The sequence below is a fragment of the Enterococcus sp. AZ015 genome, from assembly GCF_050499225.1.
In the GTDB taxonomy this organism is placed as follows: domain Bacteria; phylum Bacillota; class Bacilli; order Lactobacillales; family Enterococcaceae; genus Enterococcus_D; species Enterococcus_D entomosocium.
Window position 1 is genome coordinate 1065001 of sequence record NZ_JBMHEX010000001.1, and the last position, 57671, is coordinate 1122671.

Consider the following 57671-nt stretch of genomic DNA (forward strand, 5'->3'; position numbering starts at 1 on the left):
TAGCCAAGCGGTAAGGCAACGGACTTTGACTCCGTCATGCGTTGGTTCGAATCCAGCTACCCCAGTACAATCTTCACTTGATTGTAGATTGCAGCAATAGTATAATGGCGGTATAGCCAAGTGGTAAGGCAGAGGTCTGCAAAACCTTCATCACCGGTTCAAATCCGGTTACCGCCTTAGTACTAAATACTAACCTTTCAACATGCCGGCGTGGCGGAATTGGCAGACGCGCTGGACTCAAAATCCAGTGCCCGTTGAGGGCGTGCCGGTTCGACCCCGGCCGCCGGTATCATTGATGTATCAGTCTTTTATAAGATTGATACATTTTTTTGTTTATAAAAGTCTATAAATACGATTTTGGAGGACAACTCATATAGCAAAGATTTTTTTGTTTTGTTACTATTAAAAGCCTTTCCTAAATCTTGTATAGTTTTTACATGAATAGCTGCAAGGAACAGGAAAGAGGGGGGATCAAATTGAAATGGTATGAGAATAGAATCAAATCAGCGATAGATGTTACAAATCCAATGGTGATCAAAGAATTGTCTGGCAGTTTTGCTGTTTATGGCGATGTCCAATTTCTTCCTGGATATTGTGTATTATTACCTAAAAGAGAGGTGGCTTCTTTAAATGATCTAGATTTAAATGAGCGACAGTTTTTCTTAACTGATATGACTCTTTTAGGAGATGCTATAATACAGGCGTGTTCTCCATTGAGAATCAATTATGAACTATTGGGAAATACCGATAACTTTCTTCATGCACATCTTTTTCCCCGTTATGAATGGGAAACCGGCGAAGCGAAAAAAAAACCTGTTTGGTTGTATGACAAATCCCATTGGACTAATCCAGAGTATCACTATTCAGAAAAAAGAGATGGAGAGCTAAGACAAAAGATAGCCTCTTGTTTAGAAAATGCCTGTCGTTTGTCTAATGAACCTTTCTAATCTAGTAACCTCAATAAAAGAACCTCCATGAAGCGATCGCTTCATGGAGGTTCTTTCCTTAGATCAATCAATATACTTAAGGATTGCGACTTCTTTTGGTTTCAGAACTGCCAACTGTTTGGTTTCTTTGGTTAGAAGGTCTACTCCAGCGGTTTTCAGCTTCACTTCTGTTGTCTGCTCGGTATGGTTTAAGAAAAAGACGAGTGTATAGCCAGCACCTTTGCGACAGGTAACGGAGATTTCAGTAGGAGCAGCCAAGAAGTGCTGGGCATGAGTCGTTAATTTGTGATTTTCCAGAATGGTCGCTAAAAATGTAGTTAGTCCTTCAAGAGACAATTCTGTTCCCACGTAATACGCATACCCATCGTCGATCCGGTTCATGGTAATGGCGGGCTTATCGGTCAAATAACCGGATTGGAAGGTTGCCAAAGCTTTCGCACCTTTTAGATGAATGACTTCCTCCCATAGAGAATTGTCGTTCCGATGACCTTGAAAGTCAATCTGATGCTGGGTAGCTGCTTTCATTGGGTAAAACTCTTCTACAATGATCCCTAATGTGTCTCTAAACAAGCCTGGATAGCCCCCAAGATAGACTTGGTCATTTTCATTGACGATCCCACTAAAGAAATTGGTCAAGAAGATACCGCCTTGTTGCACGTAATCATGGATCTTCTTACCGAATGCTTCGGGTGCTGAATAGAGATTTGGGGCGATCACTAAAGGATAGCCGTCTACTGATTCGGAAGGATGGACAAAGTCTACGCTCAGATTTAACGCCCTTAGTGCGGCATACAGGCTGCGTAACTGATGAATGTATTTTAAGGTTCTTGGTTTGGCATCCAATTCCAGCGCCCACCAATTTTCCCAGTCGAAGACAACTGCGACATCAGCCAAGAAGCGCGTCCCAACGATTTCGGATAGTTGCGAAAATTCGTTGCCTAATTGTGCACATTCACGAAAGATACGGCTTGACTGAGGATCTCCGTGAGGCACCATCGCACTATGAAATTTTTCCGCACCGCCACGAGACTGTCGCCATTGAAAGAACATGATACCATCAGCACCATGAGCTAGCGCTTCATAACTCCAAAGACGCAGCTGGTTGGGGGTCTTGGCCCCGTTGATTTGTCGCCAATTAACGGCGCTGGTGGCTTGCTCCATGATCAAGAATGGCTTTTTCTTCAAACTGCGGGTTAAATCGTTAGCAAGAAATTGCGGGTAAGGGTTTTTTTCAAAGGGATTCGGGTACGAATTCCAACTGACCACATCTATTTCAGGTGCCCATTTAAATCCATCTACGTATTTGTGTAAGCCCATAAGATTGGTCATATAAGGAATGTCATGGGAATATTTTGCGATCGCCGCCTTTTCAATTTGATAAAGTTCCAGATTCATGTCGGAAAGAAACCGACGGTAGTCTAATTGCTGTGCAGGATTTTTGAAGGTTGGCATTGCCTCTGGTAAGAAAATTTCCTCCCAGCTGCCATAGGATTGACTCCAAAACTTCGTTGACCAAGCATCATTCAATCCAGCGATGGTCAGATATTTCTCTGCTAACCATGTCTGAAATCTTTTCCGACAATGATCGCAATAACACTCGTGGATGTGACAGGTATATTCATTATTGATATGCCACATGACCAGCCCTGGATGATTGGCATAACGGTTTGCGACTGCTTCAGACAAATCGGCGGCATATTGACGATAGATAGGGGAAGTCGGACAGTAGTGCTGGCGCGCACCATGAACCAGTCGATTGCCATGAATGGTCACAGGCAGCATCTCAGGGTGTTTTTGAACAAGCCAAGCGGGAGGAGAAGCTGTTCCATTGGCTAGGTCGATCATGATATTGTTTTCATATAAAAGATCCATCAACCAGTCCAGAAAGTCAAAATCATAGGTGGATTCATCTGGCTGCAGATTGACCCAGCCAAAAATATTGATACTTACATAGTTCACACCTGCTTCTTTCATTAAGCGCATATCTTCAAGAATGACTTCTTTAGACCATTGTTCAGGATTGTAGTCGGCACCATAGTAAAGCTGACGTTGCGTTTTCATCAAATCGCTCCTTTATAGACGTTTCTTTAGTATCAAGATACTTGAATCATATCAAATATTCATCTGTTTGATAGCGGTATCATTTGAAAATCATGAAATGATCCAAAAAAACAAAGATAGTTCAATCTGGTTTCGCAACTAGGGCTATAGTCCGCCAGTTCTTTTGCCTTGCTGTTTTTTTAACAAAAATATACAATTGAAAAAGGCGGTAAATTAAAGTATATAGGATTTATATTCTTTATTAGTTGTTTTTTTATCGGGGATTTCTTTTTTGAAAATGCATGTTTATAACTATATGATCCGAAAAAACTTTGAATCACGAGTAGAAAAAACACGATGAGTCGAAGAAATGAATAATTATGTGATGTGGAATCAAAAAAAAGAATGACATAAGTTATTCTACAAAATTGCCAAGAAGGAGAGAAAAGTCCATGAACCAGCCAATACAGATCTTTTCTGAGATTGCGCCCTTAAAGCGGGTGCTGTTGCATCGTCCAGGAGCAGAATTGGAAAACTTGATGCCGGATTATCTTGATCGCTTGTTGTTCGATGATATTCCTTTTCTAGACCAAGCACAAAAAGAGCATGATTTTTTTGCCGAGACGTTAAGAAACAGAGGGGTGGAAGTCCTTTATTTGGAAGATCTTGCTGCAGAGACATTGTCGACGACCGGTGCCAAAGAAGCTTTTTTAGAAGATTATTTAAATGAGACAACGATCCTTGATGAAGAGATTCGCAACGAAGTGCGCAATTTTTTCCTGTCGATCAAAGATAATCGCTCCTTTATCGATCATACGATGGCGGGCTTGAAAAAAAGTGAGGTAGAAATTCCAAGAGCTAGCAAGTTAACGGCGATCGTTGAAACGGAATATCCTTTTTTGATCGATCCAATGCCAAACTTGTATTTCACGAGAGATCCGTTTGCTACGATTGGTCATAGCGTTTCCTTGAATCGAATGTATTCTGCAACGAGAAGACGAGAAACCCTCTACGGAAAACAAATTTTTACGCACCACCCGATGTTTTCCCGCAATGAGACGAACTTTTTGTATCATCGGGACGAAACGACGCGGATGGAAGGCGGCGATCAGCTGATTTTATCTGATAAAATCGTGGCGATCGGTATCTCTCAACGAACCGAGGTTGCTTCTATCGAAAAAATTGCCGAAACGATTTTTGCTACAGAACCGAGTTTTGAACATATCTTGGCATTTAATATTGGTGAAGAACGAAAATTTATGCACTTAGATACGGTCTTTACGATGGTGGATCATGATAAGTTCACGATCCATCCAGAAATCGAGGGAGAACTTTCGCTGTATTCAATCACTAAACACAAGGACGGTGTGCGAGTATATGAGGAAAAAGATACGTTGGAAAACATTCTTTGCCGTTATTTAGATTTGCCTGAAGTACACTTGATTCGCTGTGGTGGTGACGACTTAGCGGCAGCAGCCAGAGAACAATGGAATGATGGTTCCAATACATTGGCGATCGCCCCAGGGGAAGTCGTGGTCTATGACCGCAATACCATCACCAACGGGTTGTTAAAAGAGGCAGGCGTCAAGTTGAATGAGATCTCAGGAAGTGAATTGGTTCGCGGACGTGGAGGTCCACGCTGTATGAGTATGCCATTTATTCGTGAGTAGGACGAATCTTTGTTATTTTAATTACGGATTTTTGCTTTGAAATTATGAAAGTTAAGAAATAGAAGAGAGAAAAATAAAAGAAAGATTTGAAACGGCATTCTGTTTCTAATCTTTCTTTTTTGTCATCATTTAACCCCCTATAAATTGAAAAGGATTTCTTTTTGTGAAAATGTGTAATTTTTGTGACTTTTATATGTAAAGACTATAAAAAAACGCTAGGAACCTTGTTCTATCGCTAAATTTATGGTACGGTTATATTAGAAAACGGAAATAGGTGAAGGTATTTGCCACTTATTGATTTTTGACACCCTACGATCAGCGAATGCCATATGCTTGATTTGTAGTGGTTTTTTTTGCGGAAAAAAAGGGAAAGCAGGTGAGAAAATGGCAGTAGATGCAATTCGATTATTACAAGAAGCAGAGCAATTTGCTGAAAATAAAAACCAAGAAGCGGAAGCAGAAAAAAAACAATTGGCACAAGAACGCGAAGAACGGTTGAAGGCGTTTAAAAAAGAGTTGGCAGAAAAAGAAGCCCAACAAAAAGAAGCAATCAATCAAAAAATCGCAGCTGAGTTAACACAGTCAAAAGAACCGCTCATGGCTAAAACGAAAGCAGAAGTGGAAACACTACGAACGATCCCTAATGAGTTAAAGGAAGAAGCATTGGCAATAATAATAAATAAGGTTGTGACATAAATGGCAATTGCAAAAATGCAAAAGTTCAGTCTGTTGACCTTTTACGATCAGAAAGAAGCTGTTTTAGAGCAGCTGCAAGACTTTCAGGGCGTAGAACTGCTTTCTTCGGAGAAATACTACGATTCTGAAGAAACGACGGGTGTTTTGACACCGGTTCGCGAGGAACAGTCTGAAGAAGAAATGGAGAACCAGTTTGGTCAAGTCAACTGGAGCTTAAATTTTTTAGAAGAATATGTACCCAAAAAAGGAATGCTGGCACAACTGCGGCAACCAATCAAAAAATATACCCTTCAAGAATTGGCTGAAACAGCCCACACCTATCCCTGGCAAGAATTATGCCAGACCCTTCGTAAACAAGACAAACGTCTTCGCTTGATCGATCAAGAAAAACGCGATGTATTAGCACAAGAAGCAGAGCTGTCGATTTGGAAGTATTTTAAAGAGCGTCCAGCGGTTTTAAAGGAATTAAAAAAATCAGGTGGCTTGCTAGGTTCGATTCCCACTTCTGAAATGGCTGACTTTACGACGAACAGTGAGAAGCTGCCGCTCGTCTATGTGGAAACTGTTTATCAATCACAAACAACCACTTATTTACTGGTCCTTTTCCACAAAGATGTAAAAGAAAAAGTAACTTCACTTCTTAAAAAAGTAGCCTTTGAGCAATACATCTACCCTTATGAGGGCATCCCAGAAGAAGATCTGCAAACGATGAAAGAAAAATCCCAACGTTTAATTGATGAAGAAAAAGAGATCAAAGCCTCTCTTCGTGCAATGACAAACGAGCAAGAAACTTTGCGGATCGTTGCCGAGTATTTAGATGGAGCAATCACCCGCTTAAAAAGCAATAAGATGCTTTTACGTTCTACTCATGCGGTCTCGCTTTCTGGCTGGGTTCCTGTTGATGGAACGGCCGAATTAGAAAAACGCATCAAAAAAGGAACCACGGATAACTATTACCTCGAATACCAAGAAGTGACGGAAAAAGAGATTAGTAATGTGCCGATTTTATTAGAAAACGCACGTTGGATCAAACCTTTTGAAGGACTTGTTCGGATGTACAGCTTGCCGCAATATGACGAGTTAGATCCGACACCATTTATGGCGCCTTTTTATATGGTGGCATTCGGGATGATGGTTGCCGATTTTGGCTATGGTTTGCTTTTGTTTCTGGCGACGTTTCTTGGGAAAAAGCTGTTCCACCTCAGCAAAGGGCTGGAACAAAACTTGACCCTCTTTCAGTTATGCTCGATCCCCACGATTATTTGGGGCTTGATCTATGGAAACTTCTTCGGATTTGAATTCTCATTCCAACTGTTGTCTGCCCAGGATGATGTCAACCAGATCTTAGTCTTATCCGTGATCTTTGGGTACATCCAGATCATGTTTGGTTTGGCGCTGAAATTCTATATTCTATGGAAGAAAAAAGACCAGAAACTGGCTGCGATGTTCCAAGCCGGTTCATGGATCGTCTTTTTGATCAGTGTGGCTTTTGTTGCCGCAGGAATGCTGCTTTTCCCTGACACACCGTTACAAATGATTGGGATCGTAATGATCGCTGCCAGTCTATTAGCAGTGGCCATCGGAGGCAGTTTAGAAGGTAAAACCTTAGCAGGAAAAATCGGTTCTGGATTGTACGGATTGATGGATGTGACCAATTATGTTGGTGACTTGATCAGTTACACCCGTCTGATGGCGTTAGGGGTTGCCGGCGGAAGTATCGCCTCAGCCTTCAACTTGATCATCAGCTACCTGCCGCCAGCAGCCCGGTTTACGGTTGGTATCTTATTATTTGTGGCATTGCATGGCCTAAATATTTTCTTAAGTTACCTTAGTGCGTATGTTCATGGTATCCGTTTGCAGTATTTAGAGTATTTTGGAAAATTCTTTACGGGGGGCGGACGTGCCTTTGACCCCTTCAAATCAAATGAAAACTATGTAGAGATCATCTCAGAAGAGAAGTTACAGGAGGACAATAATGGAAAATTGGATTAGTTTCTTTTACGAAAATGGTGGAATTGTTTTTGCAGCTTTAGGTGTAGCGACCGCAACGATTTGCGGCGGTATCGGATCAACGATTGGTGTTGGGATGACCAGTGAAGCAGCGTCAGGCTTGATCTCAGAGCAGCCAGAGAAATTCGGACAAGCGTTGATCTTAGAGTTGCTGTCTAGTACTCAGGGGTTATACGGGTTCGTAATTTCCTTTATGATCTTTGGTCAAATCAGCGGTTCGCTCTCATTCGATCGCGGATTGTACTTGTTTATTGCTTCATTGCCAATCGCATTAACAGCGATCGTAGCCGGAAAATGGCAAGGACGTGCCGCAAGTGCTGCGATGCAGATTTTAGCCAAAAAACCAGAACATGTGACCAAAGGAATTATCTTGGTAGCGATGATGGAAACGTATTGTATTTTAGGGTTCGTTATTTCCTTCTTGCTTGTCTTGAATTAAGAGGAGGGAAAAGTGAATGTCTGATATTACACGTTTAACTGACAAAATAACCGCTGATGCGGAAAAGAAATACCAGCTGCAAATCAAAGAAGCGAAAAAAGAAAGTGAAAATCAAGAAAACTTGAAGCGAACGCAATTAGAAAAAGAGCTTAGTGAGCGGTTAGCTTTTTATGAAAAAGAAAAACGTGCGGCGATGTATTTGGAAATCTCAGATGTGCATATTCAATCAAGAAACAAGGTCTTGGCAGCAAAGCAGTCGGTTTTAGATGAGCTGTTTACTGAGGCTTTGACCCGTTTAAATACGATGGATCAAGCAGCATTTTATGCGTTTATCGCTAATGGCTTGGCGAATGCAAGGTTAACTGGTGAGGCTGAGTTGCTTTTAGGTGAGAAGACCCGCCATTTAGTGGATGAGGAGCTCCTCGCTAAATTGCAGGCATCTGCCCCAGATGTTCAGCTGAAACTGGTAAATAAAACGATCCCTCGTAAGGGTGGCTTTTTGTTGCGACAAGAAGCGATCGAGTTGAATTTTACTTTTGATGCGCTACTAGAAGCCAACAAAGAAGAGTTAAGCAATACGTTACTGCAATTGATTTTTGAACAGTAAGCAGGTGCAAACAGATGAATGACATCAAATACAATACCTTAAATACGAGAATTCGGACGTATGAATCGCAATTATTCGATCGCAGCCGCTATGAGCGGATGCTCTCGGCTGCTAGCGCAGAAGAAATCTACGGTATGTTGCAAGAAACGGTTTATGGTGACTTCATCAACGAGGATGATCGTGTACACGACTTTGAACATGTGTTGATGGCGGAGTTGAAACGGGTATATGACACGATGTATCAGCTGACACCGGAAAAAGCGATCGTTGATTTCTTTGCTTTGAAATATGACTATCAAAATCTGAAAGTCTTGGTAAAAGCGGCGTACATGCAAGAAGATTTTTCTGAATATCTTGTCCCAATTGGTACCCAGCCGCTTTCCGTCCTTAAGGATCTGGTCAAGACCAGAAAAAGCAATCTTGTTGCCAAAGAGATGGTTGATTGTGTGGAAGAAGTCTTCTCTTATATTGAGAACTACCATGAGGTCCAATCGATCGACATCATCTTTGATAACCACTATTGGGAACAATTGTGGACGATTGGCAAAGAATACGACGACGATCTGCTGCAAAGCTTGATTCGTCGACAAATCGATATTTTCAACATTTCAACAACGTTGCGCAGTTACGCGATGAAACGCAAGCGCGGCTTTATCAGCGCAGTTTTAGCCGATCATGGAAACCTACCTGCAAAAGAATTGTTAGCTGAGATCACGACTTCCCTTGAGGCATTTGTGGCATATTTGCAAGGGACTCCTTATAAAGAACTGATCAATCACAGCTATGAAGAGTTGGTAGAGAAGAAGACCTTGAATACCTTTGATATACGCAAAGACAATTTTCTAATGGCGAAGCTCAAAGAACATAAAATTGTTCCTTTTGGCCCTTCAGCATTGGCAGGGTACTTGTACGCCAAGGAAATTGAAAGCAAGAACTTGCGTATTCTCCTGATTGGGAAAATCAATAAGGTGCCGGAAGAGATTTTAAGAAGTCGGGTGCGTGATAGTTATGCATAAAAAAATAGCAATGATGGGTGGTAAGAACTCGATCTTGCCTTTCAAAGGGCTAGGGATCGACATCTTTCCAGTCAGCGATTTGGATGAAGCCGCCCAACAACTAGAAGAAATGGCTGAAGCCTATGGGGTAATCTTTTTGACTGAGCGACTGATCGAACAATTAGAACCGATCGTTCGCCGCTATGAAGAAGTACCGACACCAGCGATCATTCCGATTCCAAGTAGTACGGGTAGTTTAGGGATCGGCATGGCACGAATTCAGCAAAATGTGGAAAAAGCGGTAGGAATGAATATATTAGATTCATAACAGACAAGTCAGCCAGCTAGGAGGAATAAATGTGGCATTTGGCACAATTGAAAAAGTATCGGGACCACTGGTCACCGCCTCAGGATTAAGTGGCGCAAAAATCCACGAAATCTGCAAAGTCAGTGACAAGGGCCTTATCGGTGAGATCATTGAGATCAAAAAAGGGCTGGTTTCGATCCAAGTATACGAAGAAACAGCGGGAATCGGACCAGGCGAGCCCGTGGAAACGACAGGCGCACCATTGTCTGTCGAACTAGCACCAGGTTTGTTGACTCAGATGTTTGATGGGATCCAACGACCATTAGATACGTTTATGTCGCAAACAGAAAGTGATTTTTTGGAACGAGGGGTTACCATCGATCCACTGAATCGCCAAAAGAAATGGACCTTTGTCCCTCAAGTACAAGTCGGTGATACCGTACAAGGTGGCGACATTTTAGGTTCAGTACAAGAAACATCAGTGATCGAGCATAAGATCATGGTGCCACCAAACTATGAAGGAACCGTCAAAGAAATCATGGTAGGGAATTTTGCTATTACTGAAGTGATCTGTGTCTTAGAAACCATTGAGGGTGAAAAAAACTTGACGATGGTTCAGAAATGGCCGGTTCGTCAACCACGTCCCGTTACTGCTAAATTAAATCCAGGCGAACCGCTGGTCACTGGTCAGCGCGTCATCGACACCTATTTTCCAGTGGCAAAAGGCGGCTCAGCTGCCGTTCCCGGACCATTTGGTGCCGGAAAAACGGTTGTTCAGCACCAAATTGCTAAATGGTCGGATGTGGATATCGTTGTCTATGTCGGCTGTGGCGAGCGAGGCAATGAAATGCGGGATGTTATGAATGAATTTCCTGAACTGATCGACCCAAATACCGGCAAGTCCATCATGGAACGAACGGTCTTGATCGCCAATACGTCGAATATGCCAGTTGCTGCTCGGGAAGCCTCAATCTATACAGGAATCACGATTGCAGAATATTACCGTGACATGGGCTATAGTGTTGCTATCATGGCAGACTCAACATCACGTTGGGCAGAAGCGCTGCGGGAAATGAGTGGACGATTGCAAGAGATCCCAGGAGATGAAGGCTATCCGGCGTACCTTGGAAGTCGAATTGCGGAATACTATGAGCGAGCAGGGCGTTTCCATTCATTAGGCACACAGCCTCGGGAAGGAAGCATTACCGCAATTGGTGCGGTTTCACCTGCTGGTGGAGACATCTCAGAACCGGTCACCCAAAATACCTTACGAATCGTGAAAGTCTTCTGGGCATTGGATAGTATGCTGGCGCAAAAACGGCATTTTCCTTCCATCAACTGGATGAATTCCTATTCCCTTTACGAAGATCAAATCAATTCTTATTTAGATCAATTATTAGGCGATCGCTGGTCGGAGCTAGTCAATGAATCAATGGCGATTCTCCAAGAAGAAAGCCGTTTAGAAGAAATCGTTCAATTGGTAGGGATGGATTCTCTTTCTCAAAGAGACCGTTTGACAATGATGACAGCCCGTTCTTTGAGACAAGATTACTTGCAGCAAAACGCCTTTGATGACGTTGACACGTATACATCTCGCAATAAGCAGTTCAAAATGTTGGAGAATATTCTTTACTTTAATGAACAAGCCCAACGTGCACTGCAGCTAGGTGCTTACTTAGATGAGATCACAAAAGGAACGGTTGATCTGCGTGAGCGCATCGCCCGCAGCAAATACATTCCTGAAGAAGAATTGACCCGCTTGGATACGATCAAGCATGACATCAAAGAAAAGTTACAACGAATCATTGAAACTGGAGGTGTTCATTGATGTTAAAAGAATATCGTACAGTTTCCGAAATTGCCGGCCCTTTAATGGTGGTCGAAAATGTTCGAGGCGTTAAATTCGACGAACTCGTTGAGGTCCGCATGGACACAGGCGAGATCCGTCAAGGTCAAGTACTGGAAGTCAGTGATGACAATGCTGTTGTCCAAGTATTTGAAGGTACCAGTAATTTGAGTGCTGAAGAAAGCAAAGCAAGGTTTCTAGGAACTGGTTTAACTTTAGGGGTTTCTCTAGATATGATGGGTCGGGTTTTTGACGGTTTAGGAAAACCAAAAGATAATGGCCCGAGAATCTTGCCCGAAAAACGCATCGATGTAAACGGTGAAGCCATCAATCCGATGGCACGGGACTTCCCGGATGAATTTATCCAAACTGGGATCTCAACGATCGATCATTTAAATACATTAGTTCGTGGACAAAAATTACCAATCTTTTCTGCTTCTGGTTTGCCTCATAAAGAGATCGCTGCTCAAATCGCACGACAAGCAACAGTACCCAACCAAGAAGGCAATTTTGCGATCGTCTTCGCAGCAATTGGGATTCCGTTTGAAGAAGCTGAATTTTTCGTGGATGAATTCCGCAAAACCGGTGCATTAGATCGATCTGTTTTGTTTATGAACCTTGCCAACGATCCAGCAATCGAACGGATCGCTACTCCTAAGATGGCATTGACTGCAGCAGAGTATTTGGCTTTTGAAAAAGGCATGCACGTCTTAGTGATCATGACCGATATGACGAACTACTGCGAAGCATTGCGAGAAATCTCTGCTGCCCGCCGAGAAGTTCCGGGACGTCGCGGCTACCCAGGGTATCTATACACCAACTTAGCTACACTGTATGAACGGGCAGGACGTTTGATGGGCAAAGAAGGATCGGTCACACAGATTCCGATCTTAACGATGCCAGATGGCGATAAAACCCACCCGATTCCTGATTTGACTGGCTATATCACAGAAGGACAAATCATTTTGTCGCGGGACCTTTACAAACGCAATATCAATCCGCCAGTGGATATTTTGCCAAGTCTTTCTCGGTTGAAGGACAAAGGAACGGGAGAAGGTAAGACCCGTGCAGATCATGCGGCAACGATGAATCAAATTTATGCCGCCTATTCCGATGGGAAAGCTGCCAAAGAGTTATCGATCGTTTTAGGAGAGTCTGCCTTGTCTGATCTTGATAAAAAGTACGCGCGTTTTGCAGATCTTTTCGAAAAAGAGTATGTCAACCAGGGATTTGAAACCAACCGGACGATTGAAGAAACGTTAGATTTAGGCTGGAAGCTATTAGCTACCTTGCCAAAACAAGAGTTGAGCCGTATCAAAGAAGAATTTATCGACGCCTATTACCCAACGGACGAGGATGTGAGTTCTTAATGGCGATCTTAAATGTCAATCCAACTCGGATGGAACTAAGTCGTTTGAAAAAACGGCTGACGACGGCAACCCGTGGTCACAAATTATTGAAAGACAAGCAAGATGAGCTGGTGCGCCAATTCATTCAGCTAGTAAAGAAAAACCAGGAGCTTCGTAAAAAAATGGAAACTGCGCTGCAAGCAGGGATGGAAGAGTATGTGCTGGCTTCTAGTAGTATTCCCGATGTCGTTTTGCAAGAAGCATTTATGATCCCTTTAAATAAAGTGACCCTAGATGTACAAAGTCGGACCATCATGAATATGGATGTGCCAGTGTTAAATCCTGTTTACGAAGAAGAGAGCTCCGATGATGACTTTTCCTACGGTTTTGTAAGTACCACCAGTGAGCTGGATCTCTCGTTGTCTCATCTTGATCAGATGCTGCCAGTGATGCTTCAGTTGGCCGAAATCGAGAAAACCTGTCAACTGATGGCCAATGAGATCGAGCGGACGAGGCGAAGAGTCAATGCGTTAGAGTATATGACGATTCCCAAGCTGACGGAAACCATTCAATACATCGAAAGCAATCTGGCAGAAGACGAACGAGCAACATTGACCCGCTTGATGAAGGTCACAGATATCATTGCGGAAAATGAAGCAAAGTAAGGATTTTGCCAATCATTTGGAAGAATCAAAAAAGGCACGTAGAAGGGGGTTCCTTTCTACGTGTCTTTTTGCTTGTTAAGAGCGTAAGAGCAGTTGGTCATCTTTTAATTCAGCACCACTATTTTGATGGAACATTTCCATCAATTCAGGGACTGTTAAATGTTGCTTTTGCTCACCGGCAATATCCACGACGATCTTGCCTTGATGAAGCATGATCAGGCGATTGCCATAGCGAATGGCATCTTCCATATCATGAGTAACCATGAAGGCCGTCAACTGCTGTGAACGAATCAATTGATCGGTCAATGCCATGACAGTCAACGAGGTTTTTGGATCTAGGGCAGCGGTATGTTCATCTAATAAAATCAATTTAGGTTGTTGCAATGTTGCCATCAAGAGGGTAATCGCTTGACGCTGTCCGCCTGATAACAAACCGATCTCGGCAGAAAGACGATTTTCTAAGCCTAAGTTTAGACTGGCTAATTTTTCTTGGAAAAACGCGCGATTTTTTGCTTTGACGCCTGTCGCAAACCCTCGGACTTGGCCCCGTTTGTAAGCAAGTGCTAAGTTTTCTTCAACAGTCAAACGAACCGCTGTCCCCATACGTGGATCTTGAAAGACTCGGCTAATATCCTTTGAGCGTTTCGTAACGGATAAACGGGTGATGTCTTTCCCATCTAAGGTGATTTTTCCTTGTTCTGTTGGGATCGTTCCTGCAATACTGTTTAAAAGGGTCGATTTTCCGGCACCATTGCCACCGATGATCGTGATAAAATCTCCGGCATTCATCGTCAGGTCAATGCCTCGCAAGACATGGTTCTCATTGATCGTCCCTTTTTCAAAGGTTTGGTGTAGATTTTCGATTGTTAAGACTGAAGTCATTAGGCTTGGCCTCCTTTGGTTTTTGGCAGCATCTTTTTAAGTCCTAGTTTTGAACGAAGCTGCGGTAACGAGAGGCAGATGACTAAGACGATTGCGGATGCCAGTTTGATATCATTGGCTTTGACATTGAACTCGAAAACGACGGCCAGGATAAAGCGATAAACGATCGCTCCAATCACGATGGTGATCAACCGCAAAAGCAAAGATTTATTGGCAAATAAAACTTCTGCAATAATGATCGATGCTAAGCCAATCACGATCGTACCGATTCCGGAGTTTAGGTCAGCAAAACCGTTGTTTTGGGCTAAAAGAGCACCTGAAAGGGCGATACAGCCATTAGAGATCATGTAACCGATGATCTTCATATTATCGGTGTTGATGCCGTTGGCTTCACTCATAGCTAAATTATCGCCTGTTGCGCGCAATGCTAAGCCGATCTCTGTACGGAAAAAGAGGAACAAGCACAAAATGACGATAGCTGCGAAGAGAAAGCCCGCAAGAATCACGGCATTGTTTTTGGTCAGACCCATTGCTTGAAATTGGGTGAAGACCGTGTCTTGTCCTAACAAGGCAATGTTGGGAGCACCCATCACACGATTTGTGATGGAATAAAGCCCAGTCATCGTGATGATCCCGGCCAACAAGGCTGGGATCTTTAGTTTTGTATGCAGTAGTCCGGATACCAAGCCGGCTAACATGCCACCGCCAAAGCCCATCAAACTGGCTAGTATGGGGGAGACGCCATTCGTAATACTGATTGCAGCGATCCCTGCACCTAATGGAAAACTTCCTTCTGCAGTTAAATCAGCGATATCCAGAATACGGAAGGTCAAAAATACTCCGATTGCCAGCAATGCCCAAAGGATCCCTTGAGAGGTGGCAGATTGTAGTAATAGTAAGAACGTGTCGACTAAATTCATATGATTTCCTCAAATCTAAAATAGTATGGTTATTCTGGGGCAGTGATGCTGGCAGGATCAATCCCTAAAGCTGCAGCCATTTCTTCATTGACGACTAACTCTAAATTCTCCGCTGTTTCAACGGGTGTGGTAGCTGGTTCTGCATCGCCATCTAAAATTTTTGCTGCTAGTTTTCCTGTTTGAATGCCTAGTGATTTATAGTCAATACCATAAGTTGCTAGAGCTCCATCATCGACTTGTTCCACGGAACCTGCGACGATCGGTGTTTTGGTTTCTTTCGCCACTTCACCGACGATTGCAGCAGCAGAGGCAAAGGTATTATCTGTTGGAATATAAATGCCATCGACATCTTTTGCCAGGCTAGTGGTCACTTGCTGCACATCATTGGTGGTATTGGCGGTCAATACTTTAACGTCGACTCCAGCAGCTTTTAAGGCTTCTTCTGCCAAGTCTGCTTGAATTTTCGAGTTAGCTTCACCTGCATTATACATAATGCCGATCGTCTTGGCGTCAGGGACGATGCTTAACAGCAAATTGATCTGCTGCTCAATGGGTACCATGTCTGACGTACCGGTGATGTTGCGACCGGGTTCTTCATTTGAGTCGGCTAATTTTGCCCCAACTAAATCAGTAACTGCGGTAACCACGATTGGGGTATCAGTGGTTTCATTTGCTAACGAAACAGCAGCAGGGGTAGCGATGCCCAATAAAAGATCAGGGTTGGCATTCACTAGGCGTTCGCTCATACTTTTTAAGTTGTCTTGACTGTTTTGCGCATTTTGGTATTCGATCGTCAGGTTTTCACCTTCTGTGTAGCCCGCTTCTGCTAAGCCTTCTTTAAATCCTTCGTAGGCGGCATTCAAGGAGCCATGTTCCACGAGTTGCAAGACACCGACTGTTTTTGATCCGTCGTTTCCCTCAGAAGCATTGTTTGATTCCCCACAAGCTGCCAGTGCCAGTAGTGAAGCCGTTAATAATCCAGTTGTGATCCATTTTTTCATTTTCATTGTAACTCCTCCTATAAACGTTTCTTTTTTAATTGGGGTTTACCTGAACAAAAAAATCCATTCAGACAATCGTCTAAATGGATTCGATCCTATACCAAGCGTAAACGTATATTGGCAACCATTTAGAAGATTTTCTACATGGCTGCAAGTTCAAGTTAAAATGCTTTAGCCATCATAGATACAAACAAAACTCGTTTTGCGGTTTGCATCCATAATGTGTTATGAATACAAACTATCTAAAGTAGCTAAAGTAAAAGATATTCAGTTGTGGGGACACGGTCGTTTTTAACATAAAAAAGTTCCTCCATACTTGAATTGTTTTTAGTATAGACAAAAAAAAGCGGACTGTCAAATGTTTTTCCTGAATTATCTGAAAATTTTTGAATAACAATCAGAAAAAGTCTGAAAAAGATGCTTTGTTTCAACAAATTAAAAAGAAAGAAAAAAACTTTGTTTCATCAAGCTTTCTTGCTTGAAAATAAACAAAGTTTTTCTTAACATCACTCGTTTTCTTCTTTATAATAACGAATGGTATTTTTTATTTCACGAATACTGTAAAGCAGATCATCCTCAAAGGATTGATCTTGATCAATATCGATGGTCTCATTGAACATTGCTTCGTATTCAGCGATCGTTAGTTTTTGACGGGCATCAAGTAACGTTTGGTGAGCAGCTTGTGCTAACTGTTTTTCATAACCGGGTACCAATACGCCGCTGAAAAATTCAGCAACCGCTCCTGAGCCGTAACTAAACAGTCCTATCCGATCATTGGCTTGCAAGCTGGAGGAATTTTCCAATAAAGAGATCAAGCCTAGGTACAATGAACCCGTATACAAGTTGCCGGTACGACGACTGTAAACGATCGATTCTTCATAGCGAGCCATCAGGCGTTCTTGTTGCGTTTCTTCTTCTTCGGCAAAAACAGCCAATAAGGCTTTTTTTCCCATTTTTGTATAAGGAATATGGAAACTCAATGCAGCGTAATCTTTTGCTGTGCGTTGCGTTTTTTCGCAATGGGCTTGCCAAACTTGTTTAAAGGAATCGATATAGACGGCATTTGACAAGTGGCCATCTACCATTGGATATTGATGACCAACGGGACGCCAAAAATCATAAATGTCTTGCGTCAACATCAAATTATCGTTATCCAACTGCAAAATCGCTGGATCTGCAGAGATCAGCATAGCAACTGCACCTACGCCTTGAGTGGGCTCTCCACCGGAAGCTAAGCCATACCGGGCGATGTCTGAAGCCACCACCAAAACTTTGCTTTGTGGATTGGCTTGTACGTGGGCTTTAGCAAACTGTAAGCCTGCTGTTGCGCCATAACACGCTTCTTTGATTTCAAAGGAGCGGGCAAATGGTTGAATACCCAATAGGCGATGCAAAACCACTGCCGAAGCCTTTGATTCATCGATGCCGGATTCTGTGCCGACGATCACCATATCAATTGCTTGTAAATCTTCTTTTGTGAGGATATCTTTTGCCGCATGCATGGCAAAGGTGACGATATCTTGCGTTTTTTTATTGACCGCCATTTGATCTTGACCGATCCCGATCGTAAATTTATTTGGGTCGACCTCTCGGGCGTGAGCTAGATCAACCATATCTATAAAATAGGGGGGGACATAAAAATTTATTTTATCAATACCAACGTTCATTCCGTCGCTCCTTTATGTTCTACGTACTTAGTAGGCTACACGTTCTAAGGTATCATATTTTTTGAAAAAAATGAAAAAGAATTGATTAGAATTTAAACTTTATTAAAGAAAGTAGAAAAGGGCACAGCAAGCTGATGTGGGGTATTCTTTTTTGGAGGATTTAATGATATATTTCAAGAGGAGGTGACGTACGTGGAAGAAGTTGTCATTATCGACGCACTAAGAACGCCAATTGGCAAATACCATGGGTCATTAAAAGAATATTCAGCAGTAGAATTAGGAACAATTGCTGCGAAAGCCTTGTTGGCAAGAAACCAACAAGCAAAAGAACATATCGCACAAGTGATTATCGGAAATGTCCTGCAAGCAGGCAGTGGGCAAAATCCAAGTCGCCAAGTTTCCCTGCAAAGTGGGCTTTCTTCAGATATTCCAGCCTCAACGATCAACGAAGTTTGCGGTTCGGGAATGAAAGCGATTCTAATGGGCATGGAGCAAATTCAGTTAAACAAGGCATCAGTCGTCTTGACTGGTGGGATCGAAAGTATGACGAATGCGCCGCTATTCAGTTATTATAACAAGGCGGATGATCAGTATTCAAATCCAGTATCGACAATGATGCATGATGGCTTAACAGACGCTTTTAGCAGCAAACCGATGGGCTTAACGGCTGAAACTGTTGCAGAAAGATATGGCATCACTCGACAAGAACAAGATGAATTTGCCTACCACTCCCAAATGAAGGCTGCCAAAGCACAAGCGGAAAAGAAATTTGAGCAAGAGATCGTACCCGTGACCGAAAAGTCTGCTACCGTTTCCCAGGATGAAGGCATTCGCGCCGCTACGACAGTCGAAAAATTAGCTGAACTAAAAACGGTTTTCAAAAAGGACGGTACGGTGACTGCTGGGAATGCCTCAACCATCAATGATGGGGCTGCCATGGTCTTGATCGCCTCAAAAAGCTATTGTGAGGAGCATCAGATTCCTTATCTGGCAGTGATCAAAGAGATCGTTGAAGTTGGCTTTGCCCCAGAGATCATGGGAATCTCACCAATCAAAGCAATCGATACTTTGCTGAAAAAGCAAGCACTGTCGATTGAAGATATCGGTATTTTTGAAATCAATGAAGCCTTTGCAGCTTCCTCGATCGTAGTAGAACGTGAACTTGGTTTGGATCCCAAGAAAGTCAACCGTTACGGTGGGGGCATTTCCCTTGGCCATGCGATTGGAGCAACCGGTGCTCGGATCGCAACGACCGTCGCTTATCAGCTAAAAGACACACAAGAACGTTATGGGATCGCCTCTTTATGTGTCGGTGGCGGGTTAGGGCTAGCGATGCTGTTAGAAAACCCTTCGGCGGCAGCAAGTCAAGCCGATTTTCATGAAGAGTCGGCATCAGAAAAAACAGAAAAAAAAAAGTTTTACGCCCTTACGCCTAACGAACGACTAGCCTTTCTTGAAGCACAAGGGGCGATCACAGCAGCCGAATCCTTGGTTTTTCAAGAAATGGCATTAGACAAGGAAACCGCCAATCACTTGATCGAAAACCAGATCAGTGAAGTGGAGATTCCCTTAGGTGTGGGGTTGAATCTGCAAGTGAATGGCAAGAGATACAATGTCCCGTTAGCCACAGAAGAACCTTCTGTGATTGCAGCGATGAGCAATGGAGCAAAAATGGCTGGGCCCATTACAACGACCAGTCAAGAACGTTTGCTTCGAGGCCAGATCGTCTTTATGGATGTTCAGGATTCGGAAGCGATTTTGGCAAAAGTTGAATCCGAGCAAGCAGCGATCTTTGAAGTGGCGAATGAGACGTATCCTTCTATCGTGAAACGCGGCGGTGGATTGCGAAGAGTGATCGGTCGGAACTTCTCGCCAACAGAATCTGAATTAGCAACAGCCTATGTCTCAATCGATTTGTTGGTTGATGTCAAAGATGCCATGGGCGCCAACATCATCAATTCGATTTTAGAAGGAGTGGCCGACCTCTTTCGGAAGTGGTTCCCAGAAGAAGAAATTCTCTTTAGTATTTTAAGTAATCTTGCCACGGAATCGTTAGTAACAGCCACTTGCTCCGTGCCTTTTGACAAACTGAGCAAGATCGGAAAGGGTAGACAAGTTGCCGAAAAAATCGTTCATGCAGCTGATTTTGCCAAGATTGATCCATATCGTGCCGCCACCCATAACAAAGGGATCATGAATGGCGTTGAAGCGCTGATTTTGGCTACCGGAAATGACACTCGCGCCGTTTCGGCAGCTTGTCATGGCTATGCTGCCCGTAATGGTCGCATGCAAGGGCTGACTTCTTGGAAAATAGTAGAAGACCGTTTGATTGGTAGTATCACACTTCCGTTGGCGATCGCCACAGTCGGGGGTGCCACAAAAGTATTGCCAAAAGCCCAAGCGGCGTTGGCTTTGACCGGTGTTGAAACGGCGAGTGAGTTAGCTTCACTGGCGGCAAGTGTCGGGTTGGCTCAGAATCTGGCTGCTTTGCGGGCATTGGTTTCAGAAGGAATTCAGCAAGGCCATATGAGCATGCAAGCCCGTTCATTAGCTATTTCAGTTGGGGCAAAAGGAACTGAGATCGATCAGCTGGCAGCTAAGCTGCGAGCGGCGAGTCAAATGAACCAAGAGCAAGCCCGTAAATTTTTAACAGAAATACGCAACTAAAAAAGGTTCTCTAGGGAAATTCCTAGAGAACCTTTTGTTTATCGTTTAGAAATCACCGTGTGGGCATACGCCTCGATCAATGGAATGACTTCTAGTTTTACTTTGTATTTGCGTTCTAGAGCGGTTTCGATGGTAAAAGTATCACTTTCTGTTTCAGAAATTGTTGCTAGAACACGATCTTCTTTCGGGGAAGCTTCGATCACGGTCGTTTCTCCTGAAGATTGTTTTGCAGAAAATTTAGGGAATGCTGCGATTTTTTCGGCAAATGCTGAAAAAGTCATGGATTCGTCAGAATCATCAGCCGTTGATTTTTCCACTTCTTTAGTTTTAGTTGATGCAGGTATAGTTGGTGCCGTTTCTTCCTTCACTTCTGCTGGTTCTTTCGCAGGAGCGAAGGTAGGTGCCGCACTTTCTTGCGGATTGGTCGGTAACCAGTAAGCAGCGATCTCATCGACTAAGTTATCGCTGAAACGATCAAGTAAGCCAGCTTCTAAGCGTTGAATTCGTTTCACGACGATTTTGAAGTTCTCATCTAAAGGAACAGCGATTTTTTGTTCTTTGGGTGTTTCCTTCAACAATTCAATCAATAATTCCTCGTGATTTTTAGGATTGATATAAACAGTTGTCGGAAGGTCGAACTTATCTGCTGTTTTGCGCTCGATCGCTGTAAACAACTGTTGTCGAGCTGTTTCATAAGACGGGCGGAATTGTTGTTTCAATTTTGCTAATTGTTTCTTTTTCATAATCTTCTCCTCTCGATCACTATCGATTATAAGGAAAATTTGCAGAAAAGAACAGTGATTCTCATGAAAAAATACAAAAAAATTTATATACTTCCTGAAAAAACGCCAGCGCTGCTAAAGAAGCGGCGCTGGCGTTTCTACTAGATCATTGATTTGATGGTACTTAGGCATTAGGATCAAAAGCTCCTTGTCTCCAGTGGCGACTAAGTAGTTTTCCCAAAGAAAAAAGCGTACTTCCCCAGTGAGTTTCTCAGCCAGCATCTGCTGATAGTCGCTAGACGACCATTGACGCGCCGGAAAATGTTGGACTTTGTCTGGCCATATAAGAAAAACAAAATCAGCATGTAAGGCTTTTTGAACAGCAGGGGAGAGGTGAATCAAATCAGTTGTCTTCATAGGCTTCTCCTTATAGAGAGTAAAATTAAAACCCTGTCGTATCTGGATTGGTCGCTTTCCCAACGACGCCATCTAATTGATCGATCGTTTTCATGTCTTCTTCAGATAGCTCAAAATCAAAGACATGGATGTTTTCTTCGATCCGACTTGGTGTAACAGATTTTGGTAATGGAAGAAAACCGTGTTGTAAAGACCAACGCAACGCGACTTGAGCAATAGATTTTTGATGTTTTTCAGCTAACGCCTTCATTTCAGGGACAACAAATATTTTTCCAGTACCTAAAGGGCTGTATGCTTCAAGCAATACATCATGTTCTTGACAGTAGGTAACGACTTCTTCTTGCAGCTCACCAGGTGCCAAGAAAATCTGATTGACCATTGGGAAGACCGTAGCGGTTTTTTTCAATTCTTCAAAATGATGTGGTAAGAAGTTGCTGACGCCGATCGCTTTGATTTTGCCTGCTTGATACAATTCTTCAAAAGCGCGCCATGTTTCTGCATTCGCTGTTTGCCAGTTGTCACGAAAGGCTATTGGGTTTGGCCAATGGATTAAGAAAAGATCGATATAGTCTGTTTGTAGTTTCTCTAAGGACTCTTCAAAAGAAGACATCACAAGATCATAGGAATGGTTCGCATTCCACAATTTTGTAGTCAAAAAGAGTTCTTCGCGGGGAATGCCGCTTTCTTTGATCGCTTGACCAACACTGGCTTCATTTTTATAGCCTTGGGCTGTATCAATATGGCGGTAACCTACTTCCAGTGCTTTTTTGACTGATGCTACGGCAACGTCGCCGTCTGGTGTTTGCCATGTGCCAAAACCTAACTCAGGGATGGTTACATTGTTTGATAACGTATAGCTGTTCATGTTCATTCCTCCGTTTTCTGTGGTACCTTTAGTTTAGCAGACGAGGACGGATTTTCCAATAAATGCATCTTTCAAAAAGGAAGTGGCCAATAAGAAAAATGACGTTTGGCTCTTGTCAGTTCGCCTATTTTTTTTGTACACTAGACAAATGGATAAGGAGCGTAACTAATGGATATTTATTTGAAACATGCGATATTACACATTATTGACCGTCAAACTGGTGATCCGGTTTTTTCTCAAGTTGAACTCGATTTGACCACGGAATACATCCGCGATTATTTGACGAAAAAAATACAGAAACTTGCAACACCGCAAACCAAAACAGGGCGTTTACTCGAAACATCAATGATCGCTCAACTGGTCAAACAAGCACCCGAAGACTTTGTCGCAGCCAGTGAAGCGATCGTCCAACGGTGGTATGAAGCGTACAAGGAAAGTGAAGATGCACCAAGTGCGGATGCCTTTGTGGTCTTGTATGAATTTGATACAAGAATGCAGTTGGCATTTTTGAAGGTCAACTATCAAGACGGCTATACGCACTTTATTGATAATGGGGAAGCTGGGATCGAAAACAATTTAATTTTGCATCGTGCCTTACTAGCAGGTAAAACTCAAAAGGCCGATGAAGGGATCACAATTGATGTGGAGAGCTTAGACTTTGAACTGATTGAAAAGAAATATAGCTTTTCAGGTGAAAAATATGCCTACTTTTCAACGAAAGTCATTGATGCCGAACCGATTCCCTCGTTAGAAGAAAACGTCAAAGTCATCAAAAAAGTAGCGGAAAAAATTGGTCAGAAATTTGAAACACCTACCTATAACGTTGTTGCCGATTTAAAAGAAGCGGTTTACGACACGATCGAAGAGTCAGGACACATTGATGTCAGTGAAGTGGCGCAAAAAGTCTTTAAAGACAATATTACCGCTCAGCTTTCTTTTCAAGAAGAAGTGGCTGAAAAAGGATTTGTCAATCAGGCACCAATGATGCGGGATGTCCGTGAGATCTCAGAGAAAAAATTCGGGAAACAAAAACTAAAATTATCTAACGGGATCGAATTGATCGTTCCTTTGGATGTTTACCGAGATCCAAATTTGATCGAATTTATCAATAATCCAGACGGAACGATTTCCGTAACGATCAAAAATGTAGAAGAAGTAATTAATCGGATGTAGGACAAAGGTCTTATGTGTGGATGATGCGGAGCTAACAACATAGAACGAGCACAAAAAAGCAGAGATTCCTCTTTAAGTAATGAGGAGTCTCTGCTTTTTTTCTGGATATCTTTGATCAATATCAGCAATTATTGATCGGTCAGTTTCTCAAGGGCGGCTTTGGGAACGTCTTCTTCAGAAACTTCTTCCCAGCTCAGAACACCTTTATTAGGATTGACCAATAATTTCAAATAGGCACCTTCTCTTAAAGGCGCGGAACGGTGCTCATTCATTTTGACCGTTTTGACTTCTCCAGAGGAACTGTAAGCGTCTTGTGTGTAACGGTAGACATCTTCGGCAACTCCGTTATCACTAATTTCCGTGTCGTGCTCGCCGGCATCCCTGATGACTGTATAGTAGTCACTTCCACCATAGTAATAATGATAAGTAGCAAAACAGCCACCAAGGAAAATTGCTGCAAAAACCAGCGTTGCAATGATTTTTTTCACATTTCTCACCTCATCTTCTATTATTCATAAAAATTGTCCTACGTCCAATAGATCGAAAAAAGCAAAGAAATTCTTAGGGATTAGCAGACGAGACATCTCACTTGACTTTGACTAATTTTGACCTATAATAAGAGTAGATTTAAACTTACAAAAAATAAGTTGATACTTATGAATTTGGAAGCGTAAATCGCAAAATATGATTCGAGTCAAAGAACGACTCAACTTTCTCTAGGAGGGAAACAATATGGCAAAACAACATTATGATCGTAGCAAACCCCATGTTAATATCGGAACGATAGGACACGTCGACCATGGGAAAACAACCTTGACTGCTGCTATTACCACAGTTCTTGGGAAAAAAGGACTTGCCAATCCGCAAGATTACGCAAGTATCGACGCGGCTCCTGAGGAACGCGAACGTGGTATCACCATCAATACTGCCCATGTAGAATACGAAACAGAAAAACGGCACTATGCCCATATCGATGCACCAGGACACGCGGATTACGTGAAAAATATGATTACAGGGGCTGCCCAAATGGACGGCGCAATCTTGGTCGTATCAGCGACAGATGGCCCAATGCCGCAAACCCGTGAACATATTTTGCTTTCTCGTCAAGTGGGTGTGAAACATTTGATCGTCTTTTTAAATAAAACAGACCTTGTCGATGATGATGAGTTGATCGATTTAGTTGAAATGGAAGTCAGAGAATTGCTGACTGAATATGATTTTCCAGGTGATGACATTCCTGTGATCAAAGGCTCTGCCTTAAAAGCCTTGGAAGGTGACCCAGAGGCTGAAGCAGCGATCTTAACGCTGATGGATACAGTAGATGAATATATCCCAACACCTGAACGAGACACTGATAAACCATTATTATTGCCGATCGAAGATGTCTTTTCAATTACTGGACGGGGAACCGTTGCTTCCGGTCGGATCGATCGCGGAACAGTAAAAGTCGGTGATGAAGTAGAAATCGTCGGAATCAAACCTGAAACACAAAAAGCAGTCGTGACAGGAGTAGAAATGTTCCGTAAGACGATGGACTTTGGGGAAGCTGGTGATAACGTAGGAGTATTATTACGGGGAATCACCCGGGATGAAATTGAACGGGGCCAAGTGTTAGCAAAACCAGGTTCCATCACACCACATACGAAATTCCAAGCAGAAGTCTATGTGTTGACAAAGGAAGAAGGCGGTCGCCATACCCCATTCTTTAATAACTATCGCCCACAATTTTACTTCCGTACAACGGACGTAACTGGGAATATCGTTTTACCAGAAGGAACGGAAATGGTTATGCCTGGTGACAACGTAACGATCGATGTGGAATTGATCCATCCAATCGCTGTGGAAAATGGAACGACTTTCTCCATTCGTGAAGGTGGACGAACAGTTGGTTCTGGTATCGTGACCACGATCGAAAAATAAAAATCAGTGAAACAGTGCTTCCATTATCTGAAGGAGCACTGTTTCCTTTTTCATGTCAGACCAGCAACAATCCCTCCATCAGCTTAGGATTGCTTGTTTTTTTCTAAATAATCTTGTGATTTTATTAAGGATTTTTTAGGAGAGAAAAAATTCTAGTCAGCCTGTTCATTTCATAGTACGATAGATTCTGACTTAGAAAAGATGGGATGTATTTGATGAGAAAAATTCGACGTTTCCTAGGATTTGTACTGAAGCTTGCGCTCTTGCTGCTGCTGATTGGAGCAGGGGTTTGGGGCTATCGAAACTACACGGCATTGAAAGCTGTCTATGCGTATGAAGCGGAAATCGCACAGCAGACACAAGCCCGCGACATCTCTGAATATCAGTCTTTAGCAATGAGTATCATGCTGACGGAGTCAAAAGGACAAGGCAATGATCCGATGCAAAGTTCTGAAAGTGTATATGGAAAACAAAACCAATTTGATACGCCAGAACAAAGCATCGAACAAGGGGTTTCTTATTTAGCCGAGTTGATCGAAAAAGCAGAGCAAATGAACTGTGATCTTTGGACCGCAGTCCAGGCTTATAATTTTGGTACAGATTATATTGATTATGTCGCTGAACGGGGTGGCGTGAACACCTTAGAATTAGCAGAAACATATTCCAGAGAGGTTTTATCCCCGTTATTAGGCAATGATACAGAACAAACCTATCGTTATTGGGGCATCCAATCGGTCTTTTATAATGGCGGTCATTTGTATCACAATGGCGGCAATATGTTCTATGCGGATCTAATAAAATTGAACCGATGGAAAATCGATGTTACGGCAGGGTTCTTTTCCTGATCGTCACAAAATAACTGAAGTAAAAAAGCTTGAAATACAAATAGAATATGGTAAAATCATTATGAGTGATTCCGTCTAATTATTCTTCGCACTGATACCTATTAGTGCGTTTTTTTACCTAATAAACGATGAATACTTACCAAATGGAGGTGAGTGGATGGCACGAATTCCTCAAACGATCATTGACGATATTCGCGAACGCAGCAATATTGTTGATATCGTGGGACAGTATGTCCAGTTAAAGAAATCTGGAAAGAATTATTTTGGTTTGTGTCCCTTCCATAATGAGAAATCACCTTCTTTTTCCGTTGCAGAAGACAAACAAATTTTTCATTGTTTTGGTTGTGGTCGTGGGGGCAATGTTTACGGTTTTTTGCAAGAGCTTGAAGGCATCAGTTTTCCTGAAGCAGTCGTCAAAGTAGCAGAAATGAACGATATTCCTCTTGATCCGCAATACCAGCAATCAGAAGGCATCAATGAAGCGACCTCACAAACGAGTCAATTGATTGCGCTGCATGAAAAAGCCGCCGAGGTCTATCATCACATGTTGGTGAATACGGCTGCTGGCCAAGAAGCGCTTGATTATTTATTGGATCGCGGATTGACGATGGCATTGATCGAAGAATTCAATATTGGTTTTGCGCCGAATGAACGCTCGTTTTTGGAGAAAGTCTTTTTGAATGAACAAGCCAAAGCTGAATTTTTTCCTGATACAGGGCTCTTTGTTCAACGAAACGATGGCTCATTGGCAGACCGCTTTTACCAACGAATCATGTTTCCGATCCGTAATCCTCAAGGAAAAACAATTGGTTTTTCTGGTCGTTGGCTAGCAAGCGAAAAAGTTGGTGATCAAGACCAGCCGAAATATTTAAATAGTCCAGAAACGATCCTTTTCAACAAGCGCGAGGTTCTGTTCAACTTTGACAAAGCACGCCGTGCGATGCGCAAAGATGGCCAAGTGTATTTATTTGAAGGATTTATGGACGTGATCGCCGCTTGGCAGGCAGGAATCGAAAATGGGATCGCCTCAATGGGGACTAGCTTGACCAATCAGCAGATCGCCCATATCGAGCGAGTGGCACAAGAAGTGATTCTTTGTTACGATGGAGATAGTGCAGGGGTTGAAGCGACAAACCGCGGGATCGAGCTTCTGCAAAACAATAGCCGTTTGAAATTATCTGTGGTGCGAGTGCCGGAACGGATGGACCCAGATGAGTATTTGCGCAAATATGGGACAGAAGCTTTTTATAAACTAGCTGTCCACGGCAAAGAAACCGTTTTTGCCTTCAAGATGGATTATCATCGGATGAATCGCAATTTAGCCAATGAGAAGGAGCAACTGGACTATGTCCAAGTTGTTTTAAATGAGTTGCAGCGTGTGGATTCTTTGTTGGAGCAAGACCGCTATTTGACTCAGTTGTCTACAGAGTTCAATTTGAGTCGTGAGACCTTGCAGCAGCAGCTCAAGCAAAACCGGCAAGAGCAACGGACGATGCAAGATGTAGCGCCACCGCCGCCAACAGACACCCCTGTGGTCTTTACGCCGCCTACACGGCAGCAGCCCAAAACACAGGTGGAAAAAGCGCAAGAATTATTATTGTACCGTTTGTTTCATGACAGTACGTTAAACCATCGCTTCCGAGCGAGTGGTATATCCTTTATCCATGATCGTTATCAACAACTGTATCTGCTGTTTGATGCGTATATGGAAACAGAAGAACACTTTGTTTTAGCAAAGTTCTTAGATTTTTTAAAAGAAGATTCAATGAAAAAAATGGTGATCGATATTGCAGATCTTAAAGCTTCTGAGGAAGGGACTGAACAAGAATTTCAGGACATTCTGCAGGTCTTTCAAAAGTCGGGCATTGCTGAAGAAATCAATCAAAAACGAATCCAGCAGCAAGAAGCAAGACAAATAGGAAACCAGCAATTAGAACTTGAACTTGCAATCGAAATCATTGATTTGACCAAACGGTTGAAACAAGCTAAATAGCGAACTGAAAGGGGCTTTCTTTCATGGCAGAAGAAACAAAAAAAACGTATGACAAAGCAGTTGCCGAATACATCCGAGAAAACAAAACAAAGGGGCAAGTTGTTTACGATGACATTACCAATCGTTTAGCAACGCCTTATACTTTGGATGCTGATGCAATGGACAAACTAATTCAAAAACTGGAGGATTCCGGCATCAGTGTCGTGGATGAAAATGGAGAGCCTTCAGTCCATAGTTTAAAGAGTAATGAAAAACGACAAGAAACCCAACCTCAAGAAGATTTGTCTGCACCGACTGGTGTGAAAATCAATGACCCTGTGCGGATGTACTTGAAAGAGATCGGTCGGGTACCGCTTTTGACCGCAGAAGAAGAAGTGGCTCTCGCTCTGAAAATCGAAGAAGGCGACCAAGAAGCGAAACAGCGTTTGGCAGAAGCCAACTTACGTTTGGTAGTCAGCATCGCCAAACGTTATGTGGGTCGGGGAATGCAATTTCTTGATTTGATCCAAGAAGGAAACATGGGCTTGATGAAAGCCGTTGAGAAATTTGATTATCGCAAAGGGTTTAAATTCTCGACCTATGCGACCTGGTGGATCCGTCAAGCGATCACTCGTGCCATCGCTGACCAAGCTCGAACCATTCGGATCCCAGTGCATATGGTGGAAACCATCAACAAATTGATTCGTATCCAACGGCAATTATTGCAAGACTTAGGACGCGAACCGACACCAGAAGAAATCGGCGCAGAAATGGATTTGCCAACGGAAAAAGTTCGTGAAATCTTGAAGATCGCTCAAGAGCCCGTTTCATTAGAAACACCAATCGGTGAAGAAGATGATTCTCATCTAGGTGATTTTATTGAGGACCAAGATGCTACAAGTCCGGCAGAGCATGCGGCTTATGAGCTTTTGAAAGAGCAATTAGAAGATGTATTGGATACGTTAACTGACCGTGAAGAAAATGTGCTTCGCTTGCGTTTCGGAATCGATGATGGCCGTACTCGGACCTTAGAAGAAGTCGGCAAAGTCTTTGGGGTAACCAGAGAACGGATTCGTCAGATTGAAGCAAAAGCGTTACGGAAACTACGCCACCCATCTCGTTCAAAACAATTGAAAGATTTCTTAGAATAATTAAGGTTTATTGACTTTCCAAAGGCCCCCTTTGGAAAGTCTTTTTTGTTCAGGTTTTGTCATCTCTCCATAGGATAAGTAAAGAACTTAATAAAAACGTAACCAAGCAAGTGTTGGCTAATTGCCTAGAATGTGATAAATTTAATTTTGTGCATCTGCACAATTGAGTAATAAAAAAGAAATGCGAAAAAAGACCCATTATTTGTCGGTCTTTGAAATAGGAAGCAGTGGGCGCGTCAAGCGTTTGATCTGATAGGGTACTGCTTCATAGAAGGAAATGCAAAAAACAAAAGGAGTCAGTTTGAATCAATGAAGAAGACATGTCCTGAATGTGGATTTCAAGCAATAGAAGAAACACCCGTTTGTCCCAATTGCGGGTTTCAATGGAACCAAGCAAAGGAGAATGAACAGGAACCATCATCTGACTCTTCCGTTACGCCAGAAGAGCTACAAAACAAAAACGATGATATTCGCTGGTCTGACTTTAAAAATGTTCCGATTGGAAAAATGGAGGAGCACTTAGGTGATCGGCCATCCTCGAATGAAGAAACGATCGACCTTGCACAGCAAGAGGCTTTTTCTGATGAGCAAAAAACAACACTTGAATCAGAGTCTAAACAAGAACCAAAAACAGTGGAAAACTCTGAGTCTACAGAAGAACACACAATTTCAGCCAGTGAAGAAGTTAATGAGACCGATGCACTGAGTACGGATGAACAGCATGACTCTGAGATTTTGGCCGCTTATATCCGACAGCACAAACTTGATGAAGAAGCAAAGGCAGCAGCTGCTCTAGAAGCAGAAGAAACCGCCATTGATCTTTCCTCTGCTGAAGAGGAAAGTCAGATGCAAGCCAGCGAGGAACCTCTGCCGTCAAGCGAGGAGGAAGTGGTGACGGAGCCAGTTATTGAAGAAGCTGAGAAGCAGCCAGAACCAGTCATCGATCCAATTCCTGAACCAATCACCGCAGCGGATGAAACGCCACAAAAGGCGACTGCTGAAGAAGAAACGTCTTCTTCCAGTGAAAGCAAGAAGAGCCCTCGCAAAGCACTCTATATTACAGCGGCTTGTTTGTTAGTGGCAGCGGGTGGTGGTTGGGCTTATTACTATCAACAGCAGCAACAAGAAACTGCCCGACAAACGCAACAGGCGCAAGAGAACCGTACGTTAGATCAGATCGAAAATGAGTTGAATGATTTTTATACAAATGATGAGCGAGTGTTCATTAAAAGCGACAAAACAGCAGAACAGCTGACGGCTGTGACGAATCAGTTGGCAGATTTTCAAGACCACGAACGATACGATATCTTGTCACAAGAAGCAGAGACAATTGCTGACAAATTAGCAGCTTTGACAGAGATCAATAGCTATTTCAGCAGTCCTGCAGTTGTGGAGGATCAGTTGGAAGAAGTCTCGTTGAAAGAAGCGACTGCTGTCACAATGGCGAAGCGTGAGAACGGGGATGCCTTTGATGAGTTGATCAATCAAGCCATCGACATGGGACAAAAAGAGTTCAGCGCGATCGAGGAAGTTCAAAATGCAGTGAAGAGCATGGTGGCTTTAAGTGGTGACGGTGAAGCACCGGCGAGTGTCACTCGTGAGAACTACAATGCCTTGATGAAAAAAATCCAAGCTTTGCCAATCGATTCACTGGTTGAAAGTCTTACGACGGAACTACGTAAAGTCGATACTGCCTTGACGAAGCGTGAAACAGCTACCCAACAAGCAGCGGCGCAACAACAAGCTGCCCAAGAAGCAGCACAAGCGGCGGCTTCCGAGAACAACGCTTCCGCTTCGAGCAGCGGATCTACAAGCGCTGCGACGCCCGCGCAAAGTACTTCTGAAGAAGAGTATGTGCTTTCGCCGAATACACCAACAAATACCAACAATCAGCCAATTATTCCAGCCCGCCAAAGTGATTTGAATGATGTAAACAATAGCGCCTGGGTGTGGGCAGATGGTGTCCAAGAAAAAATCATCGCCACAGCGATTGCTCGCGGTTATGTGGTAGAAGGCGGCTATACTTTTGAACGTGTACGAATCGTCAATGGTGAAGGCTATTACAATTTTTATGCGACAAATGCCCAAGGCAGCTTGCTTAAAGGAACGGATGATTCAGCGTTCCCGCTATACTTATTTACGGTAAACGCCAAAACTGGCTATTTCAGAGGCAATGGGAACGATCACACCGTTCGCTAAGTCTCCTGAGTCACTAGAAAATTTTCAGAGTTATTACATGCACATGTGAAAAATACTTGTTTCCCCTCCTTGTTTTCGATATGATGAGAGATAATCGTTCAAACAAGGAGGGGTTTTTGTGCAGAAAATTGAGAGATATGATCGGTTTGAAGACGGGGTCATTGCTTGTGTACCAACGATTCTTGGGTACCTGGGCATTGGTTTTGCAATGGGGGTTGTGGGAAAAGGCGTTGGGTTGTCTATTCTAGAAATTATTTTAATGTCTATTATTGTCTATGCTGGCAGTGCTCAATTTATCATTTGCGCCTTACTAGCGATTCAAGCACCTTTCATGACAATCGTCGCAACAGTTTTTTTAGTGAATTTACGACACTTTTTAATGAGTTTGTCAGTAGCTTCCTATTTTAAAAAGACACCGTTGCTTTCTGCCATTGGTATCGGGACACTTTTGACAGATGAATCCTATGGCGTTTTGACGACGGCACTGCAACAAGACAAACCAGTCACAGCGAAATGGACCCACGGGTTGAACGTAATGGCTTATTTGAGTTGGATTTTTGCGACGTTTTTGGGTGGTTTATTGGGTTCATTTATTCCAGATCCAGAAGCGTTAGGCTTAGATTTTGCCTTAGTAGCTATGTTTGTTGGTCTTTTTTTATTTCAAGTAGAGCGACCGCTTAAGAAGAAAACCCAGCAAACGCTCTTGATACTAGGGACAGTTGTGGGGACCTTGATTTTATTTATGCGTTTTTCGACCGCAGAGATTGCGGTAATTGCGGCGACACTGGCAGGATGTTTGGTTGGGACGGTGACACACCATGACTAATTTTGTTATACTGATGCTAGTATGTGGATTGGTTACTTGGCTTCCGCGGATCGTTCCTTTTTTATTTTCGAAAAAGCTCATATTTCCGGAACCTTTCACCATCTTTTTGAGTTACTTACCGTTGTGTATTTTGGCGGCATTGTTGGTGCAAAATTTGCTGATCTTTCGAGAAGGCCAATTCCCCATTTTGAAAGTTAAAGAAACCATTGCCTGTATCCCGGCATTATTGGTGGGGTATTATACCAAAGATTTGATGAAAATCGTTATCACAGGCGTTATTGCTATGGCGCTGTTGCGTTTCTTTTTATAGGAACGAGCAGTTTTAAAGAAAAAGGAGAGAATAGATGAAAGACTTATTAGCATCCGTATTCAGCGGATTGATCATTGATGAAAACGAACAGAATTATTTTGTTCAAAAAGGCGGGGTTACCTTCCGACTAGCCAAGGAAGAAGGCGAACATCATTTAGGTGAAGCCGTCGAAGGGTTTGGCTATCAAAATCAAAAGCAAGAAAATGTGCTCACTACGAATATTCCGAAAAGCCGCAAAGGGCATTATGCCTTTGGTACAGTCACAGGAAGCCGTCGCGACTTAGGCGTTTTCGTCGATATCGGTTTGAAAGACAAAGATATGGTGGTTTCATTAGATGAATTGCCAACAATGCGGGAACTTTGGCCCAAAAAAGGCGACCGTTTGATGGTCAGCTTGCGGGTCGATGACAAAGAGCGTATTTGGGCTTCATTAGCAGATGAGAAAATTTTTAAGGCATTGAGCAAAAATGGTACGGAGCAAATGAAGAATCAAGATGTTACAGGTAGCGTGTACCGTTTGAAGTTAGCGGGTACTTACTTGCTGACGGATGATTTTTATATTGGCTTCGTCCATCCATCAGAACGGTATCAAGAGCCGCGCCTTGGGGAAGTGGTCAAAGGGCGAGTGATTGGGATTCGTCCAGATGGTGTCTTGAACCTTTCATTGAAACCAAGAGCCCACGAGGCGATCTCAAATGATGCCGCCATGGTTCTAACCTTTTTAGAACGAGCACCTGAGAACAAAATTCCTTTCACCGACAAATCAGCCCCAGAAGAGATTTTGCAAACATTTGGTATTAGTAAAGGCCAATTTAAACGGGCATTAGGAACCTTGATGAAACAGCGTTTGATTGAGCAAAAAGACGGCTTTACGATTCTTATCAAAAAACCTAATTGAGAATACTTGTTTCTTTTATCGTTCTAATTTATAATGATTACAATGTTTGTCTTGAGTGATTTTCACTCAGATTAGAATCGTTATAAATTAACGGCATACGGAGGCAACTATGAACACAGCAGCAGCGTTAAAAAAGACCAAGAAACAATTGCACGAGTCGGGGTTTAAATTAACTCCTCAGCGAGAAGCGACGTTGTTGGTCTTATTAGAAAATGAGAAAGACCATTTATCCGCAGAAGAGATTTTCTTTTTTGTGCGAAAAAAAAATTCTGAGATTGGCTTGGCAACCGTCTATCGAACATTGGAGATCTTAACGGATCTGAAAATTGTCGATAAAGTCAGCTTTAATGACGGTGTCGCTCGCTATGATCTACGTAAAGAAGGTGCCAAACACTTTCATCATCACTTGTTGTGTTTGGAATGCGGCAATATTGAAGAAGTCGAAGAGGATCTGCTGGGCAGTGTCGAAGAGATCGTTGAACAAAAGTACCATTTTTTAGTAAAGGATCATCGGTTGACCTTTCATGGTGTCTGTCAAAAGTGCCAAAGCAAAGCCGAGTGATTGTACTTTGGCGATCTTAAATAAACGTTTGTTATCACCCGAATGATAGTCAGATGGTTTCCAATAGGAAGAGTGCTCTTTTTTCCGATTTGAAAGAAACCGAAAAATCTGCTATGATTCGGGTGTTTCCTTGGGCAAAAGATACGGGTAGATGCCTCTTTTTTATTGGCAAGCTACTATCTTAACGAGCCAGAATTTGATATGATAAAAAAGCTGAAAGTAGAGGAAGCCCATGAACGAACAAATCATTGATTATCTTCATTATTTGACCATTGAGCGCGGGCTATCCCAAAATACCCGTGCCAGCTACCAGCGAGATCTGCAACAGTATCTTGCGTTTTTACAAAAAAAACAAGTCACTCAGTGGCAGCAGATCGACCGAGTGATCGTTTTGTCTTTTTTGCAAAGTCTGCAAGAAGCGGGAAAATCCTCGGCAACCGTGATTCGGATGGTTTCCAGTTTGCGAAGGTTCCACCAATTTTTGCGTCAAGAACGGTTTACCGATCATGATCCAATGCAGCATATTGATTCACCAAAAAAACAGCAGAAGCTGCCTGATACCTTGAGTTTACAAGAAGTGGAGCGGTTGATCGAAACACCGGATACGCGAGCAGTTTTGGGCATCCGTGACCGAGCGATTTTGGAAGTGATGTATGCGACGGGCTTGCGCGTCAGTGAGTTGATCGGGTTAAAATTAAACGATCTGCATTTAAGTATGGGATTGTTGCAAACAACCGGAAAAGGCGACAAAGAACGGATCGTTCCATTAGGGGACTTAGCGATTCAATGGATCGAAACCTATCTCAGCGATGCGCGTCCGTATTTGACGAGAAAAACGCCGGATGAAAGCCATCTGTTTGTAAACAACCATGGTACGCAACTATCTCGTCAAGGGATCTGGAAAAATTTAAAAGCCTTGGTTCGACAAGCTGGGATCACCAAGAATGTGACTCCCCATACGCTGCGCCATAGTTTTGCGACCCATCTATTAGAAAACGGGGCAGATCTACGAACGGTTCAAGAGTTGCTAGGGCACGCAGACATCTCGACCACTCAGATTTACACGCATATAACGAAGAAACGGATGACGGAAGTGTACAAGCAGCACTTTCCGCGCGCCTAGAAATCGAGGATGGAATGGAAGAAATCAAAATAAAATTAGCTGTCTTTGAAGGACCGTTGGATTTGCTGCTTCATTTGATCAAAAAACTGGAGATCGATGTTTATGATATTCCAGTTGCTACCATCACCGAACAATACATGCAGTACATCCATGCCATGAAAATTTTAGAATTAGAAGTCGCTGGAGAGTATTTAGTCATGGCGGCGACTTTGATGGCGATCAAAAGCCAGATGCTGTTGCCTAAACAAGAGTTGATTGCTGAAGTCGAAGAGTACGAAGAAGATCCGCGGGATATGCTGGTGGCACAACTGCTAGAATACCGAAAATTTAAGTACGCAGCCGAACAGCTTTCAGAAAAAGCGGAAGAGCGCAGTTTGTATTACACGAAAGATCCGATGGATGTCGATGAATACAAAGAGGAAGAAGATCAATTAAGAGCCAATCAATTCAACACGATCGATCTCTTTTTGGCTTTTCAAAAAATGATCGAGAAAAAGAAAAATCGCCAAGTACTAGAAACCAAGATTTCTCCTGATGAAAGCACCATCGATGAAAAGATGGCGGCGATTCAGTTGGAGATGCAACATGTGAGTGCTAAAAAAGGCCGCAGCTTTGATTCGTTTTTTACTTCTTACAATAAAACAGAAGTTGTGGTAACCTTTATGGCACTGTTAGAATTAATGAAAAAAGGAACGATTCGAGTAGAGCAATCAGACAATTATGCGTCGATTCTGCTCTATCCAACAGGTAAAGAAGATGAGTAAATATAGTGAATTAGAAGCGATCTTATTCGTCGTCGGTGATGAGGGGATCGGACTTGAAGAACTGAGTTATTTAGTCAAAAGTAATACTGCCAGTGTCTATCAGCATTTGCAGGAACTAAATCAGCAATATGAAGAAAATGAACATACCGCGTTGCATATTCTAGAAGTTGGCAATCATTTTATTTTAACCACTAAAAAGCAATTTGCCCCTTTATTGAAGAAATACGCCGAATCCCCGATGGGGAGTTCATTGTCGCAAGCCGCTTTGGAAACTTTGTCGATCATTGCTTATAAGCAACCGATCACTCGGATGGAAGTAGAAGAGATTCGCGGCGTTCAATCCAGCGGTTCGGTCCAAAAACTGGTGGCAAAGCGGCTGATTGAAGAAAAGGGACGCGTGGACGGACCAGGACGAGCGATCCTATACGGTACGACGGAATACTTTATGGATTATTTTGGCTTAAAAAGTTTGGCTGAATTGCCTGACATCCAATCAATGGAAGATGAACTTGAAGAAGATGCACCGTTTGATCTTTTTTACGACCGCTACAAACAAGCAGAAACAGAAGGAGAATGAAGATGGAACGTTTGCAAAAAGTGATTGCCCATGCCGGCATCACCTCAAGAAGAAAAGCTGAAGGATTGATAACCGAAGGCCGTGTGCGAGTCAATGGGCAAGTAATCAAAGAATTAGGGGTCCAAGTCGGTTCAAAAGACGTCGTTGAAGTGGACGGCGTTCCGATCGAACAAGAACAACATGTCTATTATCTGTTCTATAAACCTCGTGGCGTGATCTCAGCTGTAACAGATGATAAAAAACGCAAAGTCGTTTTGGATTATTTTGCTGAAGTCCCTGAACGGGTGTATCCAGTCGGCCGGTTGGACTATGATACCTCCGGTTTGCTGCTACTGACAAATGATGGGGAATTATCACAGACACTGATGCATCCAAAACACGAAGTCGAAAAAGTGTATGTTGCCAAGGTCAAAGGCATTGCGGATAAAAAGCAACTGTTCCCATTGACAAAAGGAATTCGGATCGAAGGGCGTAAGACCGCGCCTGCTCGCTTTGAAATCTTATCGACAGACCAAACGGCACAATCTAGTATTGTGCAATTGACGATCCACGAAGGTCGCAATCATCAAGTCAAAAACATGCTAAAAGCAGTTGGTTTGCCTGTGCAAAAACTAAAACGGGAAAACTATGGTCCGTTAGATTTAAAAGGTCTTCGTCCAGGGGAATACCGAGAGTTGTCGAAGAAAGAAGTCAGCCAGCTGAAAAACAGTGCAAAATAGTTGAAAAGTATCTGAAAACGTAACTATTGTTAATTTTTAGATTTTGTGTATAATAGAACATGTAATAAATAGAATAAAGGTTCGTCTTCAGGGGCAGGGTGCAATTCCCGACCGGTGGTTATAGTCCACGACCTATTTCTTCGGAAATAGCTGAATCGGTGAAATTCCGATACCGACAGTACAGTCTGGATAAAGAAGATAGAGCGTATTTGATTTGCTTATGGCTATTTCGAATGCCCTCTTTTTTCCCTGTGGAAAAAAGAGGGCATTTTTTGTCTGGCGCCGACAAGAAAGCCGAGGAAATTTAATAGGTTCGTTTGAAGAGGAATCCTGAACTTAGGAGGATTTATACTGATGAACAACAAAACAAGAAAAATGGTGACGATCGCCATGTGTGCTGCTATGGGAACAATTTTGCAATTTATCGCTTTTCCAATTTTTCCGGCATTCAGCTTTTTAAAGATCGATTTTAGTGATATTCCCGTGATGATCATGATGTTTTTATTTGGTCCTTGGAGTGGGGTAGTGACTGCCTTCATTCGTTCGGTCCTGCATTTGTTCTTATCTGGTTTTTCACCTGCTGATATGGTGGGAGATACGGCAAGCTTTTTAGCATCATGTGCCTTTACTTTGCCAATGTACTACTTTTTCCGCAAAGGTGTCCACACCAAAAACAAAATGGTTGGTGTCATCAGCGGTATCTTGTCGGTAACGATTTTTATGAGTGTGGCGAACCTATTTGTGATCACACCGCTTTATCTACGCTTTTTCGGGGTCACAGCCGATCAATTTTTAGGGATGTCTTTGCCGCAATATGTGGCGATCGGGATTTTACCCTTCAATTTGGTTAAAGGAGCGATCGTCAGTGCCGTCTTTTTAGCACTACATGCCAAACTGCTCCCATGGTTGGCTCGTAAGCAGCCCCATCATTCTGCTATAGGAAAATAAAAAATGAGCCGACTTGCTGTGGCAGACGAAAGGTCTGTTAATGGCAGGTCGACTTTTTTATTTTTCTATAAGGATCGCTCTGGTGGGGCATTTGCGATAAGCAGTTTTGACTTTTTCTTGTTGTTCTTCTATGATAAACTGTTGCCGTGCACTCGGTTCTTGGGCAAATAAAACGATCCCATCTTCATCATAATCGAAGATCTCGGGAGCATAGATCGCACATAGTCCACAAGCAATGCAGCGCTCAGGAACAATTTTACAGCGTTGTGACATTTTTTAGTCCTTTCTGGGAGGAAGATATGGATTCTTTTATTTTAGCGCTGTTTTCTGATACTGACAAGTTGCGTCCATCGACACTTTATCAAATTCTCATTGGTAAGCGCACTAGCTCTGTCTTGAGTTATGCCTTTTTTTATGATCGATTAGGTCTTTTTCAAGCGTTGCCACAGTTGAATGAGAGGGAGTATCAACAGACGATCGCTGACTTGATCCAACAAGGGATGCTAAGTCGAGATTCAGATGGTCTGCTGCTCAAAAGGACCGCTGCAAATTATGAACAGTCAAGAGAAATGTTGTTGCATCATACGGATTATTTTCGGTATGGACGAACGACGGAGGAGGCGTGGCGTTTTGTCCGACTGCTGGTTCAAGCAGCTGCATATCAAGAGGTGACGAATCAGTATATTCCTGTTGAGAACACGCCTTTATATACAGAACCTGTGCGTCGACTGATCCATCAATACCCTGAAATCAAAAAGATCACTCATCGAGAACTTTCGGCAGTTTTTGCCCAACTTCCCGCAGAAGTCGCAGATTTTTTAGCGGGTACCTTATCTGGTCCTGATCTTCTGGGGCAGGCGTTTTTCCAACTTTTGCCAGAATCTGTACAAGGTAAGCCTTGGGACAATCTTTATGTAGGAGCTGCGATCCATCAATTTTTAGCCCTGGTTGAAAAAGAGTCTCAGATGGTTCTGTTTCAAGGATTGTCGCCTTTTCTAAATAGGAATCTGAATCAAAGTATGCTGGAAAGTCGTGCATTGTTCTTGCAAGGAGCTTCTGTTGAGCAGATCATGGAAAAAAGAAGGATCAAACGAGGAACCGTTAATGATCATTTGATTGAGTGGGCACTGCTTGATCCGACATTTCCGTATCAGCGCTTTGATACATCATTGCTGAATAAGCTGCCAGAAACTTCTTGGAAAAACAGCTATCAAGAATTACAGGAGCTTCTTACGACTGATTTTTTGACGATCCGTTTGTTACAGATTGCTCAGAAACGGGGGATTCGATGTTAGAAAACGCACTGAATCAGTACTTTGGCTTCAAAACATTTCGTCAAGGACAAAAAGAAGTCATCGAAAGTGTTTTAGCGCAGCAAGATACGTTAGCGATTTTGCCTACCGGGAATGGCAAAAGTCTCTGTTATCAGCTGCCAGGGTACCTCATAGATGGCATCGTAATCATTATCTCACCGCTTGTTTCTTTAATGGAAGATCAAGTCTATGGCCTACAAAAGCAAGGGGAAAAACGCGCGATTGCGTTTAATAGTCAACTGGACCTTGCCGATCGTCACTATGTGATGCAGCATTTATCGCAGTACAAATTTTTGTTTTTAAGTCCAGAAATGATCGTGCAAGAAGCCATTTTGCAACAACTCGAACGAGCTAAGATCGCTATGCTCGTGGTGGATGAAGCTCATTGTGTTTCCCAATGGGGCATTGATTTTCGACCAGAGTACTTGCAGCTTGGTGAAGTAAAAAAACGGTTGAAGGCACCCGTCACATTAGCATTGACGGCTACTGCCACGGCGCAAGTCGAAGCAGATATTCGGCAAGTGTTGTTAGCAAAGAACGCCAATGTCTACCGTTATTCGATGAACCGCAGCAATATCGGCTTGTTCGTAGAGAAAACGTCAGACAAAGATGCGGCATTGGCAGACTATCTCAGCCGCTTAGGCGGGGCTGGGATCATCTATTGTTCCACAAGAAGCAAAGTCGAAGAAGTCTATAACAAACTGCGTCAGCGCTATTCGGTAGGCTATTATCATGGTGGTCTAGCGAGCGATCAAAGAAAAACGTTGCAGCAGCAGTTTTCTCAGAATAAACTAAAATTGCTCGTCGCAACCAATGCGTTTGGGATGGGGATCAATAAAGAAGATATTCGTTTTGTGATCCATTATGACTTGCCTGATTCGCTGGAAAACTACAGTCAGGAAATCGGTCGAGCAGGCCGCGATGGCAAACAAAGTAGTGCGATCTTGCTTTATCAGGAACACGATGAGCAGATTCACTACTTCTTTCAGCGAGAAAACAAAGAAGAACGCCGTGCTTTAGAACGAATGGATCAGGAAAAGATGAAAGGACCTTTGACACCGCTGCAAGAAAAATGGCAGCTGAAGATGAAGGAGTTGGGGGCTGCGTTTTGGCTGGAAACGCTAAAACAAAACGAACAGCAAAAGCAAGAACAATTACAAAAAATGTTGGCTTATATTCATTTTACCGGCTGTCGTCGCCAGTTTTTATTGGCGCACTTTGGGGAAGAAGCACCAGCAAATCCTTATTGTTGCGACAATGACGGGATCGAATTGGCAGCGGAAGAAGAGCTTTTAGAAAAAAAAGTCATCCTTCATTGGCAAGAACGTTTAATAAAAATTTTTAAAGATATAAATTGAATCGTATTTTGCAGGACAGTTTTTATTTACCTATGGTATAATACATCGGAAGGAAACTAGGAGGGAATACGAGTGAGCAAGAAAGACAATGACTACAATTCAGAAAATCAAGAACCGTGGGAACAACCAATCTATGATACAGAATACGATGATTCTGCATCAAGATCCCAACAAAGAAAACAAAAGCGTGGGAATTCACTCTTTTTGACGATCGTTTTAGTTTTGCTTTTCTTGATCGTGGCAATTCCGGTTGGTGCCGGTATTTGGGTGTTGAATCATAACAGTGATGCCCCGACCGCAGCAAGTTCGAGCAGTACAGTAGAAAGTACGACAGAATCTTCGACAACTGAGTCATCAACAACGGAATCATCAACTGCTGAATCGACAAGTGAAACGAGTTCGTCAACAAGTGAATCAAGTTCTTCATCAAGCAGTAGCAGTTCTGCACCAGCTTCAACAACGCCATCAAGTAGTAGTGAGCCGGCTCAACAGGAAAACAATGCAGGGCAAGACACTACGCAAAATAATCAAGGGCAAGGAGCGACTGGTACCGAGGAATACACGACGGTGCAAGCAGGTGAAGGTCCTGAACAAGTGGCAGCCCGTACAGGCATCTCAGTTGAAACCCTATATCAATTAAATGGGATTGATCCAAACAACTACATGCTATACCCTGGCGACACATTACGAATTAAATAAAAAACCGCTTTGGCGGTTTTTTTTCTTGGTAGGAAGAAGCCAAGGTGAACGATAAGCAGAAACGATGAAGGAATACACATCGTTGGGAAACGAGGAGTAAGAAAAATGAAAAAAATCAACATCGCTATTGATGGTCCGGCGTCATCTGGGAAAAGTACCGTGGCAAAAATCATCGCCAATGATTTAGGGTTTATTTATACAGATACCGGGGCCATGTACCGCAGCATCACGTATTTGGCCTTAAAAAGCGGCTGTTCATTAGAGGATGAAGCGGCGATCGCTGCTTTGATCGATCAATACCCCATCACTTTTGAACCGACTGAACACGGTCAAGAGGTCTTTGCAGGAGGAGAGCAAGTCACAGAAGCGATCCGTCAGCCAGAAGTAACCAACGCAGTTTCGAAGGTATCGGCATACCCTGCGATCCGCGAAAAACTAGTCCAACAACAGCAGATGATCGCTAAAGATGGCGGTGTCGTGATGGATGGCCGCGATATTGGTACGGCGGTTTTACCACAAGCAGAAGTCAAGATTTTTCTGGTAGCAAGTGTGGAAGAACGGGCGCAGCGCCGTTTCAAAGAAAATCAGCAAAAAGGGATCGGTACCGATTATGAAACTTTAAAAGAAGAGATTCAGCAAAGAGATTACTTGGATTCTCATCGGGAAGTCTCCCCTTTGAAACAAGCAACAGATGCCGTTCGAATTGACACCTCCGGTTTAACAATCGAGCAAGTCGTAGAAGCGATCAAAAAAACGATCCAAGAAAAGATCGACTAGCGAAAACAATGGGTGTTCCCCATTGTTTTTTTATTTTTCCTACGAAAAAGATGAAAGCAAGCAAGAAAACAGACGTGAAAAGACTTTTTCAACGAAAAAACCGTAGTTTTTTAGGAAAATAAGAGAAATCGCTTTATTTTTTTTTCATTCTATTTTAAACTAAAAGATGTAGTGCAATTATTGCAGAATTGTTGGTTAGGAGGACATGAGAGATGACAGAATTTGAAAATAATCAGGTTGAGAGTGGAAATGAATCAATGGAAGCCGCTTTAGACAATTTCCAAGAAGTAAAAGTTGGAGATATCGTTAAAGGCGAGGTATTGGCCATTGAGGATAAACAAGCGATCGTAGGGATCGAAGGCGCCGGTGTCGAAGGCGTTGTTCCTGCAAAAGAATTATCGACTTTACCTGTTGAAGACATCAACGAAGCAGTCAAAGTAGGGGATGTCTTAGAATTAGTTGTGATTTCAGCAATTGGGAAAGACAAAGAAAATGGCAGCTATCTCCTTTCTAAACGTCGCTTAGATGCGAAAAAAGTTTGGGAAGATATCGAAAAAGATTTCCAAGAAGGAAAAATCATCGAAGCACCAGTCACCAACGTCGTTAAAGGCGGATTAGTGGTTGACGTAGGGGTTCGTGGGTTTGTTCCAGCATCAATGGTCGAAGATCATTTTGTTGCGGATTTTGAAGATTACAAAGGGAAAACATTGACCTTTAAAATCGTTGAGATCGAACCTTCTGAAAACCGCTTGATCCTTTCTCATAAAGCTGTTGTTGAAGCAGAAAAAGCAAAACAAAAAGAAGCTTTACTAGCTGATTTATATGAAGGACAAGAAGTAGAAGGGAAAGTAGCTCGTTTGACTGACTTTGGTGCCTTCGTGGACCTAGGCGGCATCGATGGACTTGTCCATGTCTCTGAAATTTCACATGGGCATGTTGGCAAACCGAGTGACGTTTTGTCTGTTGGAGATACCGTCAACGTCCGTATCTTATCTGTTGATGCAGACAAAGAACGTGTGTCTCTTTCAATCAAAGACACATTGCCTGGACCTTGGACCAATATTGAAGAGCAAGCGGCTGTTGGCAGTGTCTTAACTGGGACTGTTAAACGTTTGACAAGCTTCGGTGCGTTTGTGGAAGTCTTCCCAGGTGTTGAAGGGCTGATCCATATTTCACAAATCTCCCATAAACACATTGCGACACCACATGAAGTCTTACAAGAAGGCGATGAAGTGCAAGTGAAAGTGCTCGAAGTGAACCCTTCAGAACACCGAATCGCATTAAGTATCAAAGCATTAGAAAAAGCAGAAAATACCAATGAAACACAAGAAGTTTCAGAGGATGATTATCAATTGCCAGAAGAATCAACTGGGTTTACCATGGGTGATATCTTAGGCGATGCCTTAAAAGACAGCGACGAAGAGTAATTGTATGCCATCAGCTTATAACGATTCGATGTTTGAATTTGTTATAAGCTGATTTTTTGTTTGCCGAGAAAGCTTGCAACTTTCCATGGCTTTAGGTAAACTAAGTAAGATTGAATACAAGAAGCAGCGTACAAGGACTGCTTTTTTAAATGGAGGGTAAAAAATGTCAAATCCAACAATAGCGATCGTTGGACGTCCGAATGTGGGGAAATCGACCATTTTCAACCGGATAGCTGGAGAACGAATTTCGATCGTTGAGGATACTCCAGGAGTGACCAGAGATCGTATTTATGCCACTGGTGAATGGCTAGGCCGTGAGTTTAGCGTAATCGATACTGGTGGGATCGATTTAAGTGATGAGCCGTTTATGGATCAAATCAAGCATCAAGCAGAAATCGCCATCGATGAAGCAGATGTCATTGTTTTTATTACGAGTGCTCGTGAAGGAGTAACAGATGCTGACGAGCTTGTGGCTCGTTTGTTATACAAAAGCAACAAACCCGTGATTTTAGCGGTCAACAAAGTTGATAATCCCGAGATGCGCAACGATATCTATGAATTTTATGGTTTAGGTCTGGGCGATCCATACCCAATCTCAGGAAGTCATGGATTAGGGATCGGTGATGTCCTAGATGAAGCAGTCAAACACTTTACCAATGAAGCGGAAGAAGAAGACGATTCCATCATCAAGTTTAGTTTGATCGGTCGACCAAACGTCGGGAAATCCTCTTTGATCAATGCGATTCTTGGAGAAGAGCGAGTAATTGTTTCAGATATCGAAGGAACGACTCGTGATGCGATCGATACCCATTTTACCAGCGAAAGCGGTCAAGAATTTACCATGATCGATACCGCCGGCATGCGTAAAAAAGGGAAGGTCTACGAATCTACTGAAAAATACAGTGTCATGCGAGCAATGCGGGCCATTGAACGTTCAGACGTCGTCTTGATGGTCTTGAACGCCGAAGAAGGAATTCGCGAGCAAGACAAACGGATCGCTGGCTATGCCCATGAAGCAGGCCGTGGAATCATTATCGTTATCAATAAATGGGATACATTGAAAAAAGAAACGAATACGATGCGTGATTTTGAAGAAGAAATCAGAGATGAATTCCAATATTTGGATTATGCACCAATCATTTTCGTTTCCGCAGTGACGAAACAGCGCTTGAATAAGTTGCCGCAGTTGATCGAAGAAGTCAGCATGAATCAAAACATGCGTATTCCATCTGCGTTGTTGAATGACGTCATTATGGATGCGGTGGCGATCAACCCAACACCAACAGACAAAGGCAAACGTTTGAAGATTTTTTATGCGACGCAAGTGGCTGTCAAACCGCCAACTTTTGTTATTTTTGTCAACGAAGAAGAACTGATGCATTTCTCTTATGCGCGTTTCTTAGAAAATCAAATCCGCAAGGCATTCACTTTTGAAGGAACGCCGATTCGGATCATTCCACGCAGAAGAAAATAGAGATTTTATCATACTTTGTTTCTTTTTACAAAGAAATCTGTCCTTTTCTAGAAAAATGGGAAAAAACCAAAAAAAAACCCCCTAAAAACGTTAAAATCCTTGATATTACAAGGTTCTTATGATAACGTTATATCAGAATATTGATGGTAATCAATATTTGACAAAAACCTTGGACCACTCAAGATTTTTGTTGATGCATGACATCAAAAAAAATATCAGGAGGTGAAACCATCCATGGCAAATAAAGCAGAATTAATCGAAAAAGTTGCAGCAGCTACTGACTTAACTAAGAAAGACGCAACTGCAGCAGTAGACGCTGTATTCTCAACAATTCAAGACGCTTTAGCTAACGGTGAAAAAGTTCAATTGATCGGCTTTGGTAACTTTGAAGTTCGTTCTCGTGCAGAACGCAAAGGACGCAACCCACAAACTGGTGAAGAAATCAAGATCCCTGCTAGCAAAGTACCTGCATTCAAACCAGGTAAAGCTCTTAAAGACGCAGTGAAATAATTGAGTCTTGTAGAAACCCTTGAGTAATCAAGGGTTTTTTCTTTTGTCTAACTAGGAACTGCCACTATGCAGGCGGATCGAATGGGAAAAGAAACGGTTATTATTGTCAGAAAATTCAAAAATATTTTTTGTTTTTCTTTTGGTCTAAAAAAAACAAGGGTTGCTGGCACACTTTAATTCTCAAGCAAGAATAAAGGTGATTTAAAAGTCATTCTTATCAAAAGAAGCAAGCGATTAAATGACATCTGATGTGAGAAAGGGTTCCTTGGAATTGTCATTATTGAAAAAAAATTCAGAAAATTCGTTGACAAGTGATTTTGCAAAGGGTATATTGGTAAACAATTACAAGAACGTTACTATTTCTAATGAAGGAGCCATTTTCTATGCGTAATTTTAATCAATATTTATTAGTCATTATTATTGATACCAGGACTTAGAACACGGAAGCAAAAATTATCCGTTTGTTTGAGTCCTATTTGCGTAAGTAAAATGGGATTCTGGCAAAGCATCCCAGTTTTTTATAACCGGGATGCTTTTTTTTATTCCAAAATGCAGGAGATGATGAGTGTGAGAAGTGATCAAATTAAAAAAGGGATCGATGCAGCGCCAGCTAGGAGTCTGCTCTATGCCACAGGACAAGTTAAAAATATCCATGATATGAACAAGCCATTTATTGCGATATGTAATTCCTATATCGATATCGTGCCTGGGCATGTGCATTTACGGGAGTTAGCAGATATCGCAAAAGAAGCGATTCGTGAAGCTGGCGGCATCCCTTTCGAGTTCAATACAATCGGCGTAGATGATGGCATTGCGATGGGACATATCGGTATGCGATATTCGCTACCTAGCCGAGAATTGATCGCTGATTCTGCAGAAACCGTCATCAATGCCCACTGGTTTGACGGCGTATTTTATATCCCAAATTGTGACAAGATCACTCCTGGCATGATCTTAGCAGCCATGCGGACCAACGTACCAGGAATTTTTTGTTCCGGTGGTCCTATGAAAGCCGGCATTGATCCTCGGGGACATCAAATAACCTTATCTTCCATGTTTGAAGCCGTTGGGACGTACAAGACGGGTAATATGACAAAAGAAGATTTTGAGTTTATGGAACAAAATGCCTGTCCGACTTGCGGCTCCTGCGCAGGGATGTTTACTGCCAATTCGATGAATTGCCTCTTAGAAATCTTAGGATTGGCAATGCCAGGCAATGGTACGATCCTCGCCGTGTCTGAAGAACGACGAGAACTAGTTAGACAAGCCGCCTTTAAGTTGATGGATCTTGTTGAAAAACAAGTGAAACCTCGAGACATCGTGACCAAAGAAGCTATCGATGATGCCTTCGCTTTAGACATGGCGATGGGGGGTTCCACCAACACAGTGCTGCATACCTTAGCGATCGCCAATGAAGCAGAGATCGATTATGACTTAAGACGGGTCAATGAAATCGCTAAAAGAGTGCCTTATCTCTCAAAAATCGCGCCATCATCAGCCTATTCGATGCATGATGTCCATGAAGCCGGTGGGGTTTCAGCAATCATTCGGGAGCTATGTGATATCGAAGGAGCGATTCATCCCGATCGACCGACTGTTACCGGTAAGACGTTACGAGAAAATGTCGCTGAAGCGAAGATCCACAACGAAGAAGTCATCCATCCGAAAGAAAACCCGTATAGTCCAGTTGGCGGTCTATCGATCTTGTACGGAAACATCGCCCCAGAAGGCAGTGTCATCAAAGTTGGCGGGGTCGATCCAAGTGTCCAAGTGTTCAAAGGGAAAGCGATCTGTTTTGATTCTCATGATGAAGCAGTCGCAGCAATCGACAATCATACCGTACAAAAAGGACATGTTGTAGTGATCCGCTATGAAGGCCCGAAAGGGGGGCCGGGAATGCCGGAAATGCTGGCGCCTACCTCAAGTATCGTTGGTCGTGGGTTAGGCAAAGATGTCGCCTTGATTACAGACGGCCGCTTTTCAGGAGCGACGCGGGGGATCGCAGTTGGACATATTTCTCCGGAAGCTGCAGCCGGTGGTCCATTAGGACTAGTCAACGATGGCGATGAGATCATTATTGATTTGCCAAATCGAACGCTAAATCTGCAAGTTTCAGAAGAAGAGCTTGCCAAGCGTGCGCAAGAACGACCGAAGTTTCGTTCAAAAGTAAAAAAAGGATGGCTTGCACGTTATACCGCTTTAGTGACCTCTGCGAATACGGGCGGGATTATGCGAGTACCTGATGAGGAGGAGTAGCAATGGAAAACATCGACTATCAAGCATCGCATCTAAGGACTGGCGCACAAGTGTTAGTGGACAGCTTGCAAGAGCAAGGCGTCGAAATGATCTTTGGCTACCCGGGTGGCGCCGTCTTACCGTTATATGACCAATTATATGATGCCGCGATTCCGAATATTTTGACGCGTCACGAGCAAGGCGCGATTCACGCCGCTGAAGGCTATGCCAAAGCTACTGGCAATGTAGGGGTTGTTTTAGTGACAAGTGGTCCGGGTGCTACGAATGTCGTTACTGGCATTGCCGATGCCATGAGTGATTCCGTACCGTTGGTGGTTATCACGGGGCAAGTGGCCGTACCAGGAATTGGCAAAGACGCTTTTCAAGAAGCGGATATTCTAGGTATCACGTTGCCGATCACGAAACACAATTACCAAGTCCGTTGTGTGGATGACTTACCGAAAGTGATCGCTGAAGCCTTTCACATCGCTTCAACTGGGCGTAAGGGACCTGTTGTGATCGACCTTCCGAAAGATATTACATTGCAAGAAACCGCTGAAACCTGCTCATTGCCGATCACAAGGAAAAGTTATCAACCGAATGCAGAGCCTTCCCGTCTGCAAATTGAAAAATTGATGCACGTTTTAGAAAAAGCACAGCGACCAGTGGTACTGGCTGGTGCAGGCGTGATCGCGGCTGAAGCTGCGGCTGAATTAAATGCATTTATTGCCAAGTACAAGTTGCCGACAGTCACAACGTTGCTCGGCTTAGGCTTACTGCCAAATGATCATCAATTTTTCTTGGGCATGGGCGGTATGCATGGAACGTATGCGGCGAACATGGCTTTATCAGAAGCCGATTTGATTATCAATATCGGCTCTCGCTTCGATGATCGCTTAGCGACTGCCGGCAGTCAGTTCGGCAAGCAGGCCATCGTTGCTCATATCGACATCGACCCGGTGGAGATTGGCAAGATTGTAGAGACAAAGATCCCAATCGTCGGCGATGCCAAGGCTGCTTTGCAACAGATGCTACGGTATCCGCCAACTAGAGGAACGTGGTCTGCCTGGTCGGATCTATGCCAAACACGGAAGACGGAAAAACCTTATCGCTATGATCGCACTCAAGCACAAGAAATCAAACCGCAAAAAGTCATCGAAGAAGTAGGGCGTTTGACCAAAGGAGAGGCTTACGTCATCACCGATGTTGGGCAGCATCAAATGTGGGTCGCGCAGTATTATCCGTTTCGCTTTCCTAAGCAGTTGATCACCAGTGGCGGACTAGGCACGATGGGCTATGGTATCCCTGCGGGAATTGGCGTCCAATTTGCTCATCCAGAAAAAATGGTCGTGGTGTTTGTTGGCGATGGCGGGTTCCAAATGACAAACCAGGAATTTGCTATTTTGAATGAGTATGGCTTGAATGTCAAATTTGTTTTGTTGAATAATCGTTCGTTAGGAATGGTCCGCCAATGGCAAGAAACATTTCATGGCAAACGACGCTCTGCCTCTGTTTTTGCACAGCAACCTGATTTTGTTAAACTAGCACAAGCTTATGGCATCGAAGGCTGTCGGATCGATGAACCCACTCAGCTTTCTGCTATGCTAGCGGAAGCTTTTGCACATACGGGGCCGCAACTGATCGAAGTAATGGTCTCGCCCTCAGAGCATGTGTTGCCGATGATCCCACCGGGGAAAGCCAATCATGAAATGATGGGGGTCTAAGGGGATGAAACGGGTATTAGCAGCAATCGTCCATAATGAAGCAGGTGTTTTGAGCCGCATCACGAGTGTCTTAAACCGCCGGCAGGTCAATATCGAGAGTATTTCTGTCGGCACAACGGAACGGCCAGAGTTTTCACGAATGACGATCATTGTCAACGTGAATGATTTGGCAGAAACAGAACAAGTGACCAAGCATTTAAATAAACAAATAGATGTCTTGAAGGTTTCTGATATTACAGAAGTTCCTCATATCGAACGAGAGCTGGTGCTGATCAAAGTCAATGCACCAACCACTAGCCGCTCGGAGATCCAAGCAGTGATTGATCCGTTTCGAGCGCACATTGTCGATGTCGCACTGAAAACGATCGTTGTGCAAGTTGCCGGTGATACGAAAAAGGTAGAAGCATGCATCGAAGTTTTGCGTCCCTACGGGATCAAACAGTTGGCACGAACGGGTGTCACTGGCTTTACAAGAGGGTAAGTGCAATTTTGAATTGCTTAAAATAAAGAAAGAATTCGGAGGAAACAAGTATGGTAAAAGTATATTACAACGAGGAAGTTACAGATAATCTAGGAGACAAGAAGATTGCGATCGTCGGCTACGGCTCTCAAGGGCACGCTCATGCGCAAAATTTACGGGACACAGGTCATGAAGTCTTTATCGGCATTCGTGAAGGAAAGTCAGCAGAAGCTGCAAGAAACGACGGATTTGAAGTCTTTCCAGTAGCCGAAGCCACTCAAAAAGCGGACGTAGTCATGATCTTGGCACCCGATGAGATCCAAGGATCGTTGTATAAAAATGAGATCGAACCGAATCTTTCTGCCGGCAATGCATTAGCATTTGCGCATGGTTTTAATATTCATTTTGATGTGATCGCGCCGCCAGAAGAGGTGGATGTGTTCCTAGTTGCGCCTAAAGGACCGGGCCACTTGGTGCGTCGAACCTTTACCGAAGGGTTTGCGGTGCCAGCCTTGTTTGCAGTCTATCAAGATGCGACTGGCAACGCACAAGCGACAGCTTTATCTTATGCAAAAGGCATTGGTGCCACACGGGTCGGCGTTTTGGAAACGACCTTTAAAGAAGAGACCGAGACCGATCTTTTCGGGGAACAAGCCGTACTTTGTGGCGGTTTGACCAGCATGATCGAAGCTGGCTTTGAAACATTGGTAGAAGCCGGGTACCAACCGGAATTGGCGTATTTTGAAGTTTGTCATGAATTGAAACTGATCGTTGACTTGATTTATGAAGGAGGATTCAAAAAAATGCGCCATTCGATCTCGAATACGGCAGAGTATGGCGACTACGTTTCCGGTGCTCGGGTGATCACCGCACAAGCCAAAGAAAACATGAAAGCCGTATTGACAGATATCCAAAATGGTCAATTCGCGAAAGGATTCATTGAAGACAATCAAAATGGCTTCCCTGAATTCTATAAAATGCGTGAAGAAAACGGCAACCATCAAATTGAAAAAGTCGGCAGCGAGTTACGGAAAATGATGCCGTTTGTTGCGAAAGATTAGAGGTGGCGCGTTTGTTGGTGACAGTTTCTGCAATCGAACAAGCATATGAACGACTGCGGGGAGCAGTTAGTCATACACCGCTGCAGTATGATCGCTTTTTATCTGAAAAATACCAAGCGACGGTTTTGTTGAAGCGAGAGGACTTGCAAAAAGTCCGCTCCTTCAAATTACGAGGTGCCTACTATGCGATCACCCAAGCAGATCCTGTGCAGACCAGTCGTGGCGTCGTCTGTGCCAGTGCCGGAAATCATGCCCAAGGCGTTGCTTATACCTGCCAAGAACAGCAGATCCATGCGGTCATTTTCATGCCAACAACGACGCCGCAACAAAAAATCGCGCAAGTTCTCTTTTTCGGCGGAGACTACGTCAAAATCGAATTGGTGGGAGATACCTTTGATGCGGCGGCGCAGGCTGCCAAACAATTTGCAAAAGAAAAGCAAATGGCTTTCATTGCTCCTTTTGATGATCCCAATATTATCGCAGGACAAGGAACAGTAGCCGTGGAAATGTTGGCGGATGCTGAAAAAAAACAAGTATCGATCGATTTAGTGGTGGCTGCCATTGGTGGCGGTGGTTTGATCAGCGGGACCGCAGCCTATTTGAAAGAAAAGCAGCCAAATATAAAAGTTGTTGGAGCAGAACCTGTAGGGGCCGCCTCGATGCAAGCAGCCTTTGATCACCAAGGACCGGTGGCTTTAGAGCATATTGAAACCTTTGTCGATGGTGCGGCAGTCAAACAAGTCGGAGCTCAGACCTATGCCCATGCCAAACGCTATGTGGATCAATTGGTAACGGTGGAAGAAGGTGCAATCTGCCAAACGATTCTAGAATTATACAGCAAACAAGCGATCGTCGCTGAACCAGCTGGTGCCTTGAGCGTGGCAGCCCTGGATGAGATCAAAGAGCAAATCAAAGGCAAGACGGTCGTCTGTATTGTGAGTGGTGGTAACAATGATAGTTCCCGCATGGCAGAGATCGAAGAGAAATCACTGATTTATCAAGGATTGAAACATTATTTTATCGTCAATTTCCCACAACGTCCCGGTGCGTTGAAGGAATTTGTTAGCCATGTATTAGGGCCTGATGATGATATCACGAGGTTTGAATATACGAAAAAAATCAATCGTGGAACAGGACCAGTAATGCTGGGAATCTTGTTGAAACAAAAAAACGATCTACCCGCATTACTGTCACGAATTGAACAGTTTGATCAAGGCTACATCAACCTTCAGCAAAATCAATCACTTTACTCGCTTTTGGTTTAGAAAAAAACATGGTTTCCTTTGTAATACAGGAAACCATGTTTTTTGCTTTTTGGCATAGAATCATGGGACAAATCGGCGAAAATACTTCCTAATGGTTAGCGATTTAGTAGGTGTTTCAGCGGCTTCTTGCTATAATAGTAAGTAGTAGCAACAAAGGAGTGAGCCGATGGAAGCTGTTTTTTACAGAAATGAGCAAGAAACCCAGATCTCTTACGGGGAAACATTGGCATCGGTCATGAAAGGACAGTCGATCGAGCCGCAGCAGGTGATCATTTTGACGAATCAGCGTTATTATGACCGCTTTTCAGAAAAAGTAACCCGCCTGTTTTTGCCGCGCGAGGTCAATTGGTATATTTGTACCAACCAAATGTATTGCAACAACTTTAGTGAATTTAAGGCCGCAATGGATTTCTTCGGTCGCTTTTCAAAGCAAGAGTCCTTGTTGATCGTCGGGTTTGGGAATGAAGGTGTATTGGCACTGAGCAGTTTTATCCATGCGACTTCGGTCCTATCGACACAGCTTTGGTTGATTCCTGTTTCCTTGCGGGCCTTAGCCAAAAGTGTCAAAGAAACAGCGATCGTTGTGAAAAAGCCAGATATCCCGATGCTGGAAAATCCTAATGCACCACAATTTGTTATTTTCGATCAGACGATTGCCGAAAAGCAAATCGATGGGAAACTTGTCGACTTTTTGACCCTGATCCGTGGTGGCGTGCTTGCCGATAGCGATTTTTTAAAGGAACTTTATCGAACGTACCCCAGTCATCAGGCATTGATGAGACACTCGTTGGCAGCTTATACCAATCAGCTGATCCAATTGTATCAGCAGTCGGGACGCGAATTAGAGGAGTTTGGGCAACTCTTTGCCGATGCTGCTTATCAAACAGAAAATGGTCACTTGCTGTCTGATGCGATGAAATTGTTCTTTGGCTTTTTGTTTCATTTTATTTGGACAGTCCAGCAGCAGCAGTTGACTGTCGATCTGCCAGTATTTTGCCAATGGCTTGCACGATTAGGCTTTCCTATCGAATTGCCCGAGTCTTTTTCCTTAAGCGAATATTTCAGCCGTGTACTAGAATTGCAGCAAAAAGAAAAAAAACTGTTATTTTTGGCAAAAGTTGGTACAATAGGGGGCAGAACGGAAATCGAGGAGAAAGATCTTGTCCAGACGATGGAGACTTATCAGCGATTAATCAATGAGATTCGAGGGGTCTAAATGGAAACTTATAGTGAAAAAATGTTAAAAGCACTAGCCGCAGAAGAGTTGGCTGAAGCACAATTGAATTTTACCGAAGCACTGCAAAAAGATGATGATGAGACACTTGGCGCTTTAGGCGATGAATTACTGCAGATCGGTTTTTTAGAAGAGGCGAAAACGTTATTTGAAACCTTGCAGCAGCGGCATCCTGAAAATGAAGCTTTGCTGCTTCCTTTAGCGGAAATTGCGATGGAAGAAGACCAGATTGAAACAGCCTTCACCTATATCGATCAAATACTACCAACGAGTGAAGCTTATCTGCAAGCCTTGTTATTGAGTGCGGATCTCTATCAACTGATCGGTATTCCGGAAGTCAGCGAAGCCAAATTAAAAGAAGCGCAAAGCCTTGTGCCAGAGGAACCCTTGATTCGTTTTGCCTTAGCTGAGTTAGCTTTTTCAACGGATCGCTATCAAGAAGCTGTTGACCTTTATCAAGGATTGCTGGAAGAAGATATTACGGATATTTCGGGGATTTCGATCGTTGAACGGACCGGAACTTCATTGAGTATGGCAGGTAAGTTTGAAGAGGCGTTGGAATATTTTGAAGCAAGCTTAGAAGACGAACAGACGGACGAGCGTCTCTTTCAAACGGCTTTAGTCTATTTGCAGCTGAAGGAAAATGAACAAGCGATTCGCTACTTGCAGCAGTTGCGGGTCATGAATCCCCAATACCGGGCCTTGTATCTTTATTTGGCTGAAGCACTGCAAGAAGAAGAACAGCTGGAAGAAGCGCAACGTGTGATCGAAGAAGGGATTCATGAAGATCCATATCAAGTGGATTTCTATCATTTTGCTGCCGAGAATGCTTACCGACTTCATGACAGTGAAGCAGCCGAGTCATTTTTACTTAAAGCACTGGAAACTGGTGAAAAAGAAGAGGATACATTACTGACTTTAAGTAATTTATACTTGAATGAAGAGCGTTGGCAAGAAGCGATCTTGGCGATCGAGCGAATGGAAGACAATGAACAGCCTCACGCTTTATGGAATCTAGCGCAAGCCTTCAATGCGTTAGAAGATTTTGACAAAGCAGCAAAATATTACGAAGAAGCCAATGCTGATTTGCACCATGAACCGGCGTTTATGAAGGAATACGGCATTTTCTTACGTGAAGAAGGGCGTTTACCTGAAGCTCTTCATTTGCTACAACATTATTTGGCACACGAACCAGGTGATTTAGAAGTACAGTCGATCGTGGAGGACTTATTAGAAAGATAGGTGAGAGAAATGAACATCAATGTACAAGAAAAGAAAAAGTTTCTTAATTGGTTAGTTTCGACCGTTTCCTTCAGCCGCCGAGAAGTCTCTTGGGTGTTAAACTATCTGGCGAACCATGAAGCGATCTTGGCCAATGTTCATTTTGTAGAAGGGGCAGCCGCAGCCAAACGGGGCTTAAGTGTCCGCAGTACGGAAGTTGGAGGCGAACCCTTTGTCTTGAGTATCGAAGGACAGACCTTTTATGACATTGATCAGATTTTTCACGAGATTCGCATGAATTGGAAACAACCCTTGTATCTTGAATGTCTCTTTCCAGATTCTTGGTCGCAATCCTTTTATTTAGCAGTTTTAGAAGACAATCCTTATGAACGTTGGAACGACCACTTGGATCAAGAAATGACCCAACATGTTACCCAGTACCTTGAAAAAGAAGAAGCAAAAACCAAAATTGATACCTTGTATCGGCAGATCGATCTAGCATTGGAAAATGGGGATCGTGATGCCTTCTTGGAACTTTCCGATGAAGTAAATCGGCACTTGCTCCAACAAAAAGAAGAAAGCCGCTGACAAATAAAAAAGCAGTCCTTTAACCGGGACTGCTTTTTTAGTCTTTATTTTGTTTTAGAGACCGCTGCTTTGCGCTGTAAGAACCGTGACTTAGGTCTTAAGTAGGTAAAGCCTTCGCCTTCGACTTCATGGACATTGATGACAGAAACAAACGCTTGCGGATCAAAGTCATGAACAATGCGCTTGACTTCAGAAATCTCCCGTCCGCTGACCACCATATAAATGATTTGTTTCGATACTCTTGAGTAAGCCCCTTCGCCCTGTAAAAACGTGACACCGCGTTCCAATTCATCCATTAAAACAGGAGCTATCTCTTCGCTGTGATTGCTGATCACTAAAATCCCTTTGGCTGAATAGCCGCCGTCTAAGATCGAATCGATCACACGAGTGAAGACATAAGAAAAAATCAAGGTATACATCATGCGGTTCAAATCTATATAGGTCAAAGAAAGCAACAGGACGAACACATCAAAGATCAAAAGCGACCGCCCGATCGTCACCCCAAAGTTTTTCTCTAAAATGCGCGCCAGTACATCGACGCCACCTGTTGTTCCACCGACTTTGTAGACGATCCCACTACCGATCCCTGCAATCAAACCAGCCAAGAGTGCGACGATCAGTAGATCATGCTGTAGATCGATCAACAGGGGAACACTCTGCCAAAATGCCAACCAAAAAGACAAACCAAAGGTTCCTAAAATCGTATACACTAATGAGCGTCGACCAAGAATTTTGCCACCGATCAAAATGATCGGAATATTTAAGATCAATGTACTAATGGCAGGATTGATTCCCCATAAGGCTCGCAGGATCAAGGTGATCCCTGTCACACCGCCTTCTGCTAAGTCATTTGGGATATTTAAATAGACTAGACCGAAGCCATAAATACTCGTACCGAAAATAATCAAAACAATGTCGCGAATCGTTCGCCATGAAAAAAATGCCCGCATCCTGTTTCCTCCGTTATTCAACTTCCACAAGTATCAATGTAGCACGAAATCATTGAATGTACAACAAATCCTGAGGGGGCTCTATCTAGGCAGGCAGCCATTCTTTTGGTAAGATAAACGAGAAAGGGTGAAGAAGATGACAGATAAACGTTCCTTGGCATCGATGCAAGAAGAAGTCGACGCCTATATTCAACAATTTAAAACTGGCTATTTCAGCCCCCTCGCCCAAATGGCTCGTTTGACTGAAGAAGTTGGCGAATTGGCGCGAGAAGTAAATCACTATTACGGGGAAAAAAATAAAAAAAGCGATGAAGTTGAAAAGACCGTGGCAGAAGAACTGGGCGATGTACTCTTTGTGACGATGATCATGGCCAATTCACTAGACATCGACCTGACTGAAGTGTTTGAGGAAAATATGGCAAAATTCAATCAGCGGGATGCGTATCGTTTTGAAAGAAAAGATGGGAAAGTACATGAAGCTGACTAAATTACCAAAAGAATTTGCAGAAGCTGCGCCACTCCTAAAAAAAATCGAAGCCGCGGGCTATGAAGCATACTTTGTTGGCGGCAGCGTGCGGGATACGATTTTAGGCCAGCCGATCCATGATGTCGATATTGCTACCAGTGCGTTTCCAGCCGAAATCAAGGCGCTTTTTCCTCGAACCATTGACATTGG

The 57671-nt window shown here is 43.1% G+C and carries 55 protein-coding genes, 3 tRNA genes and 1 riboswitch (2 of these 59 only partly in view); of the genes, 47 read left to right on the forward strand and 11 right to left on the reverse strand.

The features are described from left to right. The 4 genes from IGK85_RS04990 to IGK85_RS05005 all read left to right on the forward strand — a co-directional run. Nucleotides 1-65: transfer RNA gene (locus IGK85_RS04990), tRNA-Gln, on the forward strand (it extends 7 nt beyond the left edge of the window). A gap of 41 nt (nucleotides 66-106) precedes the next feature. Then, nucleotides 107-177: transfer RNA gene (locus IGK85_RS04995), tRNA-Cys, on the forward strand. 27 nt (nucleotides 178-204) lie between these two features. Beyond that, nucleotides 205-289: transfer RNA gene (locus tag IGK85_RS05000), tRNA-Leu, on the forward strand. A gap of 187 nt (nucleotides 290-476) precedes the next feature. After that, nucleotides 477-947 carry an HIT family protein gene (locus IGK85_RS05005; RefSeq protein ID WP_008380974.1) on the forward strand — a complete coding sequence of 157 codons (471 nt, stop codon included), beginning with the start codon at nucleotides 477-479 and terminating at the stop codon, nucleotides 945-947. A gap of 63 nt (nucleotides 948-1010) precedes the next feature. Here the strand turns inward: IGK85_RS05005 and IGK85_RS05010 are convergent, their stop codons facing one another. After that, on the reverse strand, nucleotides 1011-3008 hold the full coding sequence (locus IGK85_RS05010) for a beta-galactosidase (RefSeq protein ID WP_008380976.1): 1998 nt from the start codon (nucleotides 3006-3008) through the stop codon (nucleotides 1011-1013). A gap of 431 nt (nucleotides 3009-3439) precedes the next feature. On the opposite strand from IGK85_RS05010, the gene arcA reads away from it, so the two are divergent. The 10 genes from arcA to IGK85_RS05060 all read left to right on the forward strand — a co-directional run bounded on the left by arcA (nucleotide 3440) and on the right by IGK85_RS05060 (nucleotide 13571). Next, nucleotides 3440-4657 carry an arginine deiminase gene (arcA, locus tag IGK85_RS05015; RefSeq protein WP_008380978.1) on the forward strand — a complete coding sequence of 406 codons (1218 nt, stop codon included), beginning with the start codon at nucleotides 3440-3442 and terminating at the stop codon, nucleotides 4655-4657. Between the two features lie 384 nt (nucleotides 4658-5041). Further along, a complete protein-coding gene (locus tag IGK85_RS05020; protein WP_008380980.1) occupies nucleotides 5042-5353 on the forward strand; it encodes a hypothetical protein in 312 nt (103 codons plus the stop codon). Then, entirely contained in the window at nucleotides 5354-7345 is a 1992-nt protein-coding gene (locus IGK85_RS05025; protein ID WP_008380982.1) for a V-type ATP synthase subunit I, read from the forward strand. Then, nucleotides 7329-7802 (forward strand): V-type ATP synthase subunit K, encoded by a 474-nt coding sequence (locus IGK85_RS05030; protein WP_005237160.1) that lies wholly within the window; start codon nucleotides 7329-7331, stop codon nucleotides 7800-7802. Before IGK85_RS05025 ends, IGK85_RS05030 begins: the two co-directional genes overlap by 17 nt. 16 nt (nucleotides 7803-7818) lie before the next feature. Continuing rightward, nucleotides 7819-8409, forward strand: a complete 591-nt coding sequence (locus IGK85_RS05035) for a V-type ATP synthase subunit E (RefSeq protein ID WP_008380984.1) — start codon at nucleotides 7819-7821, stop codon at nucleotides 8407-8409. Nucleotides 8410-8423: 14 nt separating this feature from the next. Beyond that, nucleotides 8424-9425 carry a V-type ATP synthase subunit C gene (locus IGK85_RS05040; RefSeq protein WP_005237156.1) on the forward strand — a complete coding sequence of 334 codons (1002 nt, stop codon included), beginning with the start codon at nucleotides 8424-8426 and terminating at the stop codon, nucleotides 9423-9425. Then, complete coding sequence (locus tag IGK85_RS05045; RefSeq protein ID WP_005229240.1) at nucleotides 9418-9732, forward strand: V-type ATP synthase subunit F; 315 nt, start codon at nucleotides 9418-9420, stop codon at nucleotides 9730-9732. Before IGK85_RS05040 ends, IGK85_RS05045 begins: the two co-directional genes overlap by 8 nt. A 31-nt stretch (nucleotides 9733-9763) precedes the next feature. Next, nucleotides 9764-11539 (forward strand): V-type ATP synthase subunit A, encoded by a 1776-nt coding sequence (locus IGK85_RS05050; RefSeq protein ID WP_008380990.1) that lies wholly within the window; start codon nucleotides 9764-9766, stop codon nucleotides 11537-11539. Continuing rightward, entirely contained in the window at nucleotides 11539-12927 is a 1389-nt protein-coding gene (locus IGK85_RS05055; protein WP_008380992.1) for a V-type ATP synthase subunit B, read from the forward strand. Before IGK85_RS05050 ends, IGK85_RS05055 begins: the two co-directional genes overlap by 1 nt. Then, nucleotides 12927-13571 carry a V-type ATP synthase subunit D gene (locus tag IGK85_RS05060; protein WP_005229243.1) on the forward strand — a complete coding sequence of 215 codons (645 nt, stop codon included), beginning with the start codon at nucleotides 12927-12929 and terminating at the stop codon, nucleotides 13569-13571. The genes IGK85_RS05055 and IGK85_RS05060 overlap by 1 nt, the downstream gene beginning before the upstream one ends. Nucleotides 13572-13646: 75 nt before the next feature. On the opposite strand, the gene IGK85_RS05065 is transcribed toward IGK85_RS05060, so the two are convergent. From IGK85_RS05065 to IGK85_RS05080, 4 genes are all read right to left on the reverse strand, one after another. After that, entirely contained in the window at nucleotides 13647-14453 is an 807-nt protein-coding gene (locus tag IGK85_RS05065; protein ID WP_005237149.1) for an ABC transporter ATP-binding protein, read from the reverse strand. Then, on the reverse strand, nucleotides 14453-15373 hold the full coding sequence (locus IGK85_RS05070) for an ABC transporter permease (protein WP_429972186.1): 921 nt from the start codon (nucleotides 15371-15373) through the stop codon (nucleotides 14453-14455). The genes IGK85_RS05065 and IGK85_RS05070 overlap by 1 nt, the downstream gene beginning before the upstream one ends. 29 nt (nucleotides 15374-15402) lie before the next feature. Then, a complete protein-coding gene (locus IGK85_RS05075; protein ID WP_005237146.1) occupies nucleotides 15403-16380 on the reverse strand; it encodes an ABC transporter substrate-binding protein in 978 nt (325 codons plus the stop codon). Between the two features lie 500 nt (nucleotides 16381-16880). Beyond that, nucleotides 16881-18041, reverse strand: coding sequence for a hydroxymethylglutaryl-CoA synthase (locus IGK85_RS05080; protein WP_005237144.1), 1161 nt, complete (start codon nucleotides 18039-18041; stop codon nucleotides 16881-16883). 192 nt (nucleotides 18042-18233) lie between these two features. On the opposite strand from IGK85_RS05080, the gene IGK85_RS05085 reads away from it, so the two are divergent. Then, the gene (locus tag IGK85_RS05085) at nucleotides 18234-20708 is read left to right on the forward strand and encodes a hydroxymethylglutaryl-CoA reductase, degradative (protein ID WP_008381000.1); all 2475 of its coding nucleotides are present in this window, start codon (nucleotides 18234-18236) and stop codon (nucleotides 20706-20708) included. A 38-nt stretch (nucleotides 20709-20746) separates the two neighbouring features. Here the strand turns inward: IGK85_RS05085 and IGK85_RS05090 are convergent, their stop codons facing one another. The 3 genes from IGK85_RS05090 to IGK85_RS05100 form a co-directional block, all read right to left on the reverse strand. Next, nucleotides 20747-21451, reverse strand: coding sequence for a hypothetical protein (locus IGK85_RS05090; protein ID WP_008381002.1), 705 nt, complete (start codon nucleotides 21449-21451; stop codon nucleotides 20747-20749). A gap of 114 nt (nucleotides 21452-21565) precedes the next feature. After that, nucleotides 21566-21847: a hypothetical protein gene (locus tag IGK85_RS05095; protein ID WP_008381005.1), complete on the reverse strand. Its 282-nt coding sequence runs from the start codon at nucleotides 21845-21847 to the stop codon at nucleotides 21566-21568. A 25-nt stretch (nucleotides 21848-21872) separates the two neighbouring features. Beyond that, nucleotides 21873-22718, reverse strand: coding sequence for an aldo/keto reductase (locus tag IGK85_RS05100; protein ID WP_429968714.1), 846 nt, complete (start codon nucleotides 22716-22718; stop codon nucleotides 21873-21875). Between the two features lie 162 nt (nucleotides 22719-22880). Between IGK85_RS05100 and IGK85_RS05105 the strand changes: the two genes are divergently transcribed. After that, complete coding sequence (locus tag IGK85_RS05105; RefSeq protein ID WP_005237126.1) at nucleotides 22881-23885, forward strand: nucleoid-associated protein; 1005 nt, start codon at nucleotides 22881-22883, stop codon at nucleotides 23883-23885. Between the two features lie 128 nt (nucleotides 23886-24013). On the opposite strand, the gene IGK85_RS05110 is transcribed toward IGK85_RS05105, so the two are convergent. Continuing rightward, nucleotides 24014-24373: a YxeA family protein gene (locus tag IGK85_RS05110; RefSeq protein WP_008381011.1), complete on the reverse strand. Its 360-nt coding sequence runs from the start codon at nucleotides 24371-24373 to the stop codon at nucleotides 24014-24016. A 244-nt stretch (nucleotides 24374-24617) separates the two neighbouring features. Between IGK85_RS05110 and tuf the strand changes: the two genes are divergently transcribed. The 14 genes from tuf to IGK85_RS05180 all read left to right on the forward strand — a co-directional run bounded on the left by tuf (nucleotide 24618) and on the right by IGK85_RS05180 (nucleotide 38699). After that, entirely contained in the window at nucleotides 24618-25805 is a 1188-nt protein-coding gene (tuf, locus tag IGK85_RS05115; protein ID WP_005237121.1) for an elongation factor Tu, read from the forward strand. 215 nt (nucleotides 25806-26020) lie between these two features. Further along, nucleotides 26021-26650 (forward strand): lysozyme family protein, encoded by a 630-nt coding sequence (locus IGK85_RS05120; protein WP_008381014.1) that lies wholly within the window; start codon nucleotides 26021-26023, stop codon nucleotides 26648-26650. A 157-nt stretch (nucleotides 26651-26807) separates the two neighbouring features. Further along, complete coding sequence (dnaG, locus tag IGK85_RS05125; RefSeq protein WP_008381016.1) at nucleotides 26808-28643, forward strand: DNA primase; 1836 nt, start codon at nucleotides 26808-26810, stop codon at nucleotides 28641-28643. A 23-nt stretch (nucleotides 28644-28666) separates the two neighbouring features. Further along, nucleotides 28667-29773, forward strand: a complete 1107-nt coding sequence (rpoD, locus tag IGK85_RS05130; RefSeq protein ID WP_005229298.1) for an RNA polymerase sigma factor RpoD — start codon at nucleotides 28667-28669, stop codon at nucleotides 29771-29773. 309 nt (nucleotides 29774-30082) lie between these two features. Beyond that, nucleotides 30083-31972 (forward strand): cell division site-positioning protein MapZ family protein, encoded by a 1890-nt coding sequence (locus IGK85_RS05135; protein WP_008381020.1) that lies wholly within the window; start codon nucleotides 30083-30085, stop codon nucleotides 31970-31972. A 118-nt stretch (nucleotides 31973-32090) separates the two neighbouring features. Continuing rightward, the gene (locus tag IGK85_RS05140) at nucleotides 32091-32798 is read left to right on the forward strand and encodes an AzlC family ABC transporter permease (protein WP_008381022.1); all 708 of its coding nucleotides are present in this window, start codon (nucleotides 32091-32093) and stop codon (nucleotides 32796-32798) included. Continuing rightward, a complete protein-coding gene (locus IGK85_RS05145; protein ID WP_008381024.1) occupies nucleotides 32791-33108 on the forward strand; it encodes an AzlD domain-containing protein in 318 nt (105 codons plus the stop codon). Before IGK85_RS05140 ends, IGK85_RS05145 begins: the two co-directional genes overlap by 8 nt. A gap of 34 nt (nucleotides 33109-33142) precedes the next feature. Then, nucleotides 33143-34006: a CvfB family protein gene (locus tag IGK85_RS05150; RefSeq protein ID WP_008381026.1), complete on the forward strand. Its 864-nt coding sequence runs from the start codon at nucleotides 33143-33145 to the stop codon at nucleotides 34004-34006. 109 nt (nucleotides 34007-34115) lie between these two features. After that, a complete protein-coding gene (locus IGK85_RS05155) occupies nucleotides 34116-34568 on the forward strand; it encodes a Fur family transcriptional regulator (protein WP_008381028.1) in 453 nt (150 codons plus the stop codon). 232 nt (nucleotides 34569-34800) lie between these two features. Next, nucleotides 34801-35691, forward strand: a complete 891-nt coding sequence (xerD, locus tag IGK85_RS05160; RefSeq protein WP_005237104.1) for a site-specific tyrosine recombinase XerD — start codon at nucleotides 34801-34803, stop codon at nucleotides 35689-35691. Between the two features lie 14 nt (nucleotides 35692-35705). Next, complete coding sequence (locus IGK85_RS05165) at nucleotides 35706-36455, forward strand: segregation/condensation protein A (RefSeq protein WP_008381030.1); 750 nt, start codon at nucleotides 35706-35708, stop codon at nucleotides 36453-36455. Then, the gene (gene scpB / locus IGK85_RS05170) at nucleotides 36448-37032 is read left to right on the forward strand and encodes an SMC-Scp complex subunit ScpB (protein WP_005229316.1); all 585 of its coding nucleotides are present in this window, start codon (nucleotides 36448-36450) and stop codon (nucleotides 37030-37032) included. Before IGK85_RS05165 ends, scpB begins: the two co-directional genes overlap by 8 nt. A 2-nt stretch (nucleotides 37033-37034) precedes the next feature. After that, on the forward strand, nucleotides 37035-37751 hold the full coding sequence (locus tag IGK85_RS05175) for a pseudouridine synthase (RefSeq protein ID WP_008381033.1): 717 nt from the start codon (nucleotides 37035-37037) through the stop codon (nucleotides 37749-37751). 79 nt (nucleotides 37752-37830) lie between these two features. Beyond that, nucleotides 37831-37955, forward strand: a riboswitch (FMN riboswitch). Between the two features lie 150 nt (nucleotides 37956-38105). Further along, complete coding sequence (locus IGK85_RS05180; RefSeq protein WP_008381035.1) at nucleotides 38106-38699, forward strand: ECF transporter S component; 594 nt, start codon at nucleotides 38106-38108, stop codon at nucleotides 38697-38699. A 57-nt stretch (nucleotides 38700-38756) separates the two neighbouring features. Here the strand turns inward: IGK85_RS05180 and IGK85_RS05185 are convergent, their stop codons facing one another. Then, the gene (locus IGK85_RS05185) at nucleotides 38757-38972 is read right to left on the reverse strand and encodes a ferredoxin (RefSeq protein WP_005237096.1); all 216 of its coding nucleotides are present in this window, start codon (nucleotides 38970-38972) and stop codon (nucleotides 38757-38759) included. A 26-nt stretch (nucleotides 38973-38998) separates the two neighbouring features. Here IGK85_RS05185 and IGK85_RS05190 point away from each other — a divergent pair, with 26 nt between their 5' ends. The 15 genes from IGK85_RS05190 (at nucleotide 38999) to IGK85_RS05260 (ending at nucleotide 56045) form a co-directional block, all read left to right on the forward strand. Then, nucleotides 38999-39994, forward strand: a complete 996-nt coding sequence (locus IGK85_RS05190; protein ID WP_005237094.1) for a helix-turn-helix domain-containing protein — start codon at nucleotides 38999-39001, stop codon at nucleotides 39992-39994. Next, entirely contained in the window at nucleotides 39988-41370 is a 1383-nt protein-coding gene (locus IGK85_RS05195) for a RecQ family ATP-dependent DNA helicase (RefSeq protein WP_005237092.1), read from the forward strand. The genes IGK85_RS05190 and IGK85_RS05195 overlap by 7 nt, the downstream gene beginning before the upstream one ends. Nucleotides 41371-41442: 72 nt before the next feature. Continuing rightward, nucleotides 41443-42069 (forward strand): SAG1386/EF1546 family surface-associated protein, encoded by a 627-nt coding sequence (locus tag IGK85_RS05200; RefSeq protein ID WP_005237087.1) that lies wholly within the window; start codon nucleotides 41443-41445, stop codon nucleotides 42067-42069. 105 nt (nucleotides 42070-42174) lie between these two features. Further along, entirely contained in the window at nucleotides 42175-42846 is a 672-nt protein-coding gene (gene cmk / locus IGK85_RS05205; protein ID WP_005237085.1) for a (d)CMP kinase, read from the forward strand. A gap of 212 nt (nucleotides 42847-43058) precedes the next feature. After that, nucleotides 43059-44273 carry a 30S ribosomal protein S1 gene (gene rpsA / locus IGK85_RS05210; protein WP_005229333.1) on the forward strand — a complete coding sequence of 405 codons (1215 nt, stop codon included), beginning with the start codon at nucleotides 43059-43061 and terminating at the stop codon, nucleotides 44271-44273. Nucleotides 44274-44436: 163 nt separating this feature from the next. Next, complete coding sequence (der, locus tag IGK85_RS05215) at nucleotides 44437-45747, forward strand: ribosome biogenesis GTPase Der (protein WP_008381044.1); 1311 nt, start codon at nucleotides 44437-44439, stop codon at nucleotides 45745-45747. Nucleotides 45748-45981: 234 nt separating this feature from the next. Further along, nucleotides 45982-46257, forward strand: a complete 276-nt coding sequence (locus IGK85_RS05220; protein ID WP_003126821.1) for an HU family DNA-binding protein — start codon at nucleotides 45982-45984, stop codon at nucleotides 46255-46257. 567 nt (nucleotides 46258-46824) lie between these two features. Further along, the gene (ilvD, locus tag IGK85_RS05225; RefSeq protein ID WP_008381045.1) at nucleotides 46825-48513 is read left to right on the forward strand and encodes a dihydroxy-acid dehydratase; all 1689 of its coding nucleotides are present in this window, start codon (nucleotides 46825-46827) and stop codon (nucleotides 48511-48513) included. Between the two features lie 2 nt (nucleotides 48514-48515). Further along, a complete protein-coding gene (gene ilvB / locus IGK85_RS05230) occupies nucleotides 48516-50216 on the forward strand; it encodes a biosynthetic-type acetolactate synthase large subunit (protein ID WP_086316991.1) in 1701 nt (566 codons plus the stop codon). A 4-nt stretch (nucleotides 50217-50220) separates the two neighbouring features. Continuing rightward, nucleotides 50221-50697, forward strand: coding sequence for an acetolactate synthase small subunit (gene ilvN, locus IGK85_RS05235; RefSeq protein ID WP_005229349.1), 477 nt, complete (start codon nucleotides 50221-50223; stop codon nucleotides 50695-50697). 50 nt (nucleotides 50698-50747) lie between these two features. Beyond that, on the forward strand, nucleotides 50748-51737 hold the full coding sequence (ilvC, locus tag IGK85_RS05240) for a ketol-acid reductoisomerase (protein WP_008381047.1): 990 nt from the start codon (nucleotides 50748-50750) through the stop codon (nucleotides 51735-51737). A gap of 11 nt (nucleotides 51738-51748) precedes the next feature. Continuing rightward, nucleotides 51749-53002, forward strand: coding sequence for a threonine ammonia-lyase IlvA (ilvA, locus tag IGK85_RS05245; RefSeq protein WP_035007051.1), 1254 nt, complete (start codon nucleotides 51749-51751; stop codon nucleotides 53000-53002). 166 nt (nucleotides 53003-53168) lie between these two features. After that, nucleotides 53169-54218: a hypothetical protein gene (locus tag IGK85_RS05250; RefSeq protein WP_008381049.1), complete on the forward strand. Its 1050-nt coding sequence runs from the start codon at nucleotides 53169-53171 to the stop codon at nucleotides 54216-54218. Beyond that, on the forward strand, nucleotides 54219-55478 hold the full coding sequence (locus IGK85_RS05255) for a tetratricopeptide repeat protein (protein WP_008381050.1): 1260 nt from the start codon (nucleotides 54219-54221) through the stop codon (nucleotides 55476-55478). 9 nt (nucleotides 55479-55487) lie between these two features. After that, on the forward strand, nucleotides 55488-56045 hold the full coding sequence (locus IGK85_RS05260; protein WP_008381051.1) for a YpiB family protein: 558 nt from the start codon (nucleotides 55488-55490) through the stop codon (nucleotides 56043-56045). 44 nt (nucleotides 56046-56089) lie between these two features. Here IGK85_RS05260 and IGK85_RS05265 read toward each other — a convergent pair whose 3' ends face one another. Continuing rightward, entirely contained in the window at nucleotides 56090-56995 is a 906-nt protein-coding gene (locus IGK85_RS05265; RefSeq protein ID WP_005237068.1) for a YitT family protein, read from the reverse strand. A 136-nt stretch (nucleotides 56996-57131) separates the two neighbouring features. Here IGK85_RS05265 and IGK85_RS05270 point away from each other — a divergent pair, with 136 nt between their 5' ends. Together IGK85_RS05270 and IGK85_RS05275 are read left to right on the forward strand one after the other, a co-directional pair. After that, nucleotides 57132-57482, forward strand: coding sequence for a nucleotide pyrophosphohydrolase (locus tag IGK85_RS05270; RefSeq protein WP_008381054.1), 351 nt, complete (start codon nucleotides 57132-57134; stop codon nucleotides 57480-57482). Continuing rightward, nucleotides 57469-57671, forward strand: the 5' end (the start) of a protein-coding gene (locus IGK85_RS05275; protein WP_008381057.1) for a CCA tRNA nucleotidyltransferase. It continues 1012 nt past the right edge of the window; the window shows 203 of its 1215 coding nt (coding positions 1-203); the start codon lies at nucleotides 57469-57471; its stop codon lies off the right edge, out of view. The genes IGK85_RS05270 and IGK85_RS05275 overlap by 14 nt, the downstream gene beginning before the upstream one ends.

What these genes read in the sequence shown, in the direction of transcription:
- IGK85_RS05020 (WP_008380980.1), top strand. Translation starts at nt 5,042, where the DNA reads ATGGCAGTAGATGCAATTCGATTATTACAAGAAGCAGAGCAATTTGCT.
- scpB (WP_005229316.1), top strand. Translation starts at nt 36,448, where the DNA reads ATGAGTAAATATAGTGAATTAGAAGCGATCTTATTCGTCGTCGGTGAT.
- IGK85_RS05105 (WP_005237126.1), top strand. Translation starts at nt 22,881, where the DNA reads ATGGATATTTATTTGAAACATGCGATATTACACATTATTGACCGTCAA.
- IGK85_RS05220 (WP_003126821.1), top strand. Translation starts at nt 45,982, where the DNA reads ATGGCAAATAAAGCAGAATTAATCGAAAAAGTTGCAGCAGCTACTGAC.
- IGK85_RS05135 (WP_008381020.1), top strand. Translation starts at nt 30,083, where the DNA reads ATGAAGAAGACATGTCCTGAATGTGGATTTCAAGCAATAGAAGAAACA.
- IGK85_RS05265 (WP_005237068.1), bottom strand. Translation starts at nt 56,995, where the DNA reads ATGCGGGCATTTTTTTCATGGCGAACGATTCGCGACATTGTTTTGATT.
- IGK85_RS05095 (WP_008381005.1), bottom strand. Translation starts at nt 21,847, where the DNA reads ATGAAGACAACTGATTTGATTCACCTCTCCCCTGCTGTTCAAAAAGCC.
- IGK85_RS05090 (WP_008381002.1), bottom strand. Translation starts at nt 21,451, where the DNA reads ATGAAAAAGAAACAATTAGCAAAATTGAAACAACAATTCCGCCCGTCT.
- IGK85_RS05190 (WP_005237094.1), top strand. Translation starts at nt 38,999, where the DNA reads ATGGATTCTTTTATTTTAGCGCTGTTTTCTGATACTGACAAGTTGCGT.
- IGK85_RS05025 (WP_008380982.1), top strand. Translation starts at nt 5,354, where the DNA reads ATGGCAATTGCAAAAATGCAAAAGTTCAGTCTGTTGACCTTTTACGAT.
- IGK85_RS05255 (WP_008381050.1), top strand. Translation starts at nt 54,219, where the DNA reads ATGGAAACTTATAGTGAAAAAATGTTAAAAGCACTAGCCGCAGAAGAG.
- xerD (WP_005237104.1), top strand. Translation starts at nt 34,801, where the DNA reads ATGAACGAACAAATCATTGATTATCTTCATTATTTGACCATTGAGCGC.
- arcA (WP_008380978.1), top strand. Translation starts at nt 3,440, where the DNA reads ATGAACCAGCCAATACAGATCTTTTCTGAGATTGCGCCCTTAAAGCGG.
- IGK85_RS05145 (WP_008381024.1), top strand. Translation starts at nt 32,791, where the DNA reads ATGACTAATTTTGTTATACTGATGCTAGTATGTGGATTGGTTACTTGG.
- ilvN (WP_005229349.1), top strand. Translation starts at nt 50,221, where the DNA reads ATGAAACGGGTATTAGCAGCAATCGTCCATAATGAAGCAGGTGTTTTG.
- IGK85_RS05045 (WP_005229240.1), top strand. Translation starts at nt 9,418, where the DNA reads ATGCATAAAAAAATAGCAATGATGGGTGGTAAGAACTCGATCTTGCCT.
- IGK85_RS05100 (WP_429968714.1), bottom strand. Translation starts at nt 22,718, where the DNA reads ATGAACATGAACAGCTATACGTTATCAAACAATGTAACCATCCCTGAG.
- der (WP_008381044.1), top strand. Translation starts at nt 44,437, where the DNA reads ATGTCAAATCCAACAATAGCGATCGTTGGACGTCCGAATGTGGGGAAA.
- IGK85_RS05270 (WP_008381054.1), top strand. Translation starts at nt 57,132, where the DNA reads ATGACAGATAAACGTTCCTTGGCATCGATGCAAGAAGAAGTCGACGCC.
- IGK85_RS05060 (WP_005229243.1), top strand. Translation starts at nt 12,927, where the DNA reads ATGGCGATCTTAAATGTCAATCCAACTCGGATGGAACTAAGTCGTTTG.
- ilvC (WP_008381047.1), top strand. Translation starts at nt 50,748, where the DNA reads ATGGTAAAAGTATATTACAACGAGGAAGTTACAGATAATCTAGGAGAC.
- IGK85_RS05250 (WP_008381049.1), top strand. Translation starts at nt 53,169, where the DNA reads ATGGAAGCTGTTTTTTACAGAAATGAGCAAGAAACCCAGATCTCTTAC.
- rpoD (WP_005229298.1), top strand. Translation starts at nt 28,667, where the DNA reads ATGGCAGAAGAAACAAAAAAAACGTATGACAAAGCAGTTGCCGAATAC.
- tuf (WP_005237121.1), top strand. Translation starts at nt 24,618, where the DNA reads ATGGCAAAACAACATTATGATCGTAGCAAACCCCATGTTAATATCGGA.
- IGK85_RS05175 (WP_008381033.1), top strand. Translation starts at nt 37,035, where the DNA reads ATGGAACGTTTGCAAAAAGTGATTGCCCATGCCGGCATCACCTCAAGA.
- IGK85_RS05075 (WP_005237146.1), bottom strand. Translation starts at nt 16,380, where the DNA reads ATGAAAATGAAAAAATGGATCACAACTGGATTATTAACGGCTTCACTA.
- IGK85_RS05185 (WP_005237096.1), bottom strand. Translation starts at nt 38,972, where the DNA reads ATGTCACAACGCTGTAAAATTGTTCCTGAGCGCTGCATTGCTTGTGGA.
- IGK85_RS05165 (WP_008381030.1), top strand. Translation starts at nt 35,706, where the DNA reads ATGGAAGAAATCAAAATAAAATTAGCTGTCTTTGAAGGACCGTTGGAT.
- IGK85_RS05080 (WP_005237144.1), bottom strand. Translation starts at nt 18,041, where the DNA reads ATGAACGTTGGTATTGATAAAATAAATTTTTATGTCCCCCCCTATTTT.
- cmk (WP_005237085.1), top strand. Translation starts at nt 42,175, where the DNA reads ATGAAAAAAATCAACATCGCTATTGATGGTCCGGCGTCATCTGGGAAA.
- IGK85_RS05040 (WP_005237156.1), top strand. Translation starts at nt 8,424, where the DNA reads ATGAATGACATCAAATACAATACCTTAAATACGAGAATTCGGACGTAT.
- IGK85_RS05010 (WP_008380976.1), bottom strand. Translation starts at nt 3,008, where the DNA reads ATGAAAACGCAACGTCAGCTTTACTATGGTGCCGACTACAATCCTGAA.
- ilvB (WP_086316991.1), top strand. Translation starts at nt 48,516, where the DNA reads ATGGAAAACATCGACTATCAAGCATCGCATCTAAGGACTGGCGCACAA.
- IGK85_RS05035 (WP_008380984.1), top strand. Translation starts at nt 7,819, where the DNA reads ATGTCTGATATTACACGTTTAACTGACAAAATAACCGCTGATGCGGAA.
- IGK85_RS05070 (WP_429972186.1), bottom strand. Translation starts at nt 15,373, where the DNA reads ATGAATTTAGTCGACACGTTCTTACTATTACTACAATCTGCCACCTCT.
- IGK85_RS05155 (WP_008381028.1), top strand. Translation starts at nt 34,116, where the DNA reads ATGAACACAGCAGCAGCGTTAAAAAAGACCAAGAAACAATTGCACGAG.
- IGK85_RS05180 (WP_008381035.1), top strand. Translation starts at nt 38,106, where the DNA reads ATGAACAACAAAACAAGAAAAATGGTGACGATCGCCATGTGTGCTGCT.
- IGK85_RS05195 (WP_005237092.1), top strand. Translation starts at nt 39,988, where the DNA reads ATGTTAGAAAACGCACTGAATCAGTACTTTGGCTTCAAAACATTTCGT.
- IGK85_RS05065 (WP_005237149.1), bottom strand. Translation starts at nt 14,453, where the DNA reads ATGACTTCAGTCTTAACAATCGAAAATCTACACCAAACCTTTGAAAAA.
- IGK85_RS05030 (WP_005237160.1), top strand. Translation starts at nt 7,329, where the DNA reads ATGGAAAATTGGATTAGTTTCTTTTACGAAAATGGTGGAATTGTTTTT.
- IGK85_RS05120 (WP_008381014.1), top strand. Translation starts at nt 26,021, where the DNA reads ATGAGAAAAATTCGACGTTTCCTAGGATTTGTACTGAAGCTTGCGCTC.
- dnaG (WP_008381016.1), top strand. Translation starts at nt 26,808, where the DNA reads ATGGCACGAATTCCTCAAACGATCATTGACGATATTCGCGAACGCAGC.
- IGK85_RS05055 (WP_008380992.1), top strand. Translation starts at nt 11,539, where the DNA reads ATGTTAAAAGAATATCGTACAGTTTCCGAAATTGCCGGCCCTTTAATG.
- IGK85_RS05260 (WP_008381051.1), top strand. Translation starts at nt 55,488, where the DNA reads ATGAACATCAATGTACAAGAAAAGAAAAAGTTTCTTAATTGGTTAGTT.
- rpsA (WP_005229333.1), top strand. Translation starts at nt 43,059, where the DNA reads ATGACAGAATTTGAAAATAATCAGGTTGAGAGTGGAAATGAATCAATG.
- IGK85_RS05150 (WP_008381026.1), top strand. Translation starts at nt 33,143, where the DNA reads ATGAAAGACTTATTAGCATCCGTATTCAGCGGATTGATCATTGATGAA.